The 56,037-nt window shown below is 73.8% G+C and carries 54 protein-coding genes (2 of these 54 running past the window's edge); 21 read left to right on the forward strand and 33 right to left on the reverse strand.

Features of this window, described 5'->3' with window-relative positions; translation table 11 throughout:
• Positions 1-223, reverse strand: partial view of a hypothetical protein gene (locus OG823_RS07185; protein WP_371478464.1) — the 5' portion only. The gene continues 74 nt to the left of window position 1, outside the view; the window shows 223 of its 297 coding nt (coding positions 1-223); it begins with the start codon at positions 221-223; its stop codon lies off the left edge, out of view.
• On the reverse strand, positions 220-645 hold the full coding sequence (locus OG823_RS07190) for an ATP-binding protein (RefSeq protein WP_371484339.1): 426 nt from the start codon (positions 643-645) through the stop codon (positions 220-222). Before OG823_RS07190 ends, OG823_RS07185 begins: the two co-directional genes overlap by 4 nt.
• Before the next feature lie 33 nt (positions 646-678).
• Here OG823_RS07190 and OG823_RS07195 point away from each other — a divergent pair, with 33 nt between their 5' ends.
• Positions 679-1,611 (forward strand): helix-turn-helix domain-containing protein, encoded by a 933-nt coding sequence (locus OG823_RS07195; protein WP_371478465.1) that lies wholly within the window; start codon positions 679-681, stop codon positions 1,609-1,611.
• A complete protein-coding gene (locus OG823_RS07200) occupies positions 1,608-1,823 on the forward strand; it encodes a DUF397 domain-containing protein (protein ID WP_371478467.1) in 216 nt (71 codons plus the stop codon). Before OG823_RS07195 ends, OG823_RS07200 begins: the two co-directional genes overlap by 4 nt.
• 51 nt (positions 1,824-1,874) lie before the next feature.
• Here the strand turns inward: OG823_RS07200 and OG823_RS07205 are convergent, their stop codons facing one another.
• From OG823_RS07205 to OG823_RS07215, 3 genes are all read right to left on the reverse strand, one after another.
• Positions 1,875-2,168: a hypothetical protein gene (locus OG823_RS07205; protein ID WP_371478469.1), complete on the reverse strand. Its 294-nt coding sequence runs from the start codon at positions 2,166-2,168 to the stop codon at positions 1,875-1,877.
• Between the two features lie 249 nt (positions 2,169-2,417).
• Positions 2,418-3,071 (reverse strand): response regulator, encoded by a 654-nt coding sequence (locus OG823_RS07210; protein WP_371484341.1) that lies wholly within the window; start codon positions 3,069-3,071, stop codon positions 2,418-2,420.
• A complete protein-coding gene (locus tag OG823_RS07215; protein ID WP_371478470.1) occupies positions 3,071-4,276 on the reverse strand; it encodes a histidine kinase in 1,206 nt (401 codons plus the stop codon). Before OG823_RS07215 ends, OG823_RS07210 begins: the two co-directional genes overlap by 1 nt.
• A gap of 135 nt (positions 4,277-4,411) precedes the next feature.
• On the opposite strand from OG823_RS07215, the gene OG823_RS07220 reads away from it, so the two are divergent.
• Positions 4,412-5,332, forward strand: a complete 921-nt coding sequence (locus OG823_RS07220) for an ABC transporter ATP-binding protein (protein ID WP_371478472.1) — start codon at positions 4,412-4,414, stop codon at positions 5,330-5,332.
• Positions 5,329-6,066 (forward strand): ABC transporter permease, encoded by a 738-nt coding sequence (locus OG823_RS07225; RefSeq protein ID WP_371478473.1) that lies wholly within the window; start codon positions 5,329-5,331, stop codon positions 6,064-6,066. The genes OG823_RS07220 and OG823_RS07225 overlap by 4 nt, the downstream gene beginning before the upstream one ends.
• Before the next feature lie 69 nt (positions 6,067-6,135).
• Here the strand turns inward: OG823_RS07225 and OG823_RS07230 are convergent, their stop codons facing one another.
• Together OG823_RS07230 and OG823_RS07235 are read right to left on the reverse strand one after the other, a co-directional pair.
• The gene (locus OG823_RS07230) at positions 6,136-6,846 is read right to left on the reverse strand and encodes an aminoacyl-tRNA hydrolase (protein ID WP_371478474.1); all 711 of its coding nucleotides are present in this window, start codon (positions 6,844-6,846) and stop codon (positions 6,136-6,138) included.
• A gap of 85 nt (positions 6,847-6,931) precedes the next feature.
• Entirely contained in the window at positions 6,932-7,861 is a 930-nt protein-coding gene (locus OG823_RS07235) for a hypothetical protein (protein WP_371478477.1), read from the reverse strand.
• A gap of 102 nt (positions 7,862-7,963) precedes the next feature.
• Between OG823_RS07235 and OG823_RS07240 the strand changes: the two genes are divergently transcribed.
• Positions 7,964-8,338, forward strand: coding sequence for a YbjQ family protein (locus OG823_RS07240; protein ID WP_371478478.1), 375 nt, complete (start codon positions 7,964-7,966; stop codon positions 8,336-8,338).
• Positions 8,339-8,468: 130 nt separating this feature from the next.
• Positions 8,469-9,596 (forward strand): NAD(P)-binding domain-containing protein, encoded by a 1,128-nt coding sequence (locus OG823_RS07245; protein WP_371478480.1) that lies wholly within the window; start codon positions 8,469-8,471, stop codon positions 9,594-9,596.
• On the opposite strand, the gene paaE is transcribed toward OG823_RS07245, so the two are convergent.
• From paaE to OG823_RS07275, 6 genes are all read right to left on the reverse strand, one after another.
• Positions 9,584-10,648: a 1,2-phenylacetyl-CoA epoxidase subunit PaaE gene (gene paaE / locus OG823_RS07250; RefSeq protein WP_371478482.1), complete on the reverse strand. Its 1,065-nt coding sequence runs from the start codon at positions 10,646-10,648 to the stop codon at positions 9,584-9,586. The genes OG823_RS07245 and paaE overlap by 13 nt on opposite strands.
• Entirely contained in the window at positions 10,649-11,134 is a 486-nt protein-coding gene (gene paaD, locus OG823_RS07255; protein WP_371484343.1) for a 1,2-phenylacetyl-CoA epoxidase subunit PaaD, read from the reverse strand.
• Positions 11,131-12,015, reverse strand: coding sequence for a 1,2-phenylacetyl-CoA epoxidase subunit PaaC (gene paaC / locus OG823_RS07260; RefSeq protein ID WP_371478484.1), 885 nt, complete (start codon positions 12,013-12,015; stop codon positions 11,131-11,133). Before paaC ends, paaD begins: the two co-directional genes overlap by 4 nt.
• A gap of 13 nt (positions 12,016-12,028) precedes the next feature.
• A complete protein-coding gene (paaB, locus tag OG823_RS07265) occupies positions 12,029-12,322 on the reverse strand; it encodes a 1,2-phenylacetyl-CoA epoxidase subunit PaaB (protein WP_371478486.1) in 294 nt (97 codons plus the stop codon).
• Complete coding sequence (gene paaA, locus OG823_RS07270) at positions 12,319-13,332, reverse strand: 1,2-phenylacetyl-CoA epoxidase subunit PaaA (protein WP_371478488.1); 1,014 nt, start codon at positions 13,330-13,332, stop codon at positions 12,319-12,321. The genes paaB and paaA overlap by 4 nt, the downstream gene beginning before the upstream one ends.
• A gap of 421 nt (positions 13,333-13,753) precedes the next feature.
• Entirely contained in the window at positions 13,754-15,268 is a 1,515-nt protein-coding gene (locus tag OG823_RS07275) for a M20 family metallopeptidase (protein ID WP_371478489.1), read from the reverse strand.
• Between the two features lie 1,103 nt (positions 15,269-16,371).
• On the opposite strand from OG823_RS07275, the gene OG823_RS07280 reads away from it, so the two are divergent.
• Positions 16,372-17,403 carry an aldo/keto reductase gene (locus tag OG823_RS07280; protein ID WP_371478490.1) on the forward strand — a complete coding sequence of 344 codons (1,032 nt, stop codon included), beginning with the start codon at positions 16,372-16,374 and terminating at the stop codon, positions 17,401-17,403.
• Between the two features lie 112 nt (positions 17,404-17,515).
• The gene (locus tag OG823_RS07285) at positions 17,516-18,103 is read left to right on the forward strand and encodes a TetR family transcriptional regulator (protein WP_371478491.1); all 588 of its coding nucleotides are present in this window, start codon (positions 17,516-17,518) and stop codon (positions 18,101-18,103) included.
• Between the two features lie 12 nt (positions 18,104-18,115).
• Here the strand turns inward: OG823_RS07285 and OG823_RS07290 are convergent, their stop codons facing one another.
• A complete protein-coding gene (locus tag OG823_RS07290) occupies positions 18,116-18,382 on the reverse strand; it encodes a GlsB/YeaQ/YmgE family stress response membrane protein (RefSeq protein WP_371478493.1) in 267 nt (88 codons plus the stop codon).
• Between the two features lie 220 nt (positions 18,383-18,602).
• Here OG823_RS07290 and OG823_RS07295 point away from each other — a divergent pair, with 220 nt between their 5' ends.
• Positions 18,603-19,430 carry an SAM-dependent methyltransferase gene (locus tag OG823_RS07295; protein ID WP_371478494.1) on the forward strand — a complete coding sequence of 276 codons (828 nt, stop codon included), beginning with the start codon at positions 18,603-18,605 and terminating at the stop codon, positions 19,428-19,430.
• Between the two features lie 189 nt (positions 19,431-19,619).
• Here OG823_RS07295 and OG823_RS07300 read toward each other — a convergent pair whose 3' ends face one another.
• The 7 genes from OG823_RS07300 to OG823_RS07330 form a co-directional block, all read right to left on the reverse strand.
• Positions 19,620-20,351, reverse strand: a complete 732-nt coding sequence (locus OG823_RS07300) for a hypothetical protein (protein ID WP_371478495.1) — start codon at positions 20,349-20,351, stop codon at positions 19,620-19,622.
• 104 nt (positions 20,352-20,455) lie between these two features.
• Entirely contained in the window at positions 20,456-23,413 is a 2,958-nt protein-coding gene (locus OG823_RS07305; protein WP_371478496.1) for a poly(A) polymerase, read from the reverse strand.
• Positions 23,413-25,155: an RNA ligase family protein gene (locus OG823_RS07310; RefSeq protein ID WP_371478498.1), complete on the reverse strand. Its 1,743-nt coding sequence runs from the start codon at positions 25,153-25,155 to the stop codon at positions 23,413-23,415. The genes OG823_RS07305 and OG823_RS07310 overlap by 1 nt, the downstream gene beginning before the upstream one ends.
• A 241-nt stretch (positions 25,156-25,396) precedes the next feature.
• Positions 25,397-26,944, reverse strand: a complete 1,548-nt coding sequence (locus OG823_RS07315) for an NCS1 family nucleobase:cation symporter-1 (RefSeq protein ID WP_371478500.1) — start codon at positions 26,942-26,944, stop codon at positions 25,397-25,399.
• 28 nt (positions 26,945-26,972) lie between these two features.
• Entirely contained in the window at positions 26,973-27,983 is a 1,011-nt protein-coding gene (locus tag OG823_RS07320; protein ID WP_371478501.1) for a TIGR03842 family LLM class F420-dependent oxidoreductase, read from the reverse strand.
• Positions 27,984-28,099: 116 nt separating this feature from the next.
• The gene (gene hydA, locus OG823_RS07325) at positions 28,100-29,512 is read right to left on the reverse strand and encodes a dihydropyrimidinase (protein WP_371478503.1); all 1,413 of its coding nucleotides are present in this window, start codon (positions 29,510-29,512) and stop codon (positions 28,100-28,102) included.
• A gap of 11 nt (positions 29,513-29,523) precedes the next feature.
• Entirely contained in the window at positions 29,524-30,366 is an 843-nt protein-coding gene (locus tag OG823_RS07330) for a nitrilase-related carbon-nitrogen hydrolase (protein WP_371478504.1), read from the reverse strand.
• A 605-nt stretch (positions 30,367-30,971) separates the two neighbouring features.
• Between OG823_RS07330 and OG823_RS07335 the strand changes: the two genes are divergently transcribed.
• From OG823_RS07335 to OG823_RS07360, 6 genes are all read left to right on the forward strand, one after another.
• On the forward strand, positions 30,972-31,460 hold the full coding sequence (locus tag OG823_RS07335; protein WP_371478505.1) for a cysteine dioxygenase family protein: 489 nt from the start codon (positions 30,972-30,974) through the stop codon (positions 31,458-31,460).
• Positions 31,454-31,840 carry a rhodanese-like domain-containing protein gene (locus OG823_RS07340; protein ID WP_371478507.1) on the forward strand — a complete coding sequence of 129 codons (387 nt, stop codon included), beginning with the start codon at positions 31,454-31,456 and terminating at the stop codon, positions 31,838-31,840. Before OG823_RS07335 ends, OG823_RS07340 begins: the two co-directional genes overlap by 7 nt.
• A gap of 296 nt (positions 31,841-32,136) precedes the next feature.
• The gene (locus tag OG823_RS07345) at positions 32,137-33,207 is read left to right on the forward strand and encodes an ABC transporter ATP-binding protein (RefSeq protein ID WP_371478509.1); all 1,071 of its coding nucleotides are present in this window, start codon (positions 32,137-32,139) and stop codon (positions 33,205-33,207) included.
• Positions 33,197-33,865 (forward strand): ABC transporter permease, encoded by a 669-nt coding sequence (locus tag OG823_RS07350; RefSeq protein WP_371478510.1) that lies wholly within the window; start codon positions 33,197-33,199, stop codon positions 33,863-33,865. The genes OG823_RS07345 and OG823_RS07350 overlap by 11 nt, the downstream gene beginning before the upstream one ends.
• Positions 33,862-34,539, forward strand: coding sequence for an ABC transporter permease (locus OG823_RS07355; protein ID WP_371478512.1), 678 nt, complete (start codon positions 33,862-33,864; stop codon positions 34,537-34,539). The genes OG823_RS07350 and OG823_RS07355 overlap by 4 nt, the downstream gene beginning before the upstream one ends.
• Positions 34,540-34,613: 74 nt before the next feature.
• Entirely contained in the window at positions 34,614-35,567 is a 954-nt protein-coding gene (locus OG823_RS07360) for an ABC transporter substrate-binding protein (protein WP_371478514.1), read from the forward strand.
• Between the two features lie 87 nt (positions 35,568-35,654).
• Here OG823_RS07360 and OG823_RS07365 read toward each other — a convergent pair whose 3' ends face one another.
• Positions 35,655-36,248, reverse strand: coding sequence for a hypothetical protein (locus OG823_RS07365; RefSeq protein WP_371478515.1), 594 nt, complete (start codon positions 36,246-36,248; stop codon positions 35,655-35,657).
• A 201-nt stretch (positions 36,249-36,449) separates the two neighbouring features.
• Here OG823_RS07365 and OG823_RS07370 point away from each other — a divergent pair, with 201 nt between their 5' ends.
• Both OG823_RS07370 and OG823_RS07375 read left to right on the forward strand, forming a co-directional pair.
• On the forward strand, positions 36,450-36,971 hold the full coding sequence (locus tag OG823_RS07370; RefSeq protein ID WP_371478517.1) for a hypothetical protein: 522 nt from the start codon (positions 36,450-36,452) through the stop codon (positions 36,969-36,971).
• Between the two features lie 570 nt (positions 36,972-37,541).
• Positions 37,542-39,602, forward strand: coding sequence for a glycosyl hydrolase family 18 protein (locus tag OG823_RS07375; RefSeq protein ID WP_371478518.1), 2,061 nt, complete (start codon positions 37,542-37,544; stop codon positions 39,600-39,602).
• Between the two features lie 89 nt (positions 39,603-39,691).
• Here OG823_RS07375 and OG823_RS07380 read toward each other — a convergent pair whose 3' ends face one another.
• The 4 genes from OG823_RS07380 to OG823_RS07395 form a co-directional block, all read right to left on the reverse strand.
• A complete protein-coding gene (locus tag OG823_RS07380; RefSeq protein WP_371478520.1) occupies positions 39,692-41,125 on the reverse strand; it encodes a multidrug effflux MFS transporter in 1,434 nt (477 codons plus the stop codon).
• 82 nt (positions 41,126-41,207) lie between these two features.
• Positions 41,208-41,729 carry a hypothetical protein gene (locus OG823_RS07385; RefSeq protein WP_371478522.1) on the reverse strand — a complete coding sequence of 174 codons (522 nt, stop codon included), beginning with the start codon at positions 41,727-41,729 and terminating at the stop codon, positions 41,208-41,210.
• 194 nt (positions 41,730-41,923) lie between these two features.
• Positions 41,924-42,340, reverse strand: a complete 417-nt coding sequence (locus OG823_RS07390) for an alkaline phosphatase family protein (RefSeq protein WP_371478523.1) — start codon at positions 42,338-42,340, stop codon at positions 41,924-41,926.
• A 176-nt stretch (positions 42,341-42,516) separates the two neighbouring features.
• Positions 42,517-42,888 carry a hypothetical protein gene (locus tag OG823_RS07395; RefSeq protein ID WP_371478525.1) on the reverse strand — a complete coding sequence of 124 codons (372 nt, stop codon included), beginning with the start codon at positions 42,886-42,888 and terminating at the stop codon, positions 42,517-42,519.
• 105 nt (positions 42,889-42,993) lie between these two features.
• Between OG823_RS07395 and OG823_RS07400 the strand changes: the two genes are divergently transcribed.
• Entirely contained in the window at positions 42,994-43,731 is a 738-nt protein-coding gene (locus OG823_RS07400) for a hypothetical protein (protein WP_371478527.1), read from the forward strand.
• A gap of 6 nt (positions 43,732-43,737) precedes the next feature.
• Here OG823_RS07400 and OG823_RS07405 read toward each other — a convergent pair whose 3' ends face one another.
• The 4 genes from OG823_RS07405 to OG823_RS07420 all read right to left on the reverse strand — a co-directional run bounded on the left by OG823_RS07405 (position 43,738) and on the right by OG823_RS07420 (position 49,629).
• Positions 43,738-44,316: a DUF6262 family protein gene (locus OG823_RS07405; protein ID WP_371478528.1), complete on the reverse strand. Its 579-nt coding sequence runs from the start codon at positions 44,314-44,316 to the stop codon at positions 43,738-43,740.
• Positions 44,313-46,922, reverse strand: a complete 2,610-nt coding sequence (locus OG823_RS07410; protein WP_371478530.1) for a tyrosine-type recombinase/integrase — start codon at positions 46,920-46,922, stop codon at positions 44,313-44,315. Before OG823_RS07410 ends, OG823_RS07405 begins: the two co-directional genes overlap by 4 nt.
• The gene (locus OG823_RS07415; protein WP_371478531.1) at positions 46,919-48,007 is read right to left on the reverse strand and encodes a tyrosine-type recombinase/integrase; all 1,089 of its coding nucleotides are present in this window, start codon (positions 48,005-48,007) and stop codon (positions 46,919-46,921) included. The genes OG823_RS07410 and OG823_RS07415 overlap by 4 nt, the downstream gene beginning before the upstream one ends.
• 443 nt (positions 48,008-48,450) lie before the next feature.
• Positions 48,451-49,629 carry an acyl-CoA dehydrogenase family protein gene (locus OG823_RS07420; protein ID WP_371478533.1) on the reverse strand — a complete coding sequence of 393 codons (1,179 nt, stop codon included), beginning with the start codon at positions 49,627-49,629 and terminating at the stop codon, positions 48,451-48,453.
• 87 nt (positions 49,630-49,716) lie between these two features.
• Here OG823_RS07420 and OG823_RS07425 point away from each other — a divergent pair, with 87 nt between their 5' ends.
• Both OG823_RS07425 and OG823_RS07430 read left to right on the forward strand, forming a co-directional pair.
• Complete coding sequence (locus OG823_RS07425) at positions 49,717-50,274, forward strand: N-acetyltransferase family protein (protein WP_371478535.1); 558 nt, start codon at positions 49,717-49,719, stop codon at positions 50,272-50,274.
• A gap of 38 nt (positions 50,275-50,312) precedes the next feature.
• A complete protein-coding gene (locus OG823_RS07430) occupies positions 50,313-50,633 on the forward strand; it encodes a hypothetical protein (RefSeq protein WP_371478537.1) in 321 nt (106 codons plus the stop codon).
• Positions 50,634-50,895: 262 nt separating this feature from the next.
• Here OG823_RS07430 and OG823_RS07435 read toward each other — a convergent pair whose 3' ends face one another.
• Entirely contained in the window at positions 50,896-51,687 is a 792-nt protein-coding gene (locus OG823_RS07435; RefSeq protein WP_371478539.1) for a hypothetical protein, read from the reverse strand.
• A gap of 126 nt (positions 51,688-51,813) precedes the next feature.
• Positions 51,814-53,655: a cholesterol oxidase substrate-binding domain-containing protein gene (locus OG823_RS07440; RefSeq protein ID WP_371478540.1), complete on the reverse strand. Its 1,842-nt coding sequence runs from the start codon at positions 53,653-53,655 to the stop codon at positions 51,814-51,816.
• 417 nt (positions 53,656-54,072) lie between these two features.
• Here OG823_RS07440 and OG823_RS07445 point away from each other — a divergent pair, with 417 nt between their 5' ends.
• The gene (locus OG823_RS07445; RefSeq protein WP_371478541.1) at positions 54,073-55,470 is read left to right on the forward strand and encodes a class II fumarate hydratase; all 1,398 of its coding nucleotides are present in this window, start codon (positions 54,073-54,075) and stop codon (positions 55,468-55,470) included.
• 144 nt (positions 55,471-55,614) lie between these two features.
• On the opposite strand, the gene OG823_RS07450 is transcribed toward OG823_RS07445, so the two are convergent.
• A protein-coding gene (locus OG823_RS07450) for an SPW repeat protein (protein ID WP_371478542.1) crosses the window boundary here: on the reverse strand, positions 55,615-56,037 show its 3' portion. 81 nt of this gene lie beyond the right edge of the window; 423 of the gene's 504 nt are visible here — the last part of the coding sequence; the start codon falls outside the window, past its right edge — the gene reads right to left on this strand; the stop codon is at positions 55,615-55,617.

Here is a 56,037-nt window from a genome sequence, read left to right on the forward strand (position 1 = left end):
GCACCGTCAGTGTCCACTCCCCCGCCCGGTCGAGCCGCCGTTCCAGGTACTCGGCCGCCCCGGCGCCGATCAGGCACCCCTCGGCGTACGCCCGCTGCTGCGGCCCCATCTCCACTCCCCGCAGCGCCCTCACCAACGCGGCGGCCGCTTCGGCCGGGCCCGGAAAACGAACCCGGCCCATCACCGCCTCGGCCTCGGCCACCACCGGCCACCCGCCGCTCACGCCCCACCCCCGGCCGGCGGCACCACGGTGCACCAGACGATCTTGCCGGCCCCGCCAGCCCGGGGGCAGCACCCCCACCCTGCGGCCAGCGAGCGGACCAGCAGCAGCCCGCGCCCCGACTCCGCGTCCGGCCCTGCCGTGCGAGGCAGCGGCCGGACTCCGCTCGGGTCGTGGACCTCGATCCGCAGCGCCCCGTCCCGCAGCTGCACCCGCACCATGAGCAGCCGTCCCGGCACCGGGGCGTGCTCCACCGCGTTCGTCACCAGTTCGGAGATCAGCAGGAGCCCGGTGTCGACGTACGGCCCGCTCCCCGGCACCCCGGCCAGCAGACCGCTCAGCAACCGCCGGGCCCGGCCGGGGGCCTGCGGGCCGGACGAGAACCATCGTGTCTCCTCGGCGGTCGTGGAAACCCTCACGAGCATCTCCGGCACGGTCGACTCTCCCTCGGTGAAGACGTGGAACGGAAAGCGCCGGATTCGGCGTCCGCCCTTCAAGAGTCGTCCGACGGAGCTACGCTGACCAGGGGAAACGGTCCAACGCCTCACCAGGTCGGACAGATGGAGAGCCGAACAATGCCTCCGGCACGTGAACTTGATCCTTCGTCATCGGTACTCGCCTTTTTCGGATCGGAACTGCGCAGATTCCGATCGAGCGCGGGCATCACCCAGGAGCGACTGGGCGAGATCGTGAACTACACCGGCGCACTGGTCGGGCTGATCGAGACCGCCCGGCGCATCCCGTCACAGGATTTCGCCGAACGGTGCGACGCCGCACTCGGTACCGACGGTGCGCTCTCCCGGCTGTGGCCCCTGGTGAACCGGGGGGCCTTCCCATCGTGGTTCCGAGGTTTCGTGGACCTCGAAGCAGCCGCCACCGACATCAGGTCCTTCCAGGTCCAGGTGGTTCCCGGTCTGCTCCAGACCGAGGACTACGCACGCGCGGTCATCACGGCCGGGCGCCTGAAGGACGTCGAGGAGAAGGTGACGGCCCGACTGGAGCGGCAGCGGATTCTCGCCGGACCCGACGCACCGATGCTGTGGGTCATTCTCGAAGAGAACGTCCTCAGACGGCCCATCGGCGGACCGGCCGTGCTCCGCGACCAACTCGCCCGCCTGTTGGACGTCATGGGCGCCCCGCACGTGGTCGTCCAGATCCTTCCGGACAGCTCGGGCGCGCACGCCAGCCTGGACGGCCCGATGGCGCTGCTCTCGTTCGCCGAAGGTCCCGATGTGGCCTATGTCGAAGGGCACGCGACCGGTCAGCTGATCACCGAGTCGCACGAGGTCAACCGCTGTAATCTGATCTTCGATCTGCTAAGGGCCGACGCCCTGTCACCAGGAGCCTCGGCAGCACTGATCGCCACCGTCATGGAAGGATCGAGCACATGAACATCACCCTTGACCTCTCCGCCGCGCGCTGGCGTAAGTCCACCCGGAGCGGCAGCCAGGGCGGCGACTGCGTCGAGGTCGCCGACGGCGTCCCCGGTGTGATCCCCGTCCGGGACTCCAAGAACCCCGCCGGGCCGGCCCTCCTCTTCCCCGCCGACACCTGGCAGACCTTCGTCACGGGTGTCCGCACCGGTGCTCTGACCTCGGCCTGACCCGGCCCGGCCGGGCGAGGGGTTCTCCTCGCCCGGCCGGACCGGAGCGGACTACCGAACGTCGAAACGAGCGCGGGCGCCCAGCGCCTCGGCGACCAGGTCCGCGCGCACCGGGTCCGTCAGGTCGAGCCGCTCGGCCAGCCCGAGGGCCTCCTCGATCAGCACCAGCGCCTCGGGCCGGGCCAGGCCCTTGGCGCGTTCCAGCAGTGCCCTGGAGAGCAGCGGCAGGTACACCGCCGGATTGACCGGGACGAGCAGCCGGTACGCCTGGAGCGCCTTCGTCCGGTCGAGTTCGCCGGAGCCGAGCAGGAACACCCTCGCCCGCAGCACCGCGTCGTGATTCACAAAGCCCCCTTGTCCCTCCACCTCTGCTCCCGTCTGCCGGTCGGCAGGGCAGCACGACGACCGCGCCGGAGCCCTCACCAGGAGGGCCGGCACGTCGAACGAGGTGGATGGGTCGAGTGTGCGGCCTGCTCGGGCACCCGGACAAGATCGAAATACCGTGCCCTGCGTCCTACCGGCGGCGCCTCGTACCGGGGCATGATGGGGTCGACACCCTGCCGACGGGCGCCGTGGGGCAGCGAGGACGAGCGGTCAGCCCTCGTCCGGCGCGACGAAGCCCGACTCGTACGCGGCGATCACCGCCTGGGTGCGGTCGCGCGCGCCGAGTTTCGCCAACACGCTGCTGACGTGGGTCTTGACGGTCTGCAGGCCGAGGAAGAGCTGCCCGGCGATCTCACCGTTGGAGAGCCCCCGGGCGACCAGCCGCAGCACCTCGGCCTCCCGTTCGGTCAGGCCCGCGCGGTTCATCGCCTCGCGGGCCGGGCGGTTGCCGTGGCCTGCGGCCAGGCGGCGGATCGCGGCGGGGAAGAGCAGCGACTCCCCCGCCGCCACCAGCCGTACCGCGTGGGCGATCTCGGCCGGGCGGGAGCGCTTGAGCAGGAACCCGTCGGCGCCCGCCCGCAGGGCCCGGTAGACGTAGTCGTCGTTCTCGAAGGTGGTCACGACGAGGATCTTGGGCGGCTGCTCGCAGCCCTCGATCAGCAGCCGGGTGGCGGTCAGGCCGTCCACCTCGGGCATCCGGACGTCCATCAGCACCACGTCGGGCCGCAGCGTCCGGGCCAGGCCGAGGACCTGGGAGCCGTCGGCGGCCTCGCCGACGACCCGGAGATCGCCCTGGGCCTCCAGGACGGCGCGCAGGCCGGCCCGGACGAGCTCCTCGTCGTCGACCAGCAGGATCTTGATCATCACGCTCCCAACCGTAGCGGCAGCCGTACCGCGAGCACCCACTCGCCGTCCTGGCGACCGGCGGTGGCCTCGCCGCCGAGCAGCGCGGCGCGCTCCCGGATGCCGCGCAGGCCCTTGCCGCCACCGCCGCGCCGACTCCCCTCCCCGGTCAGCGCGTTGACGCAGCGCAGCTCCAACTGCCCCTGCCGGGCGACGATCCGGACGGCCACCGGCTCGCCGGGCGCGTGCCTGAGCACGTTGGTGACGGCCTCCTGGACGATCCGGTACGACTCGCGGGAGAGCACCCCGGGCAACTGCTCCTCCGGCAGCTCGATCCAGACCTCGACCGGGCTCCCGGCCGCCCGCGCGGTGTCGAACAGACCCGGCAGCCGGTCGATGCCGGGCTGTTCGGTGGTCGGCCCGCCGGGGCTCTCGCGGAGCAGGACGAGGGTGCGTTCCAGGTCGTCCATCGCCCGGCGGCCGGTCTCCTCGATCACCTCCAGGGCCGTGGCGGTGAAGGCCGGGTCGTCCACCGCCCGGGCGGCGCCGGCCTGCAGCACGGTCACCGTCAGGGCGTGGCCGATGGAGTCGTGGAGTTCGCGGGCCAGCCGGTTGCGCTCCAGCAGGCGCTCCGCGCGGAGCTCCGCCTCGGCCAGCCGCTCGGCGGGTGAGGGCCCGAGCAGCCGGACGGCCATGGCGAGTTGGAGCCGCCCGGCCCAGACGGCCAGCCAGCCGAGGCCGAACATCAGCACGGGGGCGAGCAGCGGGTACAGCCCGACGGCGCCGGCCGGCAGCTGGTGGCCGTACAGGGCGGGCGGTCGGTCCCGGCCGGGGGCGGTGAGCAGCAGGACGGCCACGGTGAGAACCTGCGCCGTGGCCAGGCCGACGGCCAGGCCGAGGGCCACCCGGCCGATCAACCAGAGCGCCGTGCGGCGCCGGTCGGCCCAACTGCGGGAGGGCTCGGCGGCGATGTCCTCCTCACGGACCGGCATCAGCAGCAGCCGGGCCTGGACGCCCTCCGCCCGCCGCATCGCCGGGACCAGCGCGGCCAGCGTGAGCAGCACACCGTCCACGGCGGTGCCCAGCACGACGGCCCGCAGGACGCCGACGCCCTCGGTGCCCGGGTAGACCAGCAGGACCACTCCGGCGAAGACCATGCCGATCAGCAGGTGCAACCACCTCGCGTAGGTGGCCGCGGCGAACAACGGGCTGAGGATCCTGGGCACGGTGCCATCGTGCCAGCCCGGTGCCGCGCGCCGGCTCCCTCCGAGGAGGGAGGCAGGTCCACTCCTCGGCGGGATCCGCCGGACCGCCCGCTCCGGTCGAATGGGTCACGTCGGCAACGGATCAGGGAGGCGACCATGATCGAGGTTCAGGGTCTCAGCAGGGCGTACGGGGAGAAGCTCGCCGTGGACGACCTCGGCTTCGAGGTGCGACCGGGGGTGGTGACGGGGTTCCTCGGGCCGAACGGCGCGGGCAAGACCACCACCCTGCGGATGGTCCTCGGGCTGGACCGGCCGACGGCCGGCCGGGCCCTGGTCCACGGCCGCCCGTACGCCGAACTGGCCGACCCGCTTCGCCAGGTCGGCGCGCTGCTGGACGCGCACGCCGTGCACGGCGGCCGGACCGCCCGGGGGCACCTGCGCTGGCTGGCCCGGAGCAACGGCCTGCCGGACGCCCGGGTGGAGGAGGTGCTCGCCCGGGTGGGGCTGACCGAGGCGGCCCGCAAGCGGGTCAGGGGCTTCTCGCTCGGCATGCGCCAGCGTCTCGGGGTGGCGGCCGCGCTGCTCGGCGACCCACCGGTCCTGCTGCTGGACGAGCCGGTGAACGGCCTCGACCCGGAAGGCATCCGCTGGATCCGGACGCTGCTCCGCGCGCTGGCCGCCGAGGGCCGGGCGGTGCTGGTCTCCTCGCACCTGATGACGGAGATGGCGCTGACGGCGGACCACCTGGTGGTGATCGGGCGGGGCCGGCTGCTGGCCGACACGAGCACCGAGGACTTCCTGGCCCGGCACGGGCGCGCCAGGGTCCGGGTCCGCGCGGTGGATCCGGTGAGGCTGGCGGCCCTGCTGCTGGGCTCCGGGGCGGCCGAGGGCCTGGTGGCCGAACCGGCCGACGGCGGCGCCTGGGAGGTCACCGGCGCGGAGCCGGAGCGGATCGCGGCGCTGGCGGCGAGCGCGGGCGTGGTGCTGTACGAGATCGCCGTTCAGCAGGACTCGTTGGAGGAGGCCTTCATGCGGATGACCGCCGACAGCGTCGAGTACCGGGCGGTGGCGGCATGACCACCACGGCCGTACTCCGCTCCGAGTGGACCAAGATCACCACACTGCGCTCGCTGTGGCTGACGCCCCTGGCCTCGCTGCTGCTGACGGTCGGCGCCACCTTCGCCGTGAACGCCGCCCTCGGCAAGGTCGACCGCAGCCTCACGGTGGATCCGAGTGTCGGCATCCACTACGGCCTGAACTTCGGCCAGGCCCTGCTCGTCTGCTTCGCCGTACTGCTGCTGGGCCAGGAGTTCAACAGCCGGACGATCGACACCTCGCTGCTGGCGGTGCCCCGCCGGGGGCTGCTCTACGGCGGCAAGCTCGCCGTCGGCACCGCGGTCGGGCTGGTGGTCGGCATGGCCGGCACGGCGGGGGCCTTCGGCTCGTACGCGGGCCTGGGGTTCGGCGACTGGCAGGGCCCGGCGGCGGCCCGCAGCATGGCGGCCGGCTGCCTGTACCCGGCGCTGCTGGTGGTCCTCTGCTTCGGCGTCACCGGCATGCTGCGCAACCTCACGGCGGCGATGGGCCTCCTGGTCCCGACCGTCTTCCTGCTCTCCCCGCTGCTCTCCGGGGTGCCCGGCGTGCGCAGGGCGGTGCAGTTCCTGCCGGACCGGGCCGGTCAGTACGCGCTGCGCTACCACGACGACCCGCAGGTGGCCTACGGGCACTGGACGGGCCTGCTGATCATGGCCGGGTGGGCGGCCGCGGCCGCGTACGGCGGCTGGCGGTCGCTGCACCGCCGCGCCGGCTGAGCGGCCGGGCCGGGAGGCGGTCGGGGCGAAGGCCGGAGCGCGGTCGGGGCGGACGGGAGGGGGCTCGGCTCAGCGCAGCGCCGGGTGGTCCGCGACGACCGTGCAGCTGCCGGGGGCGATCTCGGTGAAGCCCGCGTCCTGGACGAGCGGGAGGCCACCGGCCGTCAGTTCGGCCCAGGCCGCGGGTGTGGCCGTGCGGACGGCCAGCTCGAAGCCGCTCCCGGCCCACTCCTTGCGCTGCGCGTCGTCCAGGCGCCACCAGGCGAGCTGGGCCGCGTGACCGGTCTGCGCCATGGTCTTGCCGGCGCTCATCTCCAGCTCGGGGTTGAGCCACAGCACGGGCACCCCGGGCGCGGGGAGGGCCGGCTCCCCGGTCTCCTCCAGCTCCGTGCCGGAGACCTGGAGCTTGGCGAGCTCCTTGGGCCAGCCGTCCAGCGGGACGGGGACGAAGACCCGTACCTCGGCGGTGGCCCCGGTCACCGTGATGCCGGGCAGTTCGCCCGCCCTGCGCCACTCACCGCCGCGGGCCCGACGGACCACCTTGCGGATCCGCGCGTCCTCCCAGGCGCCGACGCGCTCGGCCCACTCGCCGTCCGGCTCGGTCACCCGGGGGTCGGCGAGCAGGGTCAGCACCGCACGGGCGGAGGTCTCCAGCGCGTCGGTGCGGCCCGGCGGGTCGGTCCGCTCCAGGCGGACGAGGAGCGGCAGCACGTACTGCGGGTTGGCGTCGCGGTCGGCGGGCGCGCCGGCGGGGCTGGGGGCGTCGAACGGAGTGGTCACCCGTCCAAGGATGCCAGCCGCCGGACACCGGCCGGACACCGGCCGGAGGACGCCCGAGGGCACCCGGGGGACGCCCCGGGGGACGTCAGCGCCGGTAGCCCCGCTGGGAGTCCCGCTCCTCGGCGTCCTCGTACGGGAGGAACCAGCCCTCGGGATGGGTGGCGGCGAGCAGGTCCTCGGTCCGGCCGGCCACGTCCGAGTCGGGGTCGCCGTCCTCGGGGCCGTAGACGCCGAAGAGCTCGTCCTGGCAGCCGTCCCAGTCGTAGTCGTAGAGGTCGGCGGGCAGGTCACCCATCATGTCGGCGACGGACTCGGGCTGGGCGCCGAGCAGGTTCCGCGCGTCCGCGAGCGCCATCCGCAGCGCGATGTCCTCGGCGGGACAGCGCGGCAGCGGCCACTCACCGAGTGCCAGGTCGTCGGCGAGGTCGTCGAAGGCACGGGCCATCGAGCGGCGCCAGCCCCGGTGCATCCGCCAGGTCCGGACCGGGAGCCGGCCGTAGACGGCCCACTCGTGGTCCTCGCTCTCGACGACCGGCTCGCTCTCGTGCTCCTCCAGGTCGTCGTAGGCGGCGTCGGCCAGGCCGAGCAGCTGGGCGTGCAGGAGGCACGCGGTGCGCGGGGTCAGCGTCCAGTCGCCGACGCCGCCGCTGCCCTCGTCGTCGCCGTCGAGCGGGAACAGCTCCGCGAAGTCGGGGGCGAAGTCCTCGGTGACGCTGATCTCCAGGGTGCCGCCGATGGCGTCGACCCCGGGCATCGCGGCGACCAGCCGGTCGGGATGGAGCAGCACGCCGAGTGCGGCGTTCGGATCCTCGGAGACCTCACGCAGCAGGTCACGGCGCTGCCCGGCCGGATCCACGCCCTCGAAGTCCAGATCCTCGACGGCGGCCCGGGCTGCCGCGCGCAGCGCCGGCCAGTCGGTGATACGCAGGCCCAGCACCACCGTCGCCTCGATCTCCTGCGCGCCGGAGTCCTCCGTGGCGCCCTGCCCCTGCGGATGATCGCTTCGCTCGCCCATGCGCCCTACGGTACGGCCTTTCCGGCGTCCGATCACCGGTCTGGCCCACCTTCGCGGCCCCGCCTTCCGTCACCGGGCGGGCCGCGCCCGCAGGATGGGCCCATGAGCAACCTTGACGAGTACGGCGGCGGGCAGGGACCGAACACCCAGGTCCTCGTGGTGACCACGAACGACGTTCCGGGCTTCCGGATCGACCACGTCATCGGCGAGGTCTTCGGTCTGACGGTGCGCAGCAGGCACGTCGGCAGCCAGATCGGTGCCTCGCTGAAGTCCCTGGTGGGCGGTGAGTTGAAGGGGATGACGAAGACGCTGGTGCAGAGCCGCAACGAGGCGATGGAACGGCTGATCGCGCAGACCCAGGCCCGGGGCGGCAACGCGGTGCTGATGATGCGCTTCGACGTCTCGGAGGCGGGGGCGGACGTCGGCACCGAGGTGTGCGCGTATGGCACGGCCGCGGTGATCTCCCCGCTGGTCTGACCCGGTCGCGGCAGCGGGCGCGCGGCCGGCCCTCGGCGGCCGGGGGCGGCCGGGGGCGGGCACGGCCGCGGGGCCGGGGACGGTCCGGCCCCGGCGGGAACAGCGTCCATCCACCCGATGTTTCACCAGCGTGACTGTTTACGAAGCAACCGATCCGGACGCGCGGACCGTGGACGTCGCGGTGATCGGCGCGGGCCAGGCGGGCCTGTCCGCCGCCTACCACCTGCGCCGACGCGGCTTCGCCCCGGCTCCGGCCGGCGCGGACGCGGGCGGCTTCGTGGTGCTGGACGCCGACGACGCGCCCGGCGGGGCCTGGGCGCACCGCTCGCCGTCCCTGCGGATGGCCACCGTGCACGGCTTCCACGACCTGCCGGATTTCGAACTCCCGCCACCGGATCCGGCCGCCCCGGCGCGCGAGGTGGTGCCGGGGTACTTCGCGGCGTACGAGGCCCGGCACGCGCTGCCCGTCGTGCGCCCGGTGCGCGTACGCTCGGTGCGCGCACAACCGGGGGGACGGCTGCTGCTGGACACGGACGCCGGCCCCTGGTCGGCGCGGGCCCTGATCAACGCGACCGGGACGTGGACGAGGCCGTTCCTGCCGCACTACCCGGGCCGCTTCGGCGGGCGGCAGCTGCACTACGCCGAGTACCGGGGGCCGGAGGAGTTCGCCGGGCGGACGGTGCTGGTCGTCGGCGGGGGCGCCTCGGCGGTCCAGGTGCTGTCCGAGGTCGCGGCGGTGGCGCGCACGGTCTGGGTGACCCGCACCCCGCCGGTCCACCGGACCGGGCCGTTCAGTCCGGAGGCCGGGCGGGCGGCGGTGGCCATGGTGGAGGAACGGGTCCGGCTCGGGCTGCCGGTCCGCAGCGTGGTCAGCGTGACCGGGCTCGGCCCGTCCGTCGCGTACCGACGGGCCGAGGAGCTGGGCGCGCTGCGCCGCCGGCCGATGTTCGACCGGCTGACCGAGCGGGGCGTCGCCTGGGGCGAGGAGGAACTGGCCGTCGACGCGATCGTCTGGGCCACCGGGTTCCGCCCCGAGGTCGGCCACCTGGCACCGCTGGGCCTGCGCGGCCCGGGCGGCGGGATCCGGATGGAGGGCACGCAGGCCGCCGCCGACCCGCGCGTGCACCTGGTCGGGTACGGCCCCTCCGCCAGCACCGTCGGCGCCAACCGGGCCGGCCGGGCGGCGGTCAACGGAATCGTCCGACTGCTCGGCGCCCCGGCCCACCGGACCGCCGCCGCCACGGTTCAGCGGTCGTAGTCGACCGTCACGCGCGCGGTCACCGGCCTGGCCTGGCAGGTCAGCACGTACCCCGCCGCCAGCTCCTTCTCCTCCAGGGCGAAGTTGCGCCGCATCACCACCTCGCCCTCCGTCACCAGGGCCCGGCAGGTGCCGCAGACTCCGCCCTTGCAGGCGAACGGCAGGTCGGGCCGGGAGCGCTGGGCGCCGTCCAGGACGGAACGGTCGCGCGGTAGTGAGAGGGTGCTGCCGCGCCCGTCCAGCACCACGGTGACCTCGCTCAGCTCACCGCTCACCGGTGCCTCGGGGCGGTCGGCGACCGGCTCGTCGTCGGCGTGGAACAGCTCCTGGTGCACCTTCTCCCCCGGCACTCCCAGCCCGGCCAGCAGCTCCCTGACGCCGGCCACCATGCCGTACGGCCCGCAGAGCCACCAGTGGTCCACCTTCGGGACCTCGACCAGCGCGCGCAGCAGTGCCGCCACCCGCCCGGCGTCCAGTCGGCCCGAGAGCAGCTCGGCGTCGCGGGTCTCCCGCGAGAGCACGTGCAGCAACTGGAACCGGCCGAGATGGCGGTCCTTGAGGTCGGCCAGCTCGTCGGCGAACATCACCGTGTCACTGCGGCGGTTCCCGTACAGCAGGGTGACCCGGGACGTCCGGTCGGCGGCCAGCACGGAGGCGGCGATCGACAGCATCGGCGTGATGCCCGAGCCGGCGGCCACCAGAACGTGCTCGCCGGGGATGTCCGTCTCGGGGCTGAACAGCCCACTCGGCGCCAGCACCTCGACCTCCTCGCCGGGCCGCGCCTCGCGGACCAGCCACCGCGAGAACAGCCCGCCGGGCACCTCCCGCACGGCGATCCGCAGCGGGCCGCCGGCCGGTGCGCAGATCGAGTAGGAGCGGCGCTCGTCGGCCCCGTCCACCGTCCGGCGCAGGGTCAGCGTCTGGCCGGGGCGGAAGGCGAAGGTGTCGGCGAGGGCGTCGGGCACCTCGAAGGTGACCGCGACGGCGTCCTCGCAGAGCGGCTCCAGCAGCGAGATCCGCAGCGGGTGGAAGGCCGGTCGACGGACGGTCATTCAGATCTCCTTGATCCGTTCGAAGGGCTCGCGACAGCCACGGCACCGCCAGAGCGCCTTGCAGGCGGTGGACCCGAAACGGGACAGCTCCTCGGTGTCCGTGCCGCCGCACCGGGGGCAGGCCACGGCGGTGCGGCGGGTCGGGCCGAGCAGGAGCGGCACCGCGTGCGCGGGCCCCGGCGGGGCGATACCGGCCTCGGCCAGCTTGCGGCGTCCGGCCTCGGTGATCCGGTCGGTGGACCACGGCGGGTCCAGCCGCAGCCGCACCCGGACCTCCGGGTATCCGGCCGCCCGCAACCGGGCGTCGACCGTGGCGGCCATCTCGGCGATCGCCGGGCAGCCGGAGTAGGTCGGGGTGAGCCAGGCGGTGACGCACCCGTCCTCGGCGTCCACCCCGGCCAGCACGCCCAGCTCGGCGAGGTTGAGCATCGGCAGTTCGGGGTCGGGTACGGCCGCCGCGACCTCCCACGCGCCGGTCGCCGTCACCACGTCGCCCCCGGGTGCGCCCGTGCGACCACCTGAAGCTCCGCGAGCAGCGGTCCGAGCGCCTCGGTGTGCACCCCGTCGCGCCCGGCCCGCCCGCCGACGGCCGCCAGCGGACGCCGTTCGGGCACGGTCAGACCCGCCTCGGCCAGCACCGCGGCCAGCGTGCGCAGCACCGGCCCGCGCAGGGCGGAGGGGTCGGCGCCGACCCGCAGCTCCACGGCGTGCGGGGTGAACAGCTCGTCCAGCAGCGGCCAGAGCGCCTCCAGTGCGGCCTGCATCCGCTGCGCCGAGTACGGCGTGCCGTCGCCGAGCCGCAGGGTCCAGGCGGTGGCGTACTCCTGGTGGTAGGCCAGCTCCTTCGCCCCGCGCGCGGCGACCGACGCGAGCACCGGGTCGGGGTGCGCGGCCAGCGCCTCGTACAGGCCCCGGCGGGCGGTGGCGAAGAGCAGCAGCCTGGCCACCGAGTGCGCGAAGTCGCCGTTCGGCACCTCGACCAGCCGGACGTTGCGGAACTCGTGCTCCTCGCGCAGGTACGCCAGGTCGTCCTCCGTGCGGCCGGTGCCGTCCGCCCGGCCGGCCCTGGTGAGCAGCAGCCGGGCCTGGCCGAGGAGGTCGAGGCCGAGGTTGGCGAGCGCCACCTCCTCCTCCAGCTCGGGCGCCCGGGTGCACCACTGCGTCAGCCGCTGGGCGAGGATCAGCGCGTCGTCGCCCAGCATCAGGCAGTAGGCGCCGAGGTCGGCGCCGTCCAGGCCGGACGGCACGGCGTCGTCCACACCGAGCAGCGGGTCGGCGAAGCCCGTCCCGTACGCCCAGCGGGCCTCGCCGTCGGGCTCCGGGCCCGCCTCGGTGAGGGTCAGGTACACGTGGTCGTCGTCCTGCATCGGTGCGCTCCCGTCAGATGTGCGGGACATCCTCGGGGATGTCGTAGAAGGTCGGGTGGCGGTAGACCTTGTCGCCGCTGGGGGCGAAGAAGGGATCCCGCTCGTCCGGGGTGGAGGCGGTGATCGCGTCCGAGCGGACCACCCAGAGGCTGACGCCCTCGTTGCGGCGGGTGTATAGGTCACGCGCGGCGAGCAGCGCCATCCGGTCGTCGGCTGCGTGCAGCGACCCGACGTGGACGTGGTTCAACCCCCGCCGGGGGCGGACGAACACCTCGTACAGCGGCCAGCCGGCCTGGACACCGTTCACCGGATCTCCTCCGTCTCGTCCGTCTCGTCCGTCTCGTCCCGGGCGCCCGGCGCCGCCTCGGCGGCGCGCTTGGCCGCGTAGGCCAGAGCCGCCTCGCGCACCCAGGCGCCGTCCTCGTGGGCCTGCCGGCGATGCTCCACGCGCCGGGTGTTGCAGGGGCCGTCGCCCTCGATCACCCGCTTGAGCTCCGACCAGTCCGGCTCGCCGAAATCCCAACCGCCGCGCTCCTCGTTCCAGCTCAGCGCCGGGTCGGGGAGGGTGACGCCGAGGTGCTCGGCCTGCGGTACGGACATGTCGACAAAGCGCTGTCGCAGCTCGTCGTTGGTGTGCCGCTTGATCCGCCAGGCCATCGACCGGGCGGTGTTCGGGGAGTCGCCGTCCGGCGGCCCGAACATCATCAGCGAGGGCCACCACCAGCGGTCCACCGCGTCCTGGACCATCCGCCGCTGGCCCTCGGTGCCGCGCATCATCGTCATCAGCAGCTCGTAACCCTGCCGCTGGTGGAAGGACTCCTCCTTGCAGATCCGCACCATCGCGCGGGCGTAGGGCCCGTACGAGCAACGGCACAGGGGCACCTGGTTGCAGATCGCGGCGCCGTCCACCAGCCAGCCGATCACCCCGACGTCGGCGAAGGTCAGCGTGGGGTAGTTGAAGATCGACGAGTACTTCTGACGGCCGGAGACCAGCTTCTCGGTCAGCTCGGCGCGATCCACACCGAGCGTCTCGGCTGCCGCGTAGAGGTAGAGCCCGTGACCGGCCTCGTCCTGCGCCTTGGCCAGCAGGATGGCCTTGCGGCGCAGCGACGGCGCTCTGGTCAGCCAGTTGCCCTCGGGCTGCATGCCGATGATCTCGGAGTGCGCGTGCTGGGCGATCTGGCGGATCAGGGTGGCCCGGTAGGCGTCGGGCATCCAGTCGCGGGGCTCGATGCGCTGCTCCGCGGCGATCACCGCGTCGAACCGGTCCGCCAGCGCGGGGTCGGCCTGTGCCGGATCGGCCACTTCTGCTGTCACCACGACTCCTCTCACAACCGACTGACCGTTCGGTCGGTTCCATTGTGCGCGGTCGGGCCCCGCCCTGACAAGGTTCGGCGCGCTGCGGCCGGACGGCGGACCTCGGGGGAGGCGCGCAGGGGCCGGCGCGGGCCCTCCGTGGGCCGGCCCGTCGCCCGGGGGCGAACCGGCCCATGGAGGGGCCGGCGGCCCGGCGGGGAGACCGGTGGCTCGGCGGGGGGCCGGCAGCCCGGCGGGGCGCCCGAACGGGCCGGGGGCGGTCCCGCCGTCCGGAGGCGGGAACCTCCGGACAGCGGGACCGCCCCCGGGTACGACGGGTCGGGCGGGTGTGGCGGGTCGGGCGGGTACGACGGGTGCAGCGGGTCGGGCGGACTGGGCGGGTCGGGCGGGTACGGCGGGGCAGGCGCGGGTGCAGCGGGTGCTACGCCTTGGGCCGGTCCCGCAGACGGGGCAGCGGGACCGCGAGCAGCGTCGCCAGCAGTGCGATCCGGGGGGCCAGCTGGTCGACCCGGATGTGCTCGTGCCGGGCGTGCGGCCCGGCGCCGACCGCGCCCAGACCGTCCAATGTCGGCAGTCCGCGGGCACCCGCCAGGTTGGTGTCGCCCGCACCGCCGGCCGGTGCCCCGTCCAGCTGCTGTCCGAGCGCGGCCGCCAGCGAACGGACGTGCCGCAGCAACGGGTTGCCCGTACGCTCGGGCCAGGCGGGACGACTGGACAGGACCTCCGTCCGCACCCGGGCGCCCGGACGCAGGGCGGTCAGGTGCGCGAGGTGGTCGAGGGTACGGCGCTGAGCCTCGGGGGTCGCGAAGCGCAGCCCGAGCTCCGCCTCGGCGCAACCGGCGATTACGTTGGCCCGCGTCCCGCCGCTGATCCGCCCGGTGTTGAGCTCGGTGCCGGGCTGGCAGGCCAGGCTCCGGACGGCGACCAGTTGGTCGACCAGCTCGTCCACCGCCGAGGTCCCGGCCGCCGCGTCGAGCCCGGCGTGCGCCTCACGGCCGGTGACCGACAACCGGACCCGGGTGCTACCCCGCCGGGCCGTCTTCAGCCGACCGTCCGGATGCGGCGGCTCCAGCCCCAGGACGGCTGCCGCGCCGGGGAGTTGACGCTCGACCAGGCGCCGTCCGTCCGGACTGCCGATCTCCTCGTCGGCCACCACCACCAGCCGCACCGGACGGTGTGGGCGCTGGCCCAGGTCCGCGAGCAGGGCGAAGGCGCCCTCCAGGAGCGCCAGCCCGGCCTTCATGTCGAGCACGCCGGGGCCGCTGAGCAGGCCGTCCTGCTCGGTGACCGGCCAGTCGGCGAGCGTACCGACCGGCCACACGGTGTCGTGGTGCCCGACCACCAGGAGGTGCGGCAGACTCTCGTCCTCCCCCTCCCAGGTCAGGACGAGGTGGTCACCGGCCGGGCCGGGCTCCCGGCGCACCGTGGCACCGGTGGCGCGGAACCCCGCCGCCAGCTCTTCCGCCAACTCGTCGAGGCGGGGCGCGTCGCCACTGGGCGATTCCATCCGGGCGAGGTCGGCGCAGCGCCGCCGGACCGCGCCGGCCAGGGTGCGGGCCCGGGCACTGAGCGCCCGCGGCAGCCCGGGGAGCGCGGCGGTGGCGACCAGCGGGCCCTCCCCATCCGCCGCCGCAGGGCCGGGGGTGGAGGTGGGGGTGGGGGCAGGGGTGGGGGCGGGGGTGACGGCCGTGATGGTGGACACCGCAACCGGGAGGGGAGGCGCGGCCGGAGCAGCGGACGCGCTCTGCCCGGCGGCCATTCGTCCGGCGGTGATCGGCCCGGCGGCGATCGGCCCGGCGGTGATGCCCGGAGCGCCGGCCGCCGTCGGAGCCCCGGCGGACACCGCGACCCCCGGGGTGGCGGGTATCGGGGGGACGGTGCGCGCCGTGGTGACGTCGAGCGCCGCCGGCGTGCCGGCAGCGGTCCGGGCGCTCAACGGACGCCTCCCCGACCGCTGCCGATACTCGACGGTCGCGCCGCTGCGGCACGGTCGTCGAGTATCGGCAGCGGTCGGTGCGGGGCGGCGCCGGCGGCGAAGCCGGCGGGCCGCAGGCGCGCGGCCGGTCGGGGCGCTCCGGTCGGCCGGGATGGCCCGGGTGCGGCGGAACGGCTGGGCGGCATGCCTGGCAACATTGCGTCCTCCTCGCTCGATCCGGTGACCCCGGTCCGATCCGGTGCCCCCGTGGACGGCGGCTTCGGTGCGACGGCGCAGTGGCGGCACCGCCGCGGGGGAAGCCGAGAAGTGAGCCTAGAAGAACCGTTCGGCTTCCTGCGAGGTGGCCCTGCTCCCAGCACGCCGGCCCCGGGCCCAGCCTCGGTCGCCCGCCGGGCGGTCGGCAGGGGGCGCACGGCGCGTGGGCCTGGATCGACGCGCGAGCGCGGTCGCCGGATCGCGCCCATCTCCACCATGGACCGCTCGCCCGGGATCGGCAGCGCGGACGGCCCCGGCACGCCCGATCCACGCCGGATGGGTGACAGCGGATCAGTGACCGGTACCGGATCGGGTCCCGGACGGGCGGGTTGTGGCGCGGGAGTTGTGCGCGCGCCGCCACACGGCGCGGACGGCGCGCAGAGGGCGCACACAGGCGCTGGACGAGTGGCGCGGCGGGGACGGTGCTTCGGCCGGAATGGGTGCATCAGCAGGGACGGATGCGTCGGCAGGGACGGGTGCGCCAGAAGGGACCGGGCATGGCGGGAGTGGAGCGGGGTGGGGTGCGGCATGAGTGGGGTGCGGCATGAGCGAGGTGAGCGGGAACCACGGGGGAAAGGTGGCGGGAGGCGGCGGACGGAGGCGAGCCTCCGGGACGGGCGGCGGTCGCGGCTCGATGATGTCCGGGGGCCCGCTGGGAGGAGGGAGGGGCCGCCGGAGCCGGCCGCGCCGTCCGACCGGTCGTGGCCCCTGCTCGGCCGTGGCCCCCGCTCGACATCGACACGCAGCGATCCTGACGCATGTTGACTGACAGATATTGAAATCTGTCATCGCAAGTGCCATAGTTGTTATCGGTCACCCGTCAGTCATCACCCACCAGGGAGCCCGCAATGACCCCGTCCCCCGCCGGCCCCGCGCACCGGGACATCCCCGGCCGCCGTCTCGGCAGCACCGGCCCCACCGTCTCGGCCATCGGCCTCGGCTGCATGGGCATGTCCGACCTCTACGGCCCCGCCGACGAGGCGGAGAGCATCGCCACCATCCACGCCGCCCTGGACGCCGGGGTCACCCTGCTCGACACCGGCGACTTCTACGGCATGGGCCACAACGAGCTGCTCATCCACGAGGCGCTGCGCGGGCGCGACCGCGACGCCGTCCGGATCAGCGTGAAGTTCGGCGCCCAGCGCGGCCCGGACGGCAGCTGGCTCGGCTACGACGCGAGCCCCGCCGCGACCAAGACCGCACTCGCGTACACGCTGCGCCGCCTGCGCACGGACCACGTCGACGTCTACCGCCCGGCCCGCCTCGACCCGAAGGTGCCGATCGAGGAGACCGTCGGCGCGATCGCCGATCTGGTGAAGGCGGGCCACGTACGCCACATCGGGCTCTCCGAGGTCGGCCCCGACACCCTGCGCCGCGCCGCCGCCGTGCACCCGATCAGCGACCTGCAGATCGAGTACTCCCTGCTCTCCCGCTCGATCGAGGACGCGATCCTGCCGACCGCCCGTGAACTGGGCATCGGCGTGACCGCCTACGGCGTGCTCTCGCGCGGCCTGCTCAGCGGTCACTGGAACCCGGAGCGCGACACCTCGGGCACGGACTTCCGCGCCTTCAGCCCGCGCTTCCAGGGCGACAACCTGACCCACAACCTGGCCCTGGTGGAGGCCCTGCGGACGATCGCACAGGACAAGGGCGTCAGCGTCGCACAGGTCGCCATCGCCTGGGTCGCCTCGCGCGGCGAGGACATCGTGCCGCTGGTCGGTGCCCGCCGCCGGGACCGCCTCACCGAGGCCCTCGGCGCCCTGGAGGTGCGGCTCTCCGCAGACGACCTGGCCGCCGTCGAGGCCGCCGTGCCGGCCGGGTCCGCCGCCGGGGACCGGTACGCTGCCGCTCAGATGGCCCACCTCGACAGCGAGCACTGACCGGCTCCGGGGGCATCCCCCGGAGCGGGCGGGCCCCGGCACCACCAGCGCCACCACAGGCCCCACCGGCAGCCCGCCCGGCCCGCCGTCACCCGTAAGGACGTACCTCCCCGTGACCTCGGACAACGCACTCACCCCCGAGCAGATCCTGAGCGCGGCGGAGGACGTCCTGCGGCGGTACGGTCCGGCGAAGGCCACCGTCGTGGACATCGCCCGGGCCCTCGGCGTCAGCCACGGCAGCGTGTACCGGCACTTCCCGAGCAAGGCCGCGCTGCGCGAGTCGGTGACCCAGCGCTGGCTGGACCAGGAGCACGACCGGCTCGCCGCCGTCGCCCTGGAGCGCGGCTCCGCCGTGGAGCGGCTGCACCGCTGGCTGGGAACGCTGTTCGCGGCCAAGCGGAAGAAGGCACTGGACGACCCGGAGCTGTTCGCCACCTACATGACCCTGGTCGGCGAGGCCAGCCACACCGTGGCCGACCACATCGAGACACTCACCGGACAGATCGCCGAGATCCTCCAGGACGGCATCCACCAGGGTGCGTTCACCCCGACCCACGTACCGACGGCGGCCCGCGCCGTGTTCCACGCCACCGCGCACTTCCACGACCCCGGGTACGCCGGCGAGTGGGCGGGCCCGCGGGCCGAGGCCGACTTCGAGGCGCTCTGGGCCCTCCTCCTCAACGGCCTGCGCGCCCACTGAAGAGGCCGGCCGTCAGCTGCGGGAGTTGCCGAAGAAGATCCGGTAGAGGATCAGCAGCACCAACGCGCCGCCGATCGCCGAGCCCCAGGTGGCCAGGTCGAAGAAGTGGGCGGAGATCGGCCGGTCGAACACCTTCGAGCTGATCCAGCCGCCGACGAACGAGCCGGCCACGCCGATCAGCGTGGTCACGATCAGGCCGCCCGGGTCACGGCCCGGCAGCAGGAACTTCGCGACGGCTCCGGCGATGAGCCCCAGGACTATCCACGCGACGATGCCCATGATTGTGTCTCCGCCCTCCGCTGCGCGGCCCGGTCCCGGCCGCCCCTGCCCGACAGGACGCACGGGGGCGCCCTCCGGTTGCGGGCGCGATCCCGGGGCGGACGGATCGGGCCACCGTCGCGGCGAAGGAACCGGCCTGACAACGGATCACCGTCCGGGCCGCCGAACCCCTAGGCTGTGCGCGGAACGATCAACGGATGATCAGCAGGCGGAGGTCCTGGTGGAGCAGAACAGCAGTCGGACGCCGGAGGCCGCGCCCTCCGCGGATCTGCGACCCGAAGTGCCACACCCCGCACGGATGTACGACTACTACCTGGGCGGCAAGGACAACTTCCCGGCCGACCGCGAGGCCGCCGAGCGGGCACTCGCCGCCAACCCGGAGTTCCGCTCCACCGCCCGGGCCAACCGGAGCTTCCTGCAGCGCGCGATACGGCACGTCGCCGAGCAGGGCATCGACCAGTTCCTGGACATCGGCACCGGCATACCGACGGCCGGCAACACCCACGAGATCGCCCAGCAGGTCAATCCGCAGGCCCGGGTGGTGTACGTCGACAACGACCCGATCGTGCTGACCCACGCCCGCGCCCTGATGGCCGGCATGGGCCGGGGCCGCACCGACGTCCTGCAGGCCGACCTGCGCGATCCGGCCGGGATCCTCGCCGCCGCCCAGGTGAAGGATCTCATCGACTTCGACCGCCCGGTCGCCCTGGTCCTCGCCGCGGTGCTGCACTTCCTCCCCGAGGAGGAGAAGCCGTACGCGATCGTCGAGGAGCTGCTCGCCGCCCTGGCCCCCGGCAGCCACCTGGTGCTCTCGCACGGGACGGCCGACTTCCTCCCCGCCGCGGTCAGGGAGCGCGTCACCGGGGTCTACACCCGGGCGACGGCCCCGCTGGTGGGGCGCTCGCGCACCGAGGTCGCGGGGTTCCTCACCGGCCTGGAGCTGCTGGAACCGGGTGTGGTCACCGTGCCGCTCTGGCGACCGGAGGACGAGCCGGCCGAGGGCGCGGACCGGGTCAGCATGTACGGCGCGGTGGCCCGCAAGACCTGATCGGACGCCGCTCGCCGCACCGGCGGAGATCACGCCCGCCGCGCCGTCACGTCGGGCCGTCGGAGTGTCGGGGTGGAGGATGTCGGAGTGTCCCGCGACCCGGCTCCCGGTGGCCCGGCTCCCAGTGGGGGCGTCCCGGCTCCCGGTGGGGGCGTCCCGGCAGCGGGCCGCCCCCACTCCTCGGCCGGGTCAGGCGGTCTCGGCGTCCAGCTTCACCAGCATCGTGGTCATGGCCGCCTGCACGAGGGCCGCCAGCTCGGTGGTCGAGCTCCCCTGCGCTCCGTCGAGCGAGGCCGTCAGGACGTTCGTGCCCTTGCGGGCCGTCAGCTGGTAGAACGGGAGCAGGCCGCCGCCGTCGTTCGCGTACCGGGTCCGGCCCTCCACCGCGAAGACCTCGTCGGCGAGTTGCAGCGCGGGGGCCTCCACCACCCGGTCGTCGCTGTCCGTGGTGGTCCCGTCGGCGTTGGTCCAGGACGGGCAGCGCGCGAAGTCGGCCCTGGAGTCCGCGAAGTCCTTCTTCGCGTCGGCCTGCGCGCCGAACACCGAGATCCCGCTCGACCCGAGGTGGTCGACGGTCTGCCGGTCGGGGGAGGGCGCGCTGACGTAACGGGACAGTTGGGCCACCAGTGAGGCCGGTGCCCTGCCGATCTGCTCCTTGCACGACGCGTCGGTCACGGAGTAGTCGGAGGCCGCGTCCTCGTAGGGGTCGCCCTTCTCGAAACCGGTGCCCCAGTCCTCCGCCGGAAGCGCGACCGCCGCAGCGAGCTTCCTGCCGTCCACCGCGCTCACCGGCCCCGTGGCGGTGGCGGAGCGGGCGGCGGCGGAGCGGTCGGCGCCGCCGCCGACGGCGTCCTTGTCGCAGGCGGTCAGGAACAGCGCGGGCAGCAGCCCGCAGAGCACGGCCAGAGCGGCGCTTCGCATACGTGTATGAGTCACGGGCGACCACTCAACCACTGCCGGACGGGCGGCCGGGCCGGATCCGGCCAAGAGTGACGCAGATCAAGGCCCGGGGAGCGGACGCCCGGTCAGCGCAGCGTCGGCACCTCGCCGCAGGCCGCCCTGGTGAGCCCGACGCCGGGCAGACCCCTGCCCCACCGCCCGGCGATCGCGGCCAGGGCGGCGGCGTCCGGCGGCGTGCGTCCGAGGCCGATCGCGTACCGCGCCGACACCGGTCCGCTCTCGAACGGCCGGGGCCAGGCATGGGCGTCGGCCGCACCGGCCTGCGCCAGAGCGGCGAGCAGCGCCCGCAGCCGGCCCCGGACCCGGCCCCGGGTCTCCTCGAACTCCTCGCTCCGGGCGGCCTCCACGCTCAGCACCGCCCAGGCCGCGTGCCGGCGGTGCAGCGGCGGCGGGGACAGCAGCTCCGGCCAGGGGTCACCACCGTCCGAGGCGGCCGCTTCGAGGAGCTCCCAGGCCCGGTAGAGCTCCTGGACCAGCAGATCCAGGCCACCGGGGCCGACCTGGTCGGTGCAGCTGCGCACCGGGGCGGTGGGCGTCAGGACCGTCACGGACGACCGGACGGATTCCGGAGCCACCGGGGGCCGGGTCGACGGGCCGTCGGCGAGCGCGACGGGCTCCCGCCAGTCCCAGGCCGCCCAGGAGGCGAAGAAGTGGCGGAGCAGCTCCTGTCCCGTCGCGCCGGGGGCCTCGCGCGCCGTCCGGGCGGCCAGGACGGACCAGGCCAGGCCCGGCAGCCCGCCGAACGGCGCCGAGTCGAGGCCGCGCGCCCTGGCCCAGGCCTTCACCCGCGCCGCCAGCCGGGCGTGCTCCTCACCGCCCTCGGCCGCCAGGGCCTCGGCGTCGCTCACGGCGCTCAACGCGACGGCGGCCGCCTCGCCGATCCCCGCCCGGCGCGCCACCGCCGCGGCCGGGTCGACGGGGCCGGTGGCCACCACGACCAGGTCCACGTCCAGGCCGTCCAGGCGAAACCGCAGACCGGGCACCCGGGCGCCGGTCACCCGGCGCAGTCCGGTGGCGCCGGGCAGCGCGGCCGCCAGGCGCCCCTGTACGTCCGTCAGGTCGACGGTGCCGGGCAGCGCCGCCACCAGGTCGAGGTCTGCCCCCGCGAGCGCGCCGCCCGTGCGACGGGAGCCGACGAGGTGGACGAAGCCCTCCTCCAGGGCCTCGGAGACCCGCCGGAACACCGACCGGGCCGTCCCCTCCCGCCGGTCGTCCGCCGCGCGGGCACGACCCACCGGCGAGTCACCCACCACGGGAGAGTCCTCCACCGCGAGGGAGCCGCCCTGCCCGAGAGGGCCCTCCGCCGCGAGCAGGTCGGCGGCCGGTGGCTCGGGCGTCCACCGCAGCTCGCCGGTGCCCAGCCTGAGCGTGGCGCGCGGCCGCATCGGCTCGTCACCCCGCCGGGAGAGCAGGACCAACTCCCCCACCAGGGCCGACGTCGCCCTCGGCCACACGGCCCGGTCCGCGGCGGCCGGTCCGGTGACCGGTCCGGAGGCCGCCGTCCGGCCGAGGCTCAGATGCGGGGTGAACTCCTCCGCGCGGCCCTGGCAGCGCGGGAAGCGTCCGAGCAGCGCACGGTGCAGTTCGGTCCACGGTTCGGCGCCGCCCGCCGGCGGGTCGAGCCGGACGGTGGCGCCGTCCCGGTGCTCGAAGCTGCGGATCCCGTCCAGTCGGGCGGTGAAGGCGGCCGTCCCGGCCACGGCGGCGGAGAGCAGCGGGGCGGCCCGTTCGAAGTCGGACTCCGGTACGAAGCCGAAGAGCAGGTCGACGTGCGGCGGCCGGCGGTGGATCTGCGGATCGTGCTCACGGCGGACGGCCTGGACGGCCGGCCGGAGCTCCTCGGGCGGCAGCCACGCCAGGGCGGTGCGGGCCGTCGGCGCGAGGTCGAGCGCCTCGGCGCTCCGGTCCTCGGCGCCGGCCGGCCCGGGGTGGAGTTCGGCCAGCACGCCGTAGTGGTCCGAGGCGTACTGTCCCGCCGGGGTGGGCGAGTCGCCGAGCAGCGCCGCCGTGGCCGGGTGCGATCCGCCGGTGCGCAGCAGGATCCGGTCCAGCCGGGACGCCCGGCCGGAGAGTGAGGAGACGGCGGCCAGCGGGTTGGTGCCCGGATCGAAGGTGGGCGTCCGGTCACCGGGCCCGTGCACGTCGGTCCAGGCGTCCCGCAGACCGAGGGTGGCGGCCGGCCCCTGGGGCCCGTCGTCGCTGTCGTTGAAGTCGCCCATCAGGACGAGCTCGCCGTCCACCCGGGCCAGCCCCTCGGCGAGCACGGCGAGTTCCTGCCGGCGCCGGGCGGCGCCGTTGTCGGTGTGGTCGCTGCTCAGGTGGGTGGCGGCGACCACCAGCGGGGCGGTGGCGCCCGCCAGCGTGACGGCGGTGACCGCCTTGTGCGGGCCGAGCGCGTGCCGGCCGGCCTCGTGCACCGGCAGGCGGCTGAGCATCAGCAGCCCGGTGTCCTCGACCTCCGTCCCGGCCGGGTCGGTGCCCAGGGTGTAGCCGGCCCGGACCCAGGGCGCCGCGAGCAGGAGGTCGAGCAGGTCCGCCTCGACCTCCTGCAGGGCGATGACGTCGGCGTCGGCCCGCGCGAGGGCCGCCAGTAGCAGTGGCCGGCGGCCGGCGGTGTCGATCCGGTCGCTGTCGTAGCGGTCCCAGAGGGTGTTCCAGGTCAGCAGTCGCAGGCTCGCCGGGGCCGGCCGGTCGGCGCCGGCCCCGGGGCTCCAGGCCGATCCGTCCCAGGCGTGCGGCGTGCTCGGGGTGAAGAACGGCGCGCGCAGCCGGCGCGGTCGCCCGGCCCGGCCGGCCCGGGTGGCGTCCAGCCGGTCGAGCCCGGTGGCGCGGTCCCAGACCAGCTCGCCGTCGGCTTCGACGAACAGCACCCGGTGCCAGGGGATGTCACCGCCGGGGACGAACGCGGGCAGCGGCACCCGCGCGGTCCCGGCGCCCCGCCGCCCGACGCCGAGGACGAACCGGGCCGCGTCGAAGCGCTGGTCCCAGCAGACCCGGTGGTAGATCTGCTCGCTGGTGCGCATCAGGCTTCCGTTCCGTGCAGAGTGCCGTGGACGTCCTCGACGGTGCCCCCGGCGCCGACGTACCAGGTGCGGTGCGCCTGGCCGGGGTAGGGCGGGGTGAACCGGTGCAGCTGGGCGGTGAGCACCTCGGCCGGGACGGGGTGCGCGCGGACGGCGTTGCGCCGGATCAGCTCGGCCTCGTCCACCAGCACGACCGCCTGGGTGACGAGCGCGTCGCGGCGGTGCGCGACCTGCTGGACCAGCGACCGCTGCTGCCGGTTGAGCGAGGTGGCGTCCCAGACCACCGTGCCACCGGCGGCCAGGGCGGTGTCGAGCCGGTCCAGGCCCTCGCGCAGGACGTCACCGTTGGCCCGCTGGTCGGCGCGCGATCCCCGGGCCGAGCGCAGGTCGTCGAGTGAGACCAGGGTGCCGGCTCCCGGCAGGCCGCCGGCGAACCGGCTCTTGCCGCTGCCGCAGGGGCCGCTCAGGTGCACCAGCCGGGGGAAGGCCCCGGCGCGCCAGCGCCAGGTCGCCGCCACCGCCTCCTCGACGCCGCCGCTCCGCCCCCGGGCGAGTGCCTCCCTCGTCTCGGCCCAGCAGCGGTCGGCCGCGTCGGGGTCGAGCCCGGCGAGTGCCTCGCGCAGGCCGGTGCGCAGCGGTTCGAGCGGTGCCTCGCCGAGCAGTCCGGCGTCCTCGGCGTGCAGGGCGGACCAGGCGACCTGCTCGCGTGCCTCGGCGGCCTCCGTCCCCGAGCGCCCGGTCAGCACGGCCGCGGCGACGGCGTGCAGCACGCCGAGGTCGGCCGCCGCCGTCATCCGGAGCAGGCCGCTGCGGCGCTCCTCGTCCGGGTAGGGGCGGTGCAGGCCGGTGTGGAGGCCGACCAGATCGGCCACCCGGCGTGCCGTGCGCATGCCGAGCGGCGCCGCCAGCCGGGGCGCCAGCCGGGCCCGGGGGCTCCCGTGCAGCAGTGCGGCGAGCACTCCGGCGAGCCGCGCGTCCCCCGAGCGTCCGAGGACGTCGAGCCGGGCGGACGCCTCGGCCACGGCCTCCACCACGGGAGCGCCGTCCGGCGCGGGCAGGCCCAGCGCCGCGAGCAGGGCGGGTACGTCGGGGGCCGCGCCGGAGCGTACCGCCCACAGGGCGGCGGCCGGCCCGAGGCCGTTCTCCACCACGGGGGCGTACATCCAGTGCGTGTCGGTCCGGACGTGGCCCGGGCGCACCCACTTGGCCACCCGCTGCCCGAAGTCGGCCCGCTCGAACCCCGCGACCGTCCGTACGACGTAGCCCTCCTGCCGCGCCGGGTCCAGGCGCAGAGCGCGCAGCGCCCGCTCGTCGAAGACGCCGCGCCAGAGGGTCCTGGGGACCGGGATCCCGAGGCGGCGCAGGAGGCGGACGGTGGCGTCCCAGTCCAGGCAGCGGGGGCCGGTCCAGACCGAGAAGCCGTAGAACCAGCTGTCCAGGTCCTCGTACCCGAGCGAGTGCCGCGCGTAGAGGTTCTCGCCGCAGATCCGCAGGTCCGGCGCGAGGGCCGGGCCGATCCGCCCCTGCAGGCCCTTGACCCAGGCCCGGGAGGGGTGGTGTGCGGAGTCGAGCGAGCGGGCGTGCAGTCCGTCGGCGTAGAGGGTGGTGTTCTCCCCGTCGAGCTTCTCGGTGACCACCACCTCCGCGCCCGCCGGCCCCGCCAGGTCGCCGGCCCGCACGTCGTCCGCCGCCGCCCCCGGTGACCAGGGGAGGTGCGGCGTACGGGGGTAGTGCACGCGCATGGTCCGCTCCCGGTGACAACGTCAGGACCCGGGCCACTGTAGGAGCCCGCCGGGAGCGGATCCATCGATTAAGAGCGACCGGCACATGGTGGGTGGATGAAGGAGCGGCGTTCGGGCCGGGTCCTGCAACGCGGAGGATGGAGCAGCAGCGGAGCTGCGGGGACTGACGACAACGCGGTCCAGGCACGGGTCCGGGCGTCGCGACGCCGCCCACCATGTGCCGATCGCTCCAAGACCGTCGCTAGCGGGGGGACCGGCCGCTCCCGCCCGGCCGCCCCGGTCCGCGCCCCGCGCCGGTGCTCAGCGCGGTGTACAGCAGCAGCGCGGAGGTCAGGCCCACCGCCCAGCCGTAGTCGGCGAGCGGCTTGAGGGTGGGGATCATGCCGTCCGGCGGGAACGGGCCGCCGTAGGAGCCGCCGACGGCGAGAACACCGCCCACCAGGAGCGCGGTGACGGCCCGCCAGTTCCAGCCGCCCGCGTACCAGTAGGCGCCGCCGCGCCGGTAGAGGTCGGCTAGCACCAGTTCGGTGCGCCGCAGGATCCAGTAGTCGGCGATCAGCACGCCGGCCACGGTGCCGAGCAGGCCGCCGACCACGCCGAGCCAGGTGAAGATGTAGACGTGCGGGTCGGAGATCAGCTTCCACGGCATGATGACGATCCCGACCACGCCGGTGATCATCGCCCCGGTGCGGAAGTTGACGAACCGTGGGAGCAGGTTGGCCAGGTCGTAGGCGGGACTGACCACGTTGGCGGCGATGTTCACCGACAGGGTCGCGACCAGGACGACCAGCAGCGCGAAGAGCGTCCCGGGGACGCTCTCCATCTTGGCGGCCAGCGCGATCGGATCCCAGATCGGTTCGCCGTAGACGGCCTGCGAGCCGGAGGTGACCAGCACCGAGAGCAGCGCGAAGAGGGTCATGGTGGTGGGCAGGCCGAGGGCCTGCCCACGGATCTGGGCGCGCTGGCTGCCGCCGAAGCGGGTGAAGTCGGGGATGTTCAGCGACAGGGTGGACCAGAAGCCGATCATGCCCATCAGGGCCGGGAAGAACACCGTCCAGAAGCCGTGGCCCCAGCCGAGCTTCGAGGGCTGGTCGAGCAGCGGCCCGAAGCCGCCGGCCTTGGCGGTGATCCAGGCCAGCAGGCCGAGCGCGCCGACGATGACGAACGGCGCGGCCCAGTTCTCGAACCGGCGCAGGGTCTCCATGCCGCGCCCGATGACGGCCATCTCGATCGCCCAGAAGACCAGGAAGGAGAGCCACTGGGTCCACGGATAGCCGGCGATGTCGCCGGCGGTCTGCCAGCCGTGCCCGAACAGCTTGCCGGCCAGCAGGAAGATGCCCTCACCGCCGATCCAGGTCTGGATCCCGAACCAGGCGCAGGCCACCGCGGCCCGGATCAGCGCGGGCAGGTTGGCGCCGCGCAGCCCGAACGCGGCCCTGGCGAAGACCGGGAACGGGATCCCGTACTTGGTGCCGGCGTGGCCGTTGAGCAGCATCGGGACGAGCACGACGAGGTTGGCCAGCCCGATGGTGAGCACGGCCTGCTTCCAGTCCATGCCGAGCGCGACCAGGCCGGAGGCGAGCGTCCAGGACGGGATGTTGTGGGCCATGCCGACCCAGAGCGCGAGGAAGTTGTACGTCGTCCACGTCCTGCGGGCGACCGGGACGGGCCGCAGGTCCTCGTTGGTGAAGCCGTTCGCCGGCAGTGGCGCGGCCGGGTCGAGTTCGACCCGGCCGTCCGGGTGGGTGGTCTGCGCGCCGCCGGGTCTGCCGGCCGCTATCTCGCTCACGGGCACCGCCGTTCTGTCGGGGGGAGGGTCACAGGTGCGGGATCACGTCGCTGCCGTACGCGTCGATGGTCTGCTCGACGGCGTCGTGCATGGCGTAGACGGCGAACTGGTCGACCCCGAGCTCCCGGAGCCGCTCCAGCTTCTCCAGTTGGGCCGCGGGGGTGCCGATCAGGCAGAACCGGTCGACGATCTCGTCCGGGACGAACTCGGTGTCGGGGTTCCCGGCGCGGCCGTGGTGGCTGTAGTCGTACCCGTGCCGGTCCTTGATGTAGGCGGTGAGCGCCTCGGGGACGAGGTCGGAGTGCTCGCCGTAGTGGCTGACCAGGTCGGCGACGTGGTTGCCGACCATGCCGCCGAACCAGCGGCACTGCTCGCGCGCGTGCGCGAGCGCCTCGGGCGAGTCGTCGGCGGTGACGTAGGCGGGCGCGGCGACGCAGATGGTGACGTCCGCGGGGTCGCGTCCGGCCTCGGCGGCGGCGGCGCGGACGGCCTTGATCATGTACTCGGTGAGGTAGGGGTCGGCGAGTTGCAGGATGAAACCGTCGGCCTGGTGACCGGTGAGCGCGAGGGCCTTGGGACCGTACGCGCCCATCCAGACCGGCAGGGCGCCGGCGGTGACCCAGGGCAGGTGCATCTCGGTGCCGTCGACCTCCACCGTGCGGCCCTCGGCGAGTTCCTTGATGGCGTGCATCGCCTCGGAGAGCCGGGCCAGGGTGGCGGGTTTGCGGCCGGCCACCCGCATCGCGGAGTCGCCGCGCCCGATGCCGCAGACCGTCCGGTTGCCGTACATGTCGTTGAGGGTCGCGAAGGCGGAGGCGGTCACCTCCCAGGTGCGGGTGGAGGGGTTGGTGACCATCGTGCCGACGTGCAGGCGTTCGGTGGCGGCGAGGATCCGGCTGTAGATGACGAAGGGCTCCTGCCACAGCACGCAGGAGTCGAAGGTCCAGCCGTGGCTGAAGCCGGCCTGTTCGGCCCGGACCATCCGGTCGATCAGCAGGCGGGCGGGCGGGTCGGTCTGCAGGACGAGGCCGATGTCCATGAGGGTCCACCAATCCGGGGGTGCGGCACGCGGGCTTGCGGCGTGGGAGATGCGGCGGGGAGATGCGGGACCCGCCCGGGGCGGGCCCACCGGCCCCGGGCGGTGCTGACGGTCGCTCAGGTGAGGTACTGGCAGGTGTCGCGGCGCAGGAAGGCGCCGTGCCCGGCCCGGCCGAGCCAGCGGCCGTCGTCGAGGACGACGGTGCCGCGCGACAGGACGGTCCTGGCCCGGCCGGTCAGCTGCCTGCCCTCGTACGCCGAGTAGTCGACGTTCATGTGGTGGGTCGCGGCCGAGACGGTCTGCACGGCGGCCGGGTCGTACACCACCAGGTCGGCGTCGGCGCCGGGGGCGATGGTGCCCTTGCGGGGGTAGAGGCCGAACATCCGGGCCGGGGTGGCGCAGGCGATCTCGATCCAGCGGCGGCGGCTGATCCGGCCGTCGACCACGGCCTGGTGCAGCAGGTCCATCCGGTTCTCCACGCCGGGCAGTCCGTTGGGGATCTTGGAGAAGTCGCCCCGGCCGAGCTCCTTCTGCCCGGAGAAGCAGAACGGGCAGTGGTCGGTGGAGACCACCTGGAGGTCGTTGGTGCGCAGGCCGCGCCAGAGCGCCTCCTGGTGCTCGCGCGGACGCAGCGGCGTGGAGCAGACGTACTTGGCGCCCTCGAAGCCGTCCGTGCCGTGCTCCGCCAGGTTGTCGGTGGAGAGGAAGAGGTACTGGGGGCAGGTCTCGCCGAAGACGTTGTGTCCCTCGTCGCGGGCCCGGGCCAGTTCGGCCAGCGCCGAGGCGGCCGAGACGTGCACGACGTACAGCGGGCTGCCGGCGACCTGGGCGAGCTTGATCGCCCGGTGGGTGGCCTCGGCCTCCAGCAGTTCGCGGCGGACCTCGCCGTGGTAGCGGGGGTCGGTCTTCCCGGCGGCGAGCGCCTGTTCGACCAGCACGTCGATGGCGATGCCGTTCTCGGCGTGCATCATGATCAGGCCGCCGTTGGCGGCGCCGCGCTGCATGGCGCGCAGGATCCGGCCGTCGTCGCTGTAGAAGACCCCGGGGTAGGCCATGAACAGCTTGAAGGAGGTGGACTCGCCGGAGTCGACGAGGGCGTCCATCTCCTTGAGCACCGACTCGTTGACGTCCGAGACGATGGTGTGGAAGCCGTAGTCGACGGCGCAGTTGCCCTCGGCCTTGGCGTGCCAGGCGTCCAGTCCCTCGCGCAGCGAGCCGCCGACCGGCTGGACGGCGAAGTCGACGATGGTGGTGGTGCCGCCCCAGGCCGCCGCGCGGGTGCCGGTCTCGAAGGTGTCCGAGGCGGCGGTGCCGCCGAACGGCAGCTCCATGTGGGTGTGCACGTCGACCCCGCCCGGGATGACGTACAGACCGGTGGCGTCGATCGCGGTGTCGGCGCTCCAGGCCCCGGCGGCGGAGCTGCCGGTGGCGGCGAGGGCGGCGATCCGGCCGTCCTCGATCAGGACGTCGGCGTGCAGTTCCTCGGCGGCGGTGATCACCAGACCGCCCCGGACGACCGTACGGGTCATGCCGCTCCCCCTCAAGCCTCGGCCAGCGGCCCGTAGGCCTCGGGGCGGCGGTCCCGGTAGAAGGCCCACTGCTGGCGGACCTCCTCGATCAGGTCGAGGTCGAGGTCGCGCACGACCAGCTCCTCCTCCTTGTCCGAGGCGGGCTCGCCGACGAACCGGCCGCGCGGGTCGACGAAGTAGGAGGTGCCGTAGAAGTCGTTGTCGCCGTACTCCTCGGTGCCGACCCGGTTGATCGCCGCCACGAAGTACTCGTTGGCGACGGCCGCCGCCGGCTGCTCCAGCTGCCAGAGGTAGGCGGACAGGCCCCGGCTGGTGGCGGAGGGGTTGTAGACGATCTCGGCGCCGGCCAGACCGAGCGCCCGCCAGCCCTCGGGGAAGTGCCGGTCGTAACAGATGTACACGCCGACCTTGCCGACGGCGGTGTCGAAGACCGGCCAGCCGAGGTTGCCGGGCTTGAAGTAGTACTTCTCCCAGAAACCCTTGACCTGCGGAATGTGGTGCTTGCGGTACTTGCCGAGGTAGCTTCCGTCGGCGTCGATCACGGCGGCGGTGTTGTAGTAGACGCCCGGCTGCTCCTCCTCGTAGACCGGGACGACGATCACCAGGCCGAGCTCGCGGGCGAGCGCCTGCATCCGGACGACGGTCGGGCCGTCCGGGACGGCCTCGGCCCAGCGGTAGTGCTCGGGCTCCTGTACCTGGCAGAAGTACGGCGCGTTGAACACCTCCTGGAAGCCGATGATCTGCGCGCCCTGGGCGGCGGCCTCACGGGCGTACCGCTCATGAAGGCCGATCATGGACTCCTGGTCGCCCGTCCACTTCGTCTGGACGAGGGCCGCGCGGACGTTTCGGGTCATGGGTACCTCCGCAACTCCGTGGCCCGTCGGGGGATCGGGCCTTCGGTTCGAGGGTCTACGGGGCGGATCTACGTGCGTAGACCGTAGGCCCGGCCTCAGTTGCCTGACAATACGTCGGACGTAACGTGGCAGGGTCGGTCTTGTTAAGCGGACACGCGGGTACGCCCGTATCGGGTGAAACGGTGATGTACCCAGCGGATGCCCCTGGTACGCCTGTGGCGCACGGCCACGGCGCGCGGGCCGGTCGGCGGACCAGCGCGGGCGGGCCGGGCGACCGGGGCCGGGCCCGCGGGCGACACGGCCGACCGGCCCGCGGACCCGGCTTGACGTGCGGTCCTCCCGTCCGCGACTATCGGCCCATGGATTCCGGCACCGTTCTGGTCTGCCGCCTGCACGTCGATCTGCGACGCCAGGCGAGTTCCATCTGTGCCTGTTGACCCTGGCTCCCCCGCCGGCTTCCGTCCTGTGACCTCCTCCAGGGCCCGCGCCGCGCACCTCTGAAACTCCCCGAGTACCCGGCGGCGCCCCGCGCCGTCCGGATCTCCTCCGTTCCGCGCGCCCGCATCCCGGGCCGCGCCGTCCCTCCACCTCCCGAGGACGACCGCATGAGCCTGGAACTCGCGTCCGAGACCGCCCGCGCCCCGCTCTCCCCCGACGCCCTGCGCACGATCGTGCGCGATCTCGCCGAGCAGCCCGACCGGTGGATCCACAAGGTCCGCCTCGCCACCGACGAACGCTGGTACGAGCGGCTGGAGTCCTCCGAGGACCACGAGGTCTGGCTGATCAGCTGGCTGCCCGGGCAGTCCACCGGCTTCCACGACCACGGCGGCGCACGCGGCGCCTTCACCGTCGCGCTCGGCGAGCTGGAGGAGCTCTCGCTCGGCGGCGCCGACCAGGGCCTGCTGATCCGGCGGCTCTCCTCGGGGACGATGCGGGCCTTCGGCCCCGAGTACGTCCACGACGTGCGCAACACGGCCTCCGGCCCCGCCGTCACCCTGCACGCCTACTCGCCGCCGCTGAGCGAGATGTCGCACTACGAACTGCGGGCCGGCGGCCTCGTCCGCACCTCGGTGGAAGGAGCGGACCAGTGGTGACCACGATCGACGACCTGGTGGAGCGTGCCCGGGAGGGCGTGCACCGGCCGAGGGCCCGTGAGGCCTACGACGTGCAGCAGGAGGGCGCGCTGCTGGTCGACATCCGCCCGGCGGCGCAGCGCGCCCGCGAGGGCGAGATCCCCGGCTCGCTGATCATCGAGCGGAACGTGCTGGAGTGGCGGCTCGATCCGACGGGCAGTCACCGGATCCCCGAGGCCACGGGCTACGACATCGAGGTGGTGGTGGTCTGCTCCGAGGGCTACGCCTCCAGCCTGGCCGCCGCCTCGCTGCGCGAGCTGGGGCTGCACCGGGCCACCGATCTGGACGGCGGCTTCGTCGGCTGGGCCGCCGCCGGACTGCCGACCAGGCCGGGCGGCTGACGCCCGTTCGACCGCGGACCTCGGCCGGCTCCCGTTCGGCCGAACGGGAGCCGGCCGAGGTCCGTTCGGATCCGGCGCAGCCCGTTCCCGGAGCCGAACGGACGCAAATCCGGGACAGCGAAAGATCGAGATCGTAGCCTGGCAGGGTTTCCGCCGGCCCGAACCGGGGCAGTCACGCGAGCGGGAGATGCTCGAACACATGACCGGGCGGGGTTCGGGGCCGGCGGCCGTCCGCCACCCGGCGGCCGGTCCGGACCCGAGCAGTTCATGACGATGTGCCACAGGCAGGAAGCTCAGTGATCAGATTCGACGGCGCCGGCAAGCGCCATCCCGACGGCACCATCGCCGTCGGGAGCCTCGACCTCGACATACCCACCGGCCGGACGACCGTGCTGGTCGGCCCGTCCGGCTGCGGCAAGACCACCCTGCTGCGGATGGTCAACCGGATGGTCGAGCCGACCTCCGGGCGGGTCCTGCTGGACGGCACCGACGTCGCCGACCTCGACGCGGCCAGGCTGCGCCGGGGCATCGGCTACGTCATCCAGCAGGCCGGCCTCTTCCCGCACCGGCGGGTGATCGACAACATCGCCACCGTCCCCTACCTGCTGGGCTGGGACCGCAGGAAGGCCCGCGCCCGGGCCGCCGAACTGCTCGAACTGGTCGGCCTCGCCCCCGAGACGGCCAAGCGCTACCCGTTCCAGCTCTCCGGCGGCCAGCAGCAGCGCGTGGGCGTGGCCCGGGCCCTCGCCGCCGATCCGCCGGTGCTCCTGATGGACGAGCCGTTCAGCGCCGTCGACCCGGTGGTCCGGGCCGGCCTTCAGGAGGAACTGCTCCGACTGCAGTCCGAGTTGAGCAAGACCATTCTCTTCGTCACGCACGACATCGAGGAGGCCGTGCGGCTCGGCGACCGGGTCGTGGTGCTGCGCGAGCACGGTGAGATCGCCCAGCTCGCCGACCCGCACACCCTGCTGACCGCCCCGGCGGACGATCGGGTGGCCGCCTTCCTCGGCCGTGACCGGGGCCTGCGCGGGCTCGCCCTGCGCCCGGCCGCCGCAATCGCGCTGCGCCCGGTGGAGGACGGCCTGCGGTACGGGGCCTGGGAGCTGACGGTGGACGACACCCGGCGTCCGATCGGCTGGATCGACCGTACGGCCGACGCCGTGTTGCTGCCCGCCGCCGTGTACCGGCCCGACGCGGACACCCTGCGCTCCGCCCTGGACGCCGCCGTGCTCTCCCCCGCCGGGGTCGCCGTGGCCGTGGACACCGAGGGCCGGGTGACCGGCACGGCCACCCGCGAGGCCGTCCTGTCCGCCCTCTCCGCCACCCTGCCGCAGGCGCTGCCGAGCGGGGGCGACGGTGGACGGTGAACCTCTCGTCCGCTGGTACTGGATCGGTGACCACCTCGGCTATCTCGCCGGCCTGCTCGGCGACCACGCCGTGATCGCGCTGGTCCCGGTGCTGATCGGGCTGCTCGTCGCGCTGCCGCTGGGCCTGGCCTGCGCCCGCTTCCCGCGGCTCTACCAGCCGTTCGCCGCCTTCTTCACCATCGTGTACGCGCTGCCCTCGCTCGCGGTCTTCGTCGTCCTCATCCCGTACACCGGGCTGGCCACCCGCGCCACCGTGATGATCCCGCTCACCTTCTACGCCATCGCCGTCCTGCTGCCGACCACGGTGGACGGCCTGCGCGCGGTGCCGGACGCCGTCCGGCAGGCGGCGACCGCGATGGGCTACGGGCCCTGGCACCGGCTGACCGCCGTCGAGCTCCCGGCGGCGGTGCCGTACCTGGTCTCCGGGCTGCGGGTGGCCGCCGTCTCCAGCATCTCGCTGGCCGGCGTCGGCGCCCTGATCGGGCGGGGCGGCCTCGGCTACCTCTTCATCGACGGCTTCCAGCGCACCTTCCCGACCCCGATCGTGGCCGGCATCGTGCTGACCGCCGCACTGGCCCTGGTCACCGACCTGGTCCTGGTGACGGCACGCCGGCTGCTGGCCCCCTGGGCGGTCCGCGAGAAGGCGGTACGGGCGTGAACTGGTTCCACTGGCTCGACGCCTTCTTCACCTCCCCGGACCGCCTCAGCGGCCCCGACTCGATCGTCCACCGGATCACCGAACACCTCGCGCTCTGCGGCGAGGCCCTGTTCTACGCGGCCCTGCTCGCCGTCCCGCTCGGCCTGCTGATCGGCTACACCGGGCGCGGCGTCACGCTGGTGACCGCGACGGCCGGCGCGGCCCGCGCGTTGCCCACCCTCGGACTGGTGACGCTGGCCGTGCTGCTCGCCGGCGTCGGCGACACCGCCGTGCTCCTCGCCCTGGTCGCGCTCGCCGCCCCGCCGCTGCTGCTGGCGGCCGTCGAGGGCGTCCGGGACACCGACCCCGACGCCCGGGACGCCGCGCGCGGCGTCGGGATGACACACCGGCAGGTCCTGCTGGGCGTCTGCCTGCCCTCGGCCCTGCCCGCCCTGCTCGCGGGGCTGCGCACCGCCACCGTCCAGGTGATCGCGACCGCCACGGTGGCCGCGTACGTGGGTCTCGGCGGCCTCGGCCGGTACGTCATCGACGGTCTGGCCACCCGCGACTTCGCGGTGACGGTGGGCGGGGCGGTGCTGGTGGTGCTGCTCGCGGTCGTCGCCCAGCTGTTCTTCGCCCTGCTCGCCCGCTACGCGCTGCCCCCCGGCCTCCGGGCCCGGCGCCGGCCCCAATGACCTCCCAGCGGCCTTCCGCCGGACTTCCCGCGGTCGCCCGAAGACCGTCACCGTTTCCCGAAAGGAACCTCTCCATGTCATTCAACGCCCGCGGCCGGACGACCCGCCGTGCCGCCAGCGCCGCCGCCCTCGCCGCCCTCGCGCTCGGCACGGCCGCCTGCGGCTCCTCCGGCGGCGACCCGCTCGCCGCCTCGTCCTCCTCGGCGGCGGCGCCCGCCCCGGCCTCCGGCGCGGGCGCGGGCGCGACCGTGGTGGTCGGCTCGGCGAACTTCCCCGAGAACGTGCTGCTCGGCTCGATCTACTCGCAGGCGCTCAAGGCCAAGGGCGTCAAGGTCGAGGAGAAGTTCAACATCGGCAGCCGCGAGGTGCTCTACGGCCAGTTGCAGAACGGCAGCCTGACCGTGCTGCCCGAGTACAACGGCGCGCTGCTCGGCTACCTCGACGCCAAGACCACCGCCGTCACCACCGCCGACGTGAACGCCGCGCTGGCCAAGGCGCTGCCCGCCACGCTCGGCGTCCTGGACTCCGCGGCCGCCGAGGACAAGGACTCCCTGACCGTCTCCCAGGAGACCGCCGACAAGTACAACCTGAAGAGCATCGCCGACCTCCCGGCGCAGGCGTCGTCCTTCACCATCGGCGGGCCGCCGGAGTTCAAGTCCCGCCGTGAGCAGCAGTTCAAGGACGTCTACGGGCTGACGTTCAAGGAGTGGAAGCCGACCGGCGACACCACCGCGAACGCGATCAAGGACAGCACCGTCCAGGTCGGCAACGTGTTCACCACCGACCCGAAGATCGTCCAGCTCAAGCTGGTGTCGCTGGCCGACCCGAAGAACGTGTTCGGCGCGCAGAACGTCACCCCGCTGGTGAACAAGGCGGGCGTGGACGCCACGGCGACGGCCGCGCTGAACGCGGTGTCGGCGAAGCTCGACACCGCCGGGCTGACGGCGCTGATGAAGCGCGTCGCCGTCGACAAGGAGGACCCGTCGACGGTCGCCAAGGACTGGCTGAAGTCCAACGGCCTGGGCTGATCCCGGCCCGGCCCGCCGGGGTGCCCGGCGGGCCGGGGCCGCACGCCCGGGGGCCTCGCCCGGCCGGGCCAGGGCACCGACCCGTCCTCACCCGGCCGGGCGCGGTCGGACCTCCTGCAGCAATCCCCAGGTGAAGTCCGCCGTGAGGAGCTGCGGCTCACCGGTGGGACCGGGCGCGGTGAAGTCGAGCTGCCACCGCGTCGGTGCGCTGCCCTCACGCGGGCGGGCGTCCGGGAAGGCCGCCCCGAGGTCCGACACCACACAGCTCCAGGGGGTCAGGTCGGCGAGGGTGCGCAGGGCGGGCGGCGGCGAACCGGCCGCGCGCACCAGCCACTCGTTCAGCACCGGCGCGGCGCCGGCCTCCCCGGGAGCGAGCAGGATCTCGAACCGGAGCTCGGGCCAGAGCGGGAGCGACCACTGCTGCGCCGTGCAGACCAGATCGCCGATCCGGCGGCGGAACGTCGCCTCCGGCGGGCCGAGCACCGCGGCGTAGCGCCGGGCCCCGCGCGGGAACCGGGCCGAGCGGACCATCGCCTGCCAACGCCGGTTCGCCTCCCGCGCCTCGGCTCCGGTGCAGCCCAGGCGGACCACCGCACGCTCCACCGGCCCGGGGTTGAAGTCGGCCATCCGCCGGAGCAGCACGAGCTGGAACTGGGTCGTGGCGAAGCCTTCGACTGGCATCCGGCCAGGCTATCCGCCCCTCGGCGCGGGGGGCTTCGGCGACGGCCCCGGGGGTGCTCCGGCCGCGGGCCGGGGATGCCTCGGCGGCGGCCCGGGGGTGCTCCGGCCGCGGGCCGGGGGTGCCACGGCGGCGGGTCGGGGCCAGATCACAAGGTCGTCACGACCCGCGACCACCCGGCGGGGACATGACACCGTAGGGCGATGCGCACACGCCTCCTCGCCGCCACCCTCACGGCGACCGCCGCCCTCACCCTGGCGGCCTGTTCCAGCAGCGGCGACCCCTCCGCGGCCGCCCCGTCGTCCGCCGCGTCCGGCCCGTCCACCGCCGCCACCACCACGCCTGCCGCCGACAGCGCCGGCCCGGCCACGGATCCGGCCGGTACGACACCGCCGCCCGACCCGGCGGCGCCCCCGGCCACGGCCAAGCCCTCCCCGCCGGCGGACGCCGGACTGCCGCCCGCGCCCGACCCGGCCACCGTCACGAAGCTCGCCGCCGCACTCGACGCGATCGACCCCGGCATCGTCGCGGGCGCCTCCGACAAGGCCGCCGACCGGGCCCGGAACCTCTGCCAGTCGATCTACCAGTTCCCCAAGGACAAGGCCAAGCTGGTGGATCTGGCGAACCAGCGGTTCACCTCCGCGGACCACCCCTCGGGCTTCGGCCCCGACAAGGCCGCCAGGATCCTCGACGCCGTCCGGGCCACCGTCTGCCCCACCTCCTGAACCCCGGCCGCCGGCGACACCCGTGAGCCCGCTCGGGCGGCCCGGGCGTCGCCGGCGGCCGTTGGCACACGGCGACGGGAGAGCGGGGGCGGGAGAGGCGGCGACGGGAGGCGCGGGGACGCACGGAGTGGCCGGTGGCCCGGGCCGCCCGCCGGGGTCGGCGGTGCCTGCGGGGCCCACCCGCCCGGGCGCCGGACGCCCTCTCCGCCGTGGTCGCCCGTGCGGGCGATCGTCTCCGACCGCACGAGCCACCGCAAGCGATATCGGGCCGCGCACAGGACCGGCTCACCCAGGCTCTTCGCTGACGAACTGTTAGGAGCCTTGACAGACGAGTGGTCTAGTCCAACTATAGGCGTTGTCCATCCGACCGGGATGCACTGTGGGGGTGTGACCACCGGCCGGCGGGGCTTGCCCTGCCCGTTTCCCGACCACCCCCGACCCGTACGGCGACCGTGCCCCTGCACCGCCGTCCGCCCCGGCACCTCCCCGCCCGGGCGCTCGGCCACGGCTCCGGCCGAGGCCGAATCACTGTCACCAACTGTCAACGTCAACACGTCTGTTGGAGAACACATGCGCCTACGCAGATCAGTCCAGGCCATCGTCGCCACCTGTGCCACGCTGGCCGCGTCCGCCGGCCTGATGGCCTTCGGTACGACCTCGGCCCAGGCCGCGACGCCGCTGCCCAGCCGGATCTTCGCCCCCTACTTCGAGGCCTGGACCGGGGACAACCCCGCCACTCTCGCCGCCCAGTCCGGTGCCAAGAACCTCACCATGGCGTTCCTGCAGACCGCCACCAAGGGCTCCTGCACGGCGTACTGGAACGGCGACAGCACGATGCCGGTCTCCAACGCCACCTTCGGCGCCCAGATCGCCCAGATCCGGGCCAACGGCGGCGACGTGATCCCGTCGTTCGGCGGCTACACGGCCGACAACACCGGCACCGAACTGGCCGACAGCTGCACCGACGTCAACCAGATCGCCGCCGCGTTCGAGAACGTCATCACCACCTATGACGTCAGCCGGATCGACCTCGACATCGAGGACAACTCGCTGACCAACACGGCCGGTATCGACCGCCGCAACAAGGCGATCAAGATCGTCGAGGACTGGGCCGCCGCCAACGGCCGTTCCATCCAGTTCTCCTACACCCTGCCGACCACCACCAGCGGCCTCGCCTCCAGCGGCCTCGCCGTCATCAAGAACGCCGTCACCAACAACGCGCGGATCGACGTCGTCAACCAGATGACGTTCGACTACTACGACGGCGCCTCGCACAACATGGCGACCGACACGCAGACCGCGAGCACCGGGCTCTACAACCAGCTGGCCAAGCTCTACCCGACCAAGACCGCGGCCCAGTTGTGGGGTTCGATCGGCATCATCGAGATGCTCGGCATCGACGACTTCGGCCCCGGCGAGACCTTCACCGTCGCGGACGCCACCAGCGTCTACAACTGGGCGCTCTCCAAGGGCGTCAACACGCTCTCGTTCTGGGCCCTGCAGCGTGACAACGGCGGCTGCGCCGGCACGGCGGGCTCCGACAGCTGCTCCGGCATCAGCCAGGGCACCTGGGACTTCAGCCACATCTTCGCGCCGTACACCGGCGGCACCAGCACGCCGGTCAACGACTTCTCGTTGAGTTCCTCCCCCGCGGCCGGCTCGGTCGCCCCGGGCGGTAGCGCGAGTGCGAGCATCGCCACCGCCGTCACCTCCGGTTCCGCCCAGAGCCTGGCGCTGAGCGTCACCGGCGCCCCGGCCGGCGTCACCGCCACCGTCAACCCGACCTCGGTCACCGCCGGCGCCGGCGCGACCCTGTCGGTCTCCACCACCGCCGCCACCGCCCCGGGCAGCTACCCGCTGACCGTCAAGGCCACCGGCGCCTCCGGCAGCCACACCGCCACCTACACCCTGACGGTGACCGGCACCCAGCCGGCCAACGACTTCTCGCTCGCCGTCAGCCCGGCCACCGGCTCGGTCGCGGCCGGGTCCGCGACCACCGCCGCGCTCTCCACGGCCGTCACCTCCGGCGCCGCGCAGACCCTGGCGCTGAGCGTCACCGGCGCCCCGGCCGGCGTCACCGCCACCGTCAACCCGGGTTCGGTCACCGCCGGCGCCGGCGCGACCCTGTCGGTCAGCACCACCGCCGCCACCACCCCGGGCAGCTACCCGCTGACCGTCAAGGCCACCGGCGCCTCCGGCAGCCACACCGCCACCTACACCCTGACGGTCACCGGCACCACCACCACGACCAGCCTGGTCAACGGCGACCTGGAGAGCGGCAGCCTGGCCCCGTGGACCTGCCAGAGCGGCGGCGCGGTCGTCTCCACCCCGGCCCACGGCGGCACCCACGCACTGCAGGCCGCGGCCGGCGCCTCGCAGACCGGTGAGTGCGGTCAGAGCGTGACCCTGGCCCCGAACCACAGCTACACGCTCTCCGCCTGGGTGCAGGGCAACTACGCCTACCTCGGCGTCAGCGGCGGCGCCACGGCCAGCACCTGGACCCCCGCGGCGAGCGGCTGGACCAAGCTCACCGTTCCGTTCACCACCGGTGCCTCCGGCACCGTCACCGTCTACCTGCACGGCTGGTACGGACAGGGCAACGTCTTCGGCGACGACTTCTCCATCGCCTGACGTCACCTGCCGACCGCTTGACGAGCCGCCGGGGGCGGTGCGGGCCGATGCCCGCACCGCCCCCGGCGGTGTCCGCGCACCCGGCCCGCTCAGGCCGCCGGGCGGGCCCAGGGCCGACAGAGCAGCAGGTACGCGGCACAGGAGAGCAGCGCGCAGGTGAGCACCACCACGCCCAGCACCAGCGCCGACGGCTCACCGCCGGCGCTGCTGAGCGGCGCGACCACCGCGCCGCACAGGAACGTGCCCAGACCCAGCAGCGCGGAGGCCGATCCGGCGGACGGCGGGTCGACCATGGTCAGCGCCGTCGCCGCCGAGTTGGGCAGCACCACACCCATGCTGCCCATCATGACGAACACCGCCGGGCAGAAGCCCGCCAGGCCGAGGTCCCAGACGCCGGTGAGCAGCACCAGGGCGGTCGCCGCCGCCGCGCAGACCGCCAGGCCCGCCGTCATCAGCCCACGCGCGGGGAACCGGTGGGCGAGCAGCCGGCCGTTCAGCTGGCTGACCCCGACGATGGCCACCGAGTTCAGCCCGAAGAGCAGGCTGTAGGTCTGCGGCGAGACCCCGTACACGTGCTGCAGTACGAAGGACGAGCCGCTGATGTAACCGAACAGCGCGCCGAAGGCGAAGGTGCTGGTGAGGACGAGTCCCAGGAACCGGGTGTCGCGCAGCAGCCCGCCGATCGCCCGCAGGGTGGCGCCCAGCCCGCCGCCGTGGCGCCGGTGCGGCGGCAGGGTCTCGCGCAGGGCCGCCACCGCGATCAGCAGCAGCAGCACCCCGAGTGCGAGTAGCGCGCCGAAGGTGCCACGCCAGGAGGTGGCCCGCAGCAGCTGCGCGCCGAGCATCGGCGCCAGGATCGGCGCCAGCCCGGATATCAGGCCGATCGAGGCCAGGAAGCGGACCACCGCGACGCCGTCGTAGCGGTCCCGGGCGATGGCGCGGCCGATCACCAGGCCGGCCGCACCGGCCATGCCCTGCACGAACCGCCCCGCCACCAGCACCGGCAGTGAGGTGGCGGTCAGGCAGACCAGGGTGGCGAGCGCGTAGGCGGCCAGCCCGGCCAGCAGCGGGCGCCGGCGTCCCAGCCGGTCGCTCAGCGGCCCGAAGACCAGCTGGCCGGCGGCGATGCCGAGCATCGAGAAGGTGAGCGTGAGCTGGGCGGCTGCGGGGGTGGAGTGCAGGTCCGCGGTCAGGGCCGGCAGCGCGGGGAGGTAGAGGTCCGTGGTGAGGGGCCCCAGGGCGACGAGCCCGCCGAGGACGGCCACCCCGGCCCGTCCGATGCCCGCGCGGCTGCCGTCGGGCCGGAGGTCCGGCCCGAGGCCGGCGGGCGCTCCCGCCGATCCCGCACCGGTCGGCGCCGGGTGGCCCGCCGGCGCGTCGGTCCGCGCCGGGTGGCTCCGCGCCGCGCCGGTCGCTCCGGCGTCGCTCGCCCCGCCTTCGGCGTGCGGTGCGGCAGCCGGCGGTGGGCCGGTGGGTGGGATGGGCGACTGTTCGTCGGCCGTTTCCGGGGTGGGGCCGGGCATGGGACTCCTCACGGGACGTCGGGTGCTCGCTCCGTCCTATCCCAGCGCGGCCGCGGGCGACACCCCGGGTCCAGCACCTGGATCAGCGCTGCGCCACCTGGTGGTGCGAGGCGGCGCCCCGGAGCGTCCCGGCGTCCTGCCAGGCGAAGAGCTGGTCCCCCGCCAGCGCCACCGCGTAGTCGCCGCACCGCCCGGTGACGGCGACCCGCCGCTCGGCGGGGAACCAGGCGGCCTTCAGCCGGTGCGAGCCCGGTGCCTGCGCCGTCGCGCCCGCCGCGACCGGGCGCGCCGCCCCGGGCCGGTCGCCGTCCGCACCGACCGCCGTGCACCCGGCCGGCAGCCGGCCGCCGGGGACGGTCGCGCGCAGCAGCCGGTCGTCACTGGTGGTGGAGACCAGGTAGTGGACGGCGGAGGCGTCGTCCGGGAGCCAGCCGGGCACCGGGTGGTGGCCGGCCTTGGCGTCGACGCCCGAGGCATAGCTGGCCTGCTCGTGGTGGCGACCCTCGTACCAGTCCGACAGCCGCGGCCCCACCGCGATCGCCGCGACCGCCAGCGCCATGCCCACCCCCGCCGTACCCACCGCGAGTCTGCCCATCACGCCCATGACCGTCCTGCTCCTTCGTCCCGGGTACCGGATCTGCCGTACCGTCGGCTGTCGTGCCGTCGGCTGTCCTACCTTCACCATCCTGGCCCCGGCGAGGGTCCTCCGGCATCAGCACGAGGTCGCGCTCCGCCCTCCTCCGGCGGGGGGACGGTCTCCACCCTGAGAGGTATACCGGCGACCCCGGGCCTCGGGGATCAGGCCGGGACGGGTCTCACCGGCCGGGCCACCGGGAACGGCCGCCCGTCCGGTGTCCGGTGCGGGGCGATCGGCCGTCCGAGCGCCGCGCAGACCTGCGCCGCCACGTCCACGTGCCGGCTCCGGCCGAGCGGCGGCCCGGCCGGGACGCCCGGGCCCGCGCAGGCGACCCACGCCGTACGGTCCTGCGGCGAGTGGTCGCCCCACACCCCGTGCTCGACGGCCTCCACGCCCGTCACGACGGTCGCCCAGCAGGGCCCTGACATGCTCGGAGTGCCGGCCGCCGCCTCCACCGGCACCAGGAATCCGGCCTCGGCGACCTCCGCCAGACGTGGCATCGGGACCTCGGCGAGCAGATCGTGGCGCACACCGTCGATGCCGACGACGAGCACGCGGGGCGCGAGGGGTGCGGACACGGAGCGGCCTTCCGGAGGGTGCGCAGGGGCCGGGCGCGCGGGCGGGCGCGGACCGCGCGGGGCGGCGCGAGGGCCCGGCCATGCCGGCGGGGCCGTCGGTCCGGCCGGTGTCGCGGGCGTGAACGGGGCCCGGCCGGCCGGCGTCGCTCAGGCCGGGCCGGGGCCCGCCGCCCGCGTCACGGAGCGGGGCGGAACTCGTGCACGACCTCGATCGGACCGACGATGTGCTGGTTGAACTCCGCCAGTTCCTCGGCCGGCACCCAGAGTTCCAGAATCGTCCGTCCGCCGGCCTGCCGCACCGGGTAGCGGGCGAGGAAGTCGGTCTCGACCTCGAACCTGGTGACGTAGCCGACGCCGGAGGCCGGGACGTTCCAGTCCCTGGCGATCCGGACGGCGTAGTCCTCGTCCAGTTTACCGACCGCAGGGGCTCGAATACCGGCTCTGAACTGCGACGATCCATAGACTACATGTCCGTCACGGTGACGGCTGCCGTTCTCTGCAGCTCGTTTGAGTGGTGCCGCAGTAGAGCCCGGTGGTGGCGGGATCACGGGTGCCGGAATCCCATGGCTTCACCGCTCGTGATCAGATGGCAGGTCTGTTCGAGTCCTGTGCAGTGGACTGCGATGATCGCCTCTCCCAAGGAGGGACCTGTCATGCCGACCGAAGAAGAGCTCGAGTCCATTGAGGTGCGCATCGCGGCCGCATCCATGGGTCCGTGGGTTCCCGTGCTGGAGACTCGCGGTGCGACCGGCGGGGCGAGCTGCATCCAGATCGCCCCAGCCACTGCCGTGGAGGACGATGAGATCTATCTCAGTCGGTTCACCAACGGAGAACAGGTCCAGGTCAGTCCGGACCTGCAACTGGATGCCGATCTCGATTTCATCGCTTCCGCACGACAGGACATGCCCCGCCTGATCGCCGAGGTGAGGCGACTGCGCGCCCTGCTGCGGGGGGACAGTGACCGGCGGCATGCCGCTTTCGTGGCACTCCTCGAGCTCGGGCGAAGCCAGGACTACCGTGACCGGGCGGATGCCGGTCGTGGCTTGGCGGCCTTCGCCGACATGCAGGAGGCCCTCGGGCCGCTGCTGGAGCTCGTGCTCGACCCGGGTGACACCTTCGTCACCCGGGTGACCGCGGAAGCCGTGCTTCGGCGAATGGACAGGGCCGGGCTGGCGGTAGTCGCCTCCGCGATGGCAGTCGCCAACGCGAATCACAGCGATTACATCCACACCGCAATCGTCGACGTGTTCAGCATCTTCTCCGAGGAGCGGGACAAAGCGATGCAGCTGTGCGAGGAGATGCTGCGGGACAGCGACGACCGGGTTGCCCTGGGAGTCCGTCAGCTGCACGGCATCCTGGCCGAGATCGACCCCGTTCTTCGACCCGCGTAGCGCGGATCATCCCGGCGGGGTGGCGATCTGGGCTTCGAGGTCGGCGACGCGCCGGTCCTGGAACCGCAGGTTCGAGCGGGCGGCCTTGAGGCGTTCGTCGAAGGACCGGTTGTCGGCGGTGAGCTGGCGGACGCGCTGCTTGAGGGTGGTGTTCTCGGTGACGATCCGCTGGATGGCCTCCTGGGTCCACTCGGCTTCCAAGTCGCGGACCTGACCGAGGAGTTCGCCGATGCGGGTGCGCTGGGTGAGGATCTCGCCGTGGGCGGATTTGAGCGCGTCCTCGGCGTTCAGGGCCCGTTCACGCCAGGTCGCCTCGCGTGCCTCGTCCTGGTCGGTGAGCATCTGGGTGCGGCGTTCGCCGGCCTCGGCCATCGCGGTGGCGACCGCGGCTCTGGCATCAGGGTGGTCGTAGAGGAAGGTGCGGGAGACGTTCGCGCGGCGGGCGACGGCGGCGACGCTGATCTGGGTCTTCTCGCGGCGGAGCCGGGTGATGGCATCGTGGACTCGTCCGAGGGCGGCGTCGGTGCTGCGGTGGCGGGCGGCCAGGGCGGCGGCCGTGCGCGGGTCGGGGACGGTGGTGGTCACGTGCATTGCTCCTGTTCGTCGGTGGTGTCCTCGGCCCAGTCCTGCTCGTCGCCGGCGGCCTCGGCGAGGTCGGCAGCGCGGAAGGCGGTGGACCAGACGCGATGGAAGTAGTCCTGGGGTTTGCGCAGGTCCAGGGCAAGGGCGTCGTCGAGCAGGCCGAGGCCGGCCAGTGCGCTCTCCAGGCCGTCGATGGCGCGGGCGGTGGGTTCGAAGTAGCGGTGGAGGTAGTCGGCGGTGGCATCGTCGGGAGCCCCTTCAGCCAAGAGCCGCCACTGTTCGCGCTTGCGCCGCCAGTAGAGGAGGTCGGCGCCGGACATGACGAACTTGTCGCAGTTGTGGCAGTCCAGGTTCCAGGGGCAGGCGCCGCCCTCGACGACGGGCTGGAAGGTGCAGAAGCCGCCCTCTGCTGGTGTGCTGCGGCGGGAGAGATCGATCGCGAGGGCTTGGGCCTGCTGCCGGGTGAGCGGGGTGCTGTCCCCGGCCAGGAGCTCTCCCGGCTGGGCCGCTCCGGGGCCGGCGACCCAGACATGCTGCAGTACGTGCTCCAGGTCAGAGCTGGTCAGGTGGACATAGTGCTCGGCCATGCGGTCGGAGACCTGGCCGAGGTAGCGACGGATATGCGTCAGAGTTGCGCCATGCCGCAGCAGGTTCGTGGCCAGCGTGTGACGGGCCTGGTGCGGGACCAGGCGGCCGAGGTCCAGTTCGTCCACCCACAGCCGGAAGCCTCGGATGAACCAGGTGTAGGACAGCGAGGCTGTCATCTGCGAGTTGCGTGTGGTCCGGGGGAAGAGGACCATCGCCGCACGTTGCTGGGGCGATGGGGCGCGGCCGTGTCGGGCCGTGAACTTCTCCAGCGTCTTGCGCTGCCGCTCGGCGAGAAGATCATAAAGGCCCTCGGGGATGCGAATCGCGGCGTCGTAGTTGCCGACCTTGGTCTGGTCGTGCCAGAACATGGCCAGGCCGCCGTAGCGGCCTATGCAGTCCCACCGCAGCTTCAAGACTTCGCTGGTGCGGCGCCCGGTCGTGACGATCGCTTCCCAAATATCGCGCAGGCCGTGATCGCTGGGGTCATAGGCGTCAGCGAGCCGCTGCAGGTTCGTCACATCGGCAAGTGCGCGGGCTGCCTCGTCCGGGAACGGCCGCCGGGCTCGCAGCGGGGCTCCGCCCCCGGCCGGCATGGACGTGATGAACTCCCGGTCCAGGCCGATTCGTTCGGCGGTGCCGTCCTCCAGTGCGTCCCGAAGGACGCGCCGGACGCTGTTGAAGACCGTCCGGCGCGTGTGCGTGGTCACCGTAGGTGGTTTCCCGGTCGAGCTGGTCAGCGCAATCGACGGCAAGCTGTCGCGTTCCCGACGCCGTTGGTCGGCCACGAACCGCTGCATGTGCTCGCCGCGCAACACACTCGGATCGTGGCCTCCGCCCGGGGAGTCAGCCTCCAAGAACGCCGACAGTTCGGTGGATCCCCGGCGGAGCGAGTCGACTGGCGTGGCGGTCCTGGGACAGCTCGGCGACCGCAGCAGCTCGGCCAAGTGGTCCCAGAGCAGATCCCGTAGCCAGCGCTGTGAGATGGCCGTGAGGTCGATGTGGCTGGCCCGTTTGTCGAACCGAACACCGAAGTGGTCCGTCTCCAAGAACCCCGCCTGTCGGCAGTCCTCGGGAGTGAAGTAGATCAGTTGCAGCTCCCGCCGCATCTCCCTGACAATGCTGGACGAGAAGCCCCCCAGGGCGCTCAGGTCGAGATCAACCAGCGAGTCGACGCAGCTCTCCCGGCAGGCGTTGACCATGCGCTGGATCCATTCAAGGTCCCAGCGGCCGGGCTCGGGCTGCTCGGCGTGGCGGAACATGCCCCACTGGATCTCGGCCCGCAGCAGCGGCCTGAGCCCGCGCAGGTTGATCTGCCCCGGCCAGGTCACCGCCGCCACCGAGGTGCACCAGGCCCGGAACTCCTCCCGGTTCTCCATCACCACCGGGACCGGCTGCCCGACGCGTTCGTAGGAATGCCACCAGTGGTCTGGCAGGGAAGCGCCGCCGGGACGACCGTGCAGCCGGTAGCGGTGGCGGTGTCCCGAGCACAGCCCCAACGGGGAGTAGGCCAGGCTGGCGCAGACTGCCACCTGGCACTCTCCGTATCCCGCCAGGGCTTCCTGTTCTCCAGTCCAGCGCGCGAAGTCTGAGTCCGCAACGGATCCGGACCTGCACAGATGGAGCCAGCGGGTCTGGTGTCGGACGCATAGCCGTGTCGCGGTGTGGGCTGCGGGGCGCTGGGGGCAGATGCGGCAGGATTCCTCGCGGATCCACTCCGACGGACCGAGCGGTTCTGCCGCCGTGACAAAGGCCGCCTTGCCGACCCCGAGCTCCTTGGCCTCGTTCCACTCCCGGCGGTGCACCGAGCACAGATCCGTTCCACCGTCACGGACGCGTTCGCACCGGTTGACGAGGCATTCCCACCGATAGACAGCGTGGCCGCGAGGGATCCGGATGATCGATTCCCGGAAAACCCGGTCGAATGAGGGGCTGTGGGTCAGGGCCGTGAGGATCTCCAGCCGGTCCCGGGCCTGACGGTTGGGACGGTCGGTATGGACCGGCAGCAGAGACGTCGCGCTCACTTCGACTCACCCCAGACCGTACGGAGTGCCGCATCGAACGCCGGGTCGTGGACGTCGACGTGCCCGTAGACCTCGTCCACCATCGTGGCCGAGGCCCAGCCGCCGGCGTCCCGGGCAATCAGCAGGTTGCCGTCCGAGGCGTCGAGGACCGCCGAGGTGAAGCTGTGGCGGAAGGCATGGGGTTTCACGAGCCCCAGGCCGGCGCGTTCCCCGGCCCTGCCCAGCATCCTGCGGGCTCCGACCGGCGCCCAGGGCTCCCCGGCGCTCGCGCCGTGCAGTTGGACCAGTAGCATCCCGTGCCCGGCCCGGTCGCGTGGATACTCGCCGCCGGTGAGGTACTCGAAGTAGGTGTGCACCATCGCCGGGCTGACCCGCTTGATCAGCCCGCCGGTGACCGTGCCGTTTTCGATCCGCCACGGGTGCTTGGTCTTCGCCTCCGCCCGATTCGGGTTGCCGGGCCGGTGGCAGACGTGGACGTGCGGGCTGCGGCACTCACCGCACGCCGCGTTCTCACGCAGGTGCAGGTCGACCAGGTGCAGTCCGCAGAGCTCGCCGATCCGAAGTCCGCCGTCCGCCAGCCAGGTCACCACCAGCCGGTCCCGGGCCGAGTTCACCGTGGCCAGCAGCTTCTCGCGAGCGCCGTCCGGGAGCATCTTCGGGTGTCGACGGTGCGGCCCTCGCGGCGCGAGCGGGTTGGCAGGCATCTCACTCTTCACATGCCCGAGGAACGAGCGGCGGCGGTCCATCTGGGACGGCAACCGGGTCGCGCCGAGTTTCTTGCCGAGCTCGCCGTTGATGCCGAGCGATGCCTGATGCAGGTAGAAGCCCTTCAGGCAGGCTGCAGCAGTCGACAGCGCCGCCCGGCCGTACGGGCGCTTGCCAAGCCGCCACGGCTCACCGAGCGGCATGCGGACCTCGGCGCCGACGGTCCCCATGTACCGCTCAAGATCCCGCAACACCACCGCGCCGAAGGCCAGGCACTCGCGCTCCAGCCACCGCAGATGGTCCACCAGGTAATACGCGTACGTCTTCTGCGTCCCCGAACCGTCGTGCGTGCGAAGGAACCGGTCCGCCTCTGCATGCACCGCCCCTTCGGGCCAGACGATCGTCCACGACCGCCGCCCGTCTTTCCGCTCAATCTGCTGGACCCGCAGGTCCCCGACCACCACTCGCCGTGCCACTTGTCCTCCGTACCGACCCCGGAACATGACAGACGTCCCGGTCCCGGTCGGTAAACGAGCCCATGACGCCTTGGTCACAGGCCCAGACGGACATCACGGGCGGCACTACCCGCGGTCGGTAAAGTTGAGCACGGGGTAGAAGATCGGCTGGTCCGGCAGGCGCGGCGGCCAGGCGCGGCTTCCGGCGGCCCGTACCAGTGCCAGCTCCGCGGGACCGGTGGGGCGCCAGAGAGTGGTCGTACCGGTCATGGCCTGCTCTTCTCCGTGCTCGCTGAGTGGAGCGCACACGGTAACCGGCCCGCCGCACCGGTGGCGACCCGGTTTCCGCCGAGGCCGGCCCGGGGCCGTCAGTGGTAGGCGGCCTCGCCGGTGATGGCCTCGCCGAGGACCAGCGTGTGGATCTCGCCCGTCCCCTCGTAGGTGAGCACCGACTCCAGGTTGTTGGCGTGCCGCAGCACCGGGTACTCGGTGGTGATGCCGTTGGCCCCGAGGACGGTCCGGGCGCTGCGGGCGATCTCCAGGGCGGCCCGGACGTTGTTGAGCTTGCCGAAGCTGACGTGGGCCGGCAGGCACTCCCCCGCGTCCTTGAGGCGGCCGATCCGCACCGCGACCAGGTAGGCCTTCTCGACCTCCAGCATCATCTCCACCAGCTTCTGCTGGGTCAGCTGGAAGGCCGCGATGGGCCGCTCGAACTGGATCCTGCTCTTCGCGTACGCCAGCGCGGTGGTGTAGCAGTCGCGGGCCGCGCCGACGGTGCCCCAGAGGATGCCGTACCGGGCCTCGCCCAGGCAGGAGAGCGGCCCGCGCAGGCCCGTCACGCCGGGTAGCACCGCGTCGCCGGGCAGCAGGACGTCCTCCAGCACCAGCTCGCTGGTCACCGAGGCGCGCAGCGAGAGCTTGCCGTGCACGTCGTGGGCGCCGAACCCCTTGGTGCCGCGCGGCACCAGGAAGCCCCGGATGCCGTCCTCGGTCTGCGCCCAGACCACCGCGACGTCGGCGATGCTGCCGTTGGTGATCCACATCTTGGTGCCGGACAGCACCCAGTCGTCGCCCTTGCGGTGCGCCCTGGTGCGCATGTGGGCCGGGTCGGAGCCGAAGTCCGGCTCGGTGAGGCCGAAGCAGCCGATCGCCCGGCCGGCCGCCATCTCCGGCAGCCAGTGCTGCTTCTGCTCCTCGGAGCCGAAGGCGTGGATCGCGCGCATCGCCAGCGAACCCTGGACGGAGACGAAGCTGCGCAGCCCCGAGTCGGCCGCCTCCAGCTCCATGCAGGCGACCCCGTAGGCGACCGCCGTCGAGCCCGTGCAGCCGTAGCCGTCCAGGTGCATCCCGAGCAGGCCGAGCGCGCCCAGTTCGGGGGCGAGTTCCCGCGCCGGGAAGACGCCCCGTTCGAACCAGTCGCCGATCCGCGGCCTGATCCGCTCGTCGGCGAAGCGCCGTACGGTGTCGCGGATCAACCGCTCCTCGTCGGTGAGCAGGTCGCCGACCGCGAGCAGGTCGGCCGGGTCGATACGGTTCGGCCTCGTCATTGAAGCGCTCCTTGAGATCTTCGAAGGTACTGGCGAGTATTCCGTACGCTGGCCTGTTCAGGGGGCTGTCGGAGAGGGAACGTGGCAATGTACACAATCAGGCGGCTGACCGCCGAGGAGCTGTCCGGGGCCGCCGATGCGCTCGGCGCGCTGCTGGTGGACACCGTGGACGGCGGCAACTCGCTGGGCTTCCTGGCGCCGCTCGGCCTGCCGGCGGCCACCGCCTGGTGGCGGTCGCTGGCCCCGGACCTCGCGGCCGGGCGCCTGCTGCTCTGGGTGGCGCTGGCCCGGGACGGCCGGGTGGCCGGCACGGTCCAGCTGCGGCCGGCCACGCCCGCGAACGGCCGGCACCGCGCCGAGATCGCCAAGTTGATGGTGCACCGCGCGGACCGCGGCCGGCGCCTGGCGACCTACCTGCTCGCCGCCGTCGAGATGCACGCCCCGCACGTCGGCGTCAGCCTGCTCGTGCTGGACACCGAGACCGGCAGCCCGGCCGAGCGGCTGTACGAGTCGGCGGGGTGGTCCCGGGCCGGCAGCATCCCGGACTTCGCCGCGAACCCGGCCGGGGTGCTGCACCCGACCACGCTCTTCTACAAGCGGGTCGAGCCTCGCCCGGCGACCGAGGAGCCGCTCTCGCTAGGCTGATCCGGTCAGGTGGGGATGGTCGCAACGGGGGGTGGACGATGGCACGCTGGGCCGTGGTCGTCGAGGAGACGACGGGGACGGGGGATCACCGGCTCTGGGGACCGGAGGTCCTCGCCGAGGTGACGGGCACCCGCGAGGAGGCCCTCGCGGAGCTCCGGCGCATCGTGCCGGGCTACCGGCCGCAGCACCCGATGATCGACCACGGGCGCACGCTGCTGCGCGACGGTGACACCTACCTGCTCGTCGCGCGCGGCAGCATGCGGGACTACCACTGCGTCTTCCGGGTCTGGGAGCTGCTCTGGGACAGCAAGCGGCCCGAGATCCAGCAGGAGCGCCTGGACGAGGGCCCCGTGGACTGACGGGCCGACGGGCGCGCCACCGTCCGGCGGCGGGTGATCGACGCGCTGAGGATCGGCAGGACGGGCAACGCCGGCATCGAGGAGCACGTCGCCTTCGGCGCCACCACGACCTGCCCGGACGCCGCCGGCGCCGACCTGATCGGCGGGCGACTCCTGCAGCGGATCGCCCGGGGGTCCGCTACGCCCTCACGACGAGCGTCGTCGGCCGCACGGCTGACGCGCTCGGGCTGCCCCGCCCGGGCTCCCGGCGGGAACGGCCCGCTCACTGCAGGATGTTGACCGCCCTGGCCACCACCAGGAGCACCGTCAGCAGCGACACCACGCTCTGCGCCGTCATCAGCAGCTTCGCCCAGGAGGTGAGCGGCATCGTGTCGGTGGGGCTGAAGGCCGCGGCGTTGGTGAACGCCACGTAGAGGTAGTCGCCGAAGTACGGCTCCCACTGCGGCGGCGCCATCTCGCGGTCCTGCATCTGCGGGAAGAGGAAGTCGGGGTGATCCTCGGTGCCCTGGGCCCGGACGACCGGGCCGCCCCGGTCCAACTCCCAGTACCAGAGCGCGAACACGATCACGTTGGTGGCCCAGACCGCGCCGCCCGTCCCGAGCAGGGCCGGCGCGTTCGCCGCGCCGGCCCCGTGCAGGAGCTCGCGCACCAGGAGCACCGCCGACCAGCCGTTGGCCAGGCTGATCGCCCCGGCCAGCGCGAGGCTCAGTCCGCGCAGCAGGAAGGAGCCCCGGTCGAACCGCCGACGCGGGTTGGCCACCACCAGGGCCAGCAGCAGGGCGACCTCCAGCGCCGGCAGCAGCCAGTGCGGGTGGATCGTCAGCCGGGCCGGGAGGAAGAGCTGGAGTGCGATGGCGACCAGGATGGCCACCGTCACCGCCGAGCGCTCCTCGCCCTGGGTGGGACTGCGCCAGGCCGGCGGCGCGGTCGCACCCGCCCGGGCCTCGGCCGAAGCCTCCAGCAGCCGCTCGATCCGCTCCAGCCGCTGGTGCAGCCGCTCCGTCGACGGCTCGTGTCCGGGTGCGGCGGCGCCGGCCGGCTCGTTCTCGTCCATGGCGGACCATTCTGGCCGACCGGGCGCCCCGCCCCGCCGCCCGTGCCCACGCCACGCGGGCGGCCGCGGCCCGGCCCGGCGGACACGGTGCGCGGCGCCCGACCCGAGGCACCCCGGGTGGGACGGTCAGCGCAGCAGCGCGTCCAGGAAGGGGTTGCCGAACACCCGGTGCGGGTCGTACCGGTCGAGCACCGCCACCGCCTCGTCCCAGCCGGGGCCGCCGCCCGCCCGCAGGCTGTCCGGGATCGCGCGGCCGAGCACGTCCGGATCGGACCAGGCGGCTTCGGCGGTGTAGGCCCAGCCCTTGGACCACTCGACGCGCAGGCCGGCCCGGGTGCCGTCGAAGGTGCGCAGCAGGAACTGCTCGATGTCCCGGCAGAACCGGTGCAGGCCGGGGGTGTTCGGCAGGGTGAGGATGTCCAGCCACACGGCGGTGTCCCACTCGGGGTGGTCCGCTCGGGGGCGCAGGGCGGAGAGCAGCGGCGGGCGGGCGCCGGGCACGCCGCACCAGGCCGGGTCGTCGAGACCGGTGACCCGGATCTCGACCGTGCCGTTCACCGGGAACTCGCCACGGGCCTGGTAGTCGGCCAGCAGCTGCCGGTAGTACGCGGCGAACTCGCTCACCACCCACTGGAGATCCGCTCGCCGGGCCAGCACCGCGTACCCGTTGGCGGTCATCCGCAGGGTGCTCGGCCGGACGTACTGGAGCAGCGCCCGGGAGGGCCCCCACAGGTCGGAGCGCAGGCCGTCGGCCAGGAGGTGGGTGAGGGTGTCGCCGCTGAGCAGGTCGCGCAGCAGGCCGCCGGAGAGCAGGATGTCGGTGAGGTCGCCGGTCAGGGCCAGCTTGGCGATCAGGTACTGGAGCTGTCCGAACAGCGGGGCCGATCCCCATGCGCCGCCGACCAGTTGCCCCGCCAGCCTGGCGACCGGCTCGGGGATGCTGTCGGAGAAGGGGTAGTTGTAGGGCTCGGTGACCCGGCGGGCGCCGAACGGCCGGCCGGGGGCGACGCTCCAGGTCTTCAGCCAGGGGCGGTCGGTGAAGGCGAACCAGATGGCCTCGGCCCGGCCGTCGTGGTCGACCAGGTCCGCGAAGGTGCGGGGGTTGCCCGGCGCGCCGGGCCGGGCGAACAGCTCGGTCGCCGGGATGTCGAGCCTGCTGACGCAGCGCAGGTTGCGGTCGGCGCCGGCCCGCAGCACCACCTCGGTGAGGAAGGCCCGGCCCAGGTGGACGAGGAAGGCGGCGCTGTCGGCCTCGGCCCGGTCGAAGCTGCGCAGCACGTAGCGGCCGGCCGCCTCGTCCCGGACGACGGCGGTGAGCCGGACGACCTGGTTGCTCAGGCTGCCGTAGCCGTGGCCGGCCTGCCGGCTCTCGCCCGCCGCCGGGACGGCCGTGCCGTGGCCGCCGATGGCGAGCACGCCGCCGACCGTCACCTCACCGGGCGCGGGGCAGGCCGTCACGCCGAGGCCGTGGTCGGCCAGCAGGGCGAGCAGCGCCTCCATGGTGGCGCCGGTCTGCACCCGGACGGTGTCGGGGCCGTCGAGCGCGATCGCGGTCAGATGACGGCCCGTGTCGACCAGCAGGACGCGGGCCGCCGCGTCGGTCCCGTCCGCGACGGTGAGCGGCGCCCAGGTGTGCCGGTAGCCCTGGGCGCGCAGCCGCCAACCGGCGGCGTGCGCCCAGTCGGCGAGGTCGGCGACCTCCTGCGGGGTGCGCGGCGCGCAGGTCCACAGCTGGTCGGTGCGGATCTCGCCGGACCAGTTCTCGTACACCCGCCGGTACACCTCGGCGCCGGCCGGCAGATCCGGTGGCGCCGGATCCGCCGCACTCGCGCTGTCCGGCCCGATCGTCCCGCGCAGCAGCCAGGCCGCCCCGCCGAGCGCCGCCGACGCCCCGATCAGGCCGCGCCGGGTCAGCCCCGGCCCCGCGTCCCGCCCCGGCCTTGCGTCCCGCCCCGTTCCCGTCCCCATGCCCCGGCCCCGCCCTCGTCGCGTCCCCACGGCCCGTACCGGTGTTCGGCCGGACTCGTGGGCGAGCGTACGAAGCGTGACCGGCGGCGCCGGCCCGAATCCTCCGGATCTCACCTGATCGAGTGAACCGGACCGGCTCCGTGACCCATGGTGCACCGGGACGCGCAGGCGGGTGCGAACCGTGCCGGGCGGCGGGTCCGCCGCCGAGGATCGCGTCCGTCCCGGGCCGTGCGTCGTCGTCAGATCGTGGATCGGCCGCCCCGGCTCCATCCGCTTCATCCTTTCGGGTGAGGAGGAAATACCTGGGGCCCGCGAAGGGCTCAGGTGAACAGGGGTCCGGTCGGTCGGCGCCCCGCCGGGAGGACGCGGCCCCAGCGGCCGGGCCCGCCCGGGAGCCGAGCAGGAGGACGTCGGGCGATGGGTGACGAGCAGGAGCGGTTCCGGGTCGAGCACGACTCGATGGGCGAGGTGCGGGTGCCCGCTGCCGCGAAGTGGCAGGCGCAGACCCAGCGGGCGGTGGAGAACTTCCCGGTGTCGGGCCGCCGGCTGGAGCGCGCGCACATCGCCGCGCTGGCCCGGATCAAGGCGGCGGCCGCGCGGGTGAACGCCAGGCTCGGCGTGCTGGACGAGGAGACGGCGGCGGCGATCGCGGCGGCGGCGGAGGAGGTCGTGGCCGGCGGGCTGGACGACCAGTTCCCGGTGGACGTGTTCCAGACCGGCTCCGGCACCTCCTCCAACATGAACGCGAACGAGGTGATCGCCACCCTGGCGGCCGAGCGGCTCGGCCGGCCGGTGCACCCGAACGACCAGGTCAACGCGAGCCAGTCGTCCAACGACGTCTTCCCGTCCTCGATCCACGTCGCGGCCACCGAGGCCGTCACCCGGGAGCTGCTGCCGGCCCTGGAGCACCTGGCCGAGGCGTTGGAGCGCAAGGCCGCCGCTTTCGCGGACGTGGTCAAGTCCGGGCGCACGCACCTGATGGACGCCACCCCGGTCACCCTCGGCCAGGAGTTCGGCGGCTACGCGGCGCAGGTCCGGTACGGGTGCGAGCGGCTGCTCGCGACGCTGCCCAGGGTCGCCGAACTGCCGTTGGGCGGCACCGCGGTCGGCACCGGCATCAACACCCCGCCGGGCTTCGCGGCCGCGGTGATCGCGGAGCTCGCCCGGGACACCGGGCTGCCGCTGACCGAGGCGCGCGACCACTTCGAGGCGCAGGGCGCCAGGGACGCCCTGGTCGAGCTGAGCGGCCAGCTGCGGACGGTGGCGGTCGGCTTCACCAAGATCTCGAACGACCTGCGCTGGATGGGCTCCGGTCCGCGCACCGGGCTCGGCGAGATCAACCTGCCGGATCTCCAGCCCGGGTCGTCGATCATGCCCGGCAAGGTCAACCCGGTGCTGCCCGAGGTGGTGCTGATGGTCTCCGCGCAGGTGATCGGCAACGACGCGACCGTGACGCTGGCCGGGGCGAGCGGGAACTTCGAGCTCAACGTGATGCTGCCGGTGATCGCCCGCAACGTGCTGGAGTCCGTCCGGCTGCTGGCCACCAGTGCCCGCCTGCTGGCGGACCGCACCGTCGACGGCATCACCGCCAACGTCGAGCGGGCGCGTGAGTACGCGGAGTCCTCGCCCTCGGTGGTCACTCCGCTGAACCGGTACATCGGGTACGAGGAGGCCGCGAAGGTGGCCAAGCAGGCGGTGGCGGAGCGCAAGACGATTCGCCGGGTGGTGCTGGAGCGCGGCCTCGTGGAGCAGGGCAGGCTCACCGAGGAGCAGCTGGACGAGGCGCTCGACGTGTTGCGGATGACCCGGCCCTAGCGCTCCCCCGCAGGGCCCGGCGCTCCGGGTCTCCCGCGGCTTCGGCGGTGCGGGCGCCGGACGTGCGCAGGGCGCGGGCAGGCCGCGCCCTGCGGGGTTCGCTCCCGGACCGGTCCGCACCCCGGGCCGGTCCGGGAGCGGTGGTCAGGCGCCTCCCCCGCCCGCGCGGCCGCCGGTGGCGCGTCCCGCCGCGCCCCGCCGCATCGCCGCGCCGCTCGCCGTCATGGACGCCATCGAGATGGCCGCCAGGCCGAGGAGCAGCATGACGCCGCCGGTGATCGCGTTGGTCGTGATGGTCCGCCGGACGTCCACGTTGCCGGAGACCACCCAGGGGGCGATCACGCACCACGCGCCGATCGCCGTGGCCGCCCAGGCACGGGCGTGGGTGCGTTCGTACGCGGAGCCGTAGCCGCCCATCAGCAGGGCGAAGGCGAGTCCCAGGACCAGGTTGTTGACGACCAGTGTGCCGAAGCCGGCCAAGCCGTTGAAGCCGACGACCCACGGCGAGATCGCCAGGAAGAGCCCGGCCAGCACGGCCAGTGCCTCGACGGCCTGGGCCGCCGGCGT

The sequence above is a fragment of the Kitasatospora sp. NBC_00315 genome, from assembly GCF_041435095.1.
Taxonomy (GTDB): Bacteria; Actinomycetota; Actinomycetes; order Streptomycetales; family Streptomycetaceae; genus Kitasatospora.

Excerpts from the sequence above, each read along its gene's own strand:
- OG823_RS07360 (WP_371478514.1), top strand. The coding sequence starts at position 34,614 with ATGTCATTCAACGCCCGCGGCCGGACGACCCGCCGTGCCGCCAGCGCC.
- OG823_RS07430 (WP_371478537.1), top strand. The coding sequence starts at position 50,313 with ATGGCACGCTGGGCCGTGGTCGTCGAGGAGACGACGGGGACGGGGGAT.
- OG823_RS07370 (WP_371478517.1), top strand. The coding sequence starts at position 36,450 with ATGCGCACACGCCTCCTCGCCGCCACCCTCACGGCGACCGCCGCCCTC.
- OG823_RS07320 (WP_371478501.1), bottom strand. The coding sequence starts at position 27,983 with ATGGACATCGGCCTCGTCCTGCAGACCGACCCGCCCGCCCGCCTGCTG.
- OG823_RS07235 (WP_371478477.1), bottom strand. The coding sequence starts at position 7,861 with ATGGGCGAGCGAAGCGATCATCCGCAGGGGCAGGGCGCCACGGAGGAC.
- OG823_RS07400 (WP_371478527.1), top strand. The coding sequence starts at position 42,994 with ATGCCGACCGAAGAAGAGCTCGAGTCCATTGAGGTGCGCATCGCGGCC.
- OG823_RS07200 (WP_371478467.1), top strand. The coding sequence starts at position 1,608 with ATGAACATCACCCTTGACCTCTCCGCCGCGCGCTGGCGTAAGTCCACC.
- OG823_RS07280 (WP_371478490.1), top strand. The coding sequence starts at position 16,372 with ATGACCCCGTCCCCCGCCGGCCCCGCGCACCGGGACATCCCCGGCCGC.
- OG823_RS07335 (WP_371478505.1), top strand. The coding sequence starts at position 30,972 with ATGAGCCTGGAACTCGCGTCCGAGACCGCCCGCGCCCCGCTCTCCCCC.
- OG823_RS07420 (WP_371478533.1), bottom strand. The coding sequence starts at position 49,629 with ATGACGAGGCCGAACCGTATCGACCCGGCCGACCTGCTCGCGGTCGGC.
- OG823_RS07240 (WP_371478478.1), top strand. The coding sequence starts at position 7,964 with ATGAGCAACCTTGACGAGTACGGCGGCGGGCAGGGACCGAACACCCAG.
- OG823_RS07375 (WP_371478518.1), top strand. The coding sequence starts at position 37,542 with ATGCGCCTACGCAGATCAGTCCAGGCCATCGTCGCCACCTGTGCCACG.
- hydA (WP_371478503.1), bottom strand. The coding sequence starts at position 29,512 with ATGACCCGTACGGTCGTCCGGGGCGGTCTGGTGATCACCGCCGCCGAG.
- paaE (WP_371478482.1), bottom strand. The coding sequence starts at position 10,648 with ATGACCGTCCGTCGACCGGCCTTCCACCCGCTGCGGATCTCGCTGCTG.
- OG823_RS07440 (WP_371478540.1), bottom strand. The coding sequence starts at position 53,655 with ATGGGGACGGGAACGGGGCGGGACGCAAGGCCGGGGCGGGACGCGGGG.
- OG823_RS07310 (WP_371478498.1), bottom strand. The coding sequence starts at position 25,155 with ATGCGCGTGCACTACCCCCGTACGCCGCACCTCCCCTGGTCACCGGGG.
- OG823_RS07220 (WP_371478472.1), top strand. The coding sequence starts at position 4,412 with ATGATCGAGGTTCAGGGTCTCAGCAGGGCGTACGGGGAGAAGCTCGCC.
- paaC (WP_371478484.1), bottom strand. The coding sequence starts at position 12,015 with ATGCAGGACGACGACCACGTGTACCTGACCCTCACCGAGGCGGGCCCG.
- OG823_RS07435 (WP_371478539.1), bottom strand. The coding sequence starts at position 51,687 with ATGGACGAGAACGAGCCGGCCGGCGCCGCCGCACCCGGACACGAGCCG.
- OG823_RS07225 (WP_371478473.1), top strand. The coding sequence starts at position 5,329 with ATGACCACCACGGCCGTACTCCGCTCCGAGTGGACCAAGATCACCACA.
- OG823_RS07425 (WP_371478535.1), top strand. The coding sequence starts at position 49,717 with ATGTACACAATCAGGCGGCTGACCGCCGAGGAGCTGTCCGGGGCCGCC.
- OG823_RS07445 (WP_371478541.1), top strand. The coding sequence starts at position 54,073 with ATGGGTGACGAGCAGGAGCGGTTCCGGGTCGAGCACGACTCGATGGGC.
- OG823_RS07380 (WP_371478520.1), bottom strand. The coding sequence starts at position 41,125 with ATGCCCGGCCCCACCCCGGAAACGGCCGACGAACAGTCGCCCATCCCA.
- OG823_RS07300 (WP_371478495.1), bottom strand. The coding sequence starts at position 20,351 with ATGCGAAGCGCCGCTCTGGCCGTGCTCTGCGGGCTGCTGCCCGCGCTG.
- OG823_RS07330 (WP_371478504.1), bottom strand. The coding sequence starts at position 30,366 with ATGACCCGAAACGTCCGCGCGGCCCTCGTCCAGACGAAGTGGACGGGC.
- OG823_RS07305 (WP_371478496.1), bottom strand. The coding sequence starts at position 23,413 with ATGCGCACCAGCGAGCAGATCTACCACCGGGTCTGCTGGGACCAGCGC.
- OG823_RS07385 (WP_371478522.1), bottom strand. The coding sequence starts at position 41,729 with ATGGGCGTGATGGGCAGACTCGCGGTGGGTACGGCGGGGGTGGGCATG.
- OG823_RS07190 (WP_371484339.1), bottom strand. The coding sequence starts at position 645 with ATGCTCGTGAGGGTTTCCACGACCGCCGAGGAGACACGATGGTTCTCG.
- OG823_RS07290 (WP_371478493.1), bottom strand. The coding sequence starts at position 18,382 with ATGGGCATCGTCGCGTGGATAGTCCTGGGGCTCATCGCCGGAGCCGTC.
- OG823_RS07365 (WP_371478515.1), bottom strand. The coding sequence starts at position 36,248 with ATGCCAGTCGAAGGCTTCGCCACGACCCAGTTCCAGCTCGTGCTGCTC.
- OG823_RS07210 (WP_371484341.1), bottom strand. The coding sequence starts at position 3,071 with ATGATCAAGATCCTGCTGGTCGACGACGAGGAGCTCGTCCGGGCCGGC.